Source organism: Rhizobium sp. N122 (genome assembly GCF_002211295.1).
Taxonomy (GTDB): domain Bacteria; phylum Pseudomonadota; class Alphaproteobacteria; order Rhizobiales; family Rhizobiaceae; genus Rhizobium.
In genome coordinates this window covers 55,784-112,194 of sequence record NZ_LOKU01000008.1, presented here as the reverse complement: position 1 = coordinate 112,194, position 56,411 = coordinate 55,784, and the positions used below count along the sequence as shown (strand labels likewise).

Sequence of the window (56,411 nt, the reverse complement as noted above, 5' to 3'; positions counted from 1 at the left end):
GCTCCTTGAAGCCTTCGACTTCCTGATAGAAAGCGCCGCCAATGAAGCGAAGCTGCCCAGGGCCGACATCAAAGCGATAGGAGCAGGTGCCGCCATAGTTGCGGGTCTTGATCTCCGTCTCGATGTTATTGTTAGCGCCAGCCCAGTTCGCACCGGGGTCGGTATGCCCACCGAAGGGCTCGGAATAGTCGACGAGGCAATCGATCGTATCGGCGAAGCCGGCTTTGAAGCCGATATAAGGGATGGTGTAATTCGAGGTATCGTCAGCTGTGTCTGGACGGCTGTTCAGATTGCCGTCCGCTATCGACGTATCTCTAACGTCCTTCAGCTTGCGCTGCGGCGTGACGTAGGTCACGCCCGACTGAAATGAGAAAGGCGACGTATCGAACAGCTGATCGATATTGTAGCCGCCGCGCTCCAGGCCGCCGGCGAAGGACGGCGATGCAAGCGACGAAAGAAGAACGAGCGACGTTACGCCCTTGGAAAACCTACGCGATGCCATTGTGTCTCCCCCACTCCAGCAATTGATGTGACGTCACTCTAGTAAGTGTTCGCTCGACATGGCAACGCGCCCCACGGCGGCACTCCCAGGCATTACACTGACCAACTTACGTAAAGAAATTGACGGACACGTCAAAAAATCTGGTTAATAAAATTTTATTCCAGAGTTATCGATTTTCAGATGGGGTTTTGGGTTTTCATTCCACACATTGCGGAAGCTGTATCAATCCGACAACAGTGACAGTTTTCGCCCGGGGGCCGGCTGAGGAGCCACAATCCACAGGCCGAGCGTCTGCAATCAGCCGCTTTCACGAACGAATCAAGCGCGCCGGAAACGAAGACGCGCCCGTGGGGTGAGCGCGTCTTGAAATAACTTACCAAAACGAGTGATGAAGCTTACCCGGCTTCGCTCACCCTGGAGAGGGCGGTCTTCAAGCTGGCGATCTGCCCCTTCAGTTCCTCGAGGCGCTCGCGCTCGGCCTCGACCACGTCGGGATTGGCATTGGCGACGAACTTCTCGTTGGAGAGCTTGCCGTCGATGCGCGAGATCTCGCCTTCCATCTTGCCGATCGCCTTCTCAAGCCGCGCCTTTTCGGCCGACAGATCGATCAGATTGCCGAGCGGCAGGCAGATCGTGGCCTCGTCGACGACGATCTGAGCCGCCCCCTTCGGCGCATCGTCGGCCAGCGATATCGCCTCGACACGCGCAAGCCGCTTGATGGCGGCGTCATGGCGGAACAGCCTTTCGCGCGTCAGATTGTTGGCCTTGACGACGACGAGCGGGGCCGTCGCCGACGGCGGCACGTTCATTTCGGCGCGCACCGAGCGGATGCCGGAGACGAGGTCGATCAACCAGTTGATCTCGTCGGCAGCCCCGTTATCGGCATAGGAGGGCGACGGCCATTCGGCATGGCAGACCAGCGTGTCGCGCTCCTTGCCCTCGCCCGCCGTATGAGCCCAGAGCTCTTCGGTCATGAACGGCATGAAGGGATGCAGCAGCTTGTAGATCTCTTCGAGGATATAGGCGCTGCAGGCCTGCGCCTCGGCCTTGGCGCCCTCGTCCTCGCCGTTGAAGACCGGCTTCAATAGCTCGAGATACCAGTCACAGACCTCGTTCCAGACGAAGCGGTAGAGCGCACCGGCGGCATCGTTGAAGCGGAAGGCTTCAAGCGCTTCCGTTACGTCACGTTCCGTGCGGGCAAGCTCCGTCAGGATCCAGCGGTTGATGGTGAGCTCGGCCGCCTCGGGCACGAAATGCGGGTCGCTCTTGGCGCCATTCATCTCGGCGAAACGCGTGGCGTTCCAGAGCTTGGTGCCGAAATTGCGGTAACCGGCGATGCGGGCCGGATCGAGCTTCACGTCGCGGCCCTGCGCCGCCATGATCGCCAGGGTGAAGCGCAGCGCATCGGCGCCGTATTCGTCGATCAGCTCCAGGGGATCGATGACGTTGCCCTTCGACTTCGACATCTTCTGCCCATTCTTGTCGCGCACCAGCGCGTGGACATAGACGGTATTGAAGGGCTCGACGGGGTTACCGTCCTCGTCCTTCATGAAGTGCAGGCCCATCATCATCATGCGGGCGACCCAGAAGAAGATGATATCGAAGCCGGTGACGAGAACGTTGGTCGGATAATAGCGTGCAAGCTCCGGCGTCTCGTCCGGCCAGCCGAGTGTCGAGAAGGGCCAGAGCGCGGAGGAGAACCACGTGTCGAGCACGTCCTCGTCCCGCGTCAGGATTTCGCCCGGCTTGAAGTTTTCGAGCAGGTCCTCGACATAAGCCTTCATCGGCCCCTCATGCGAGAGGTAGTGCTGGATCGCCGCCTGCAGCGCCTCTTCCTCGGTCTTTTCGACGAAGACCTGGCCGTCGGGACCATACCAGGCGGGAATCTGGTGACCCCACCAGAGCTGACGGGAGACGCACCAGGGCTGGATATTTTCCATCCATTCGTAATAGGTCTTGTCCCAGCTCTTCGGCACCATCTTGGTGCGGCCTTCGCGGACCGAGGCGATCGCCGGCTCGGCGAGCGTCTTGGCATCGACATACCATTGCTCAGTCAGCCGCGGCTCGATCGGCACGCCGCCGCGGTCGCCATGCGGAACCATGTGCTTGTGCGGCTCGATCTTGTCGACGAGACCGGCCTCTTCGAAAATCTCGACGATGACCTTGCGCGCAAAGAAGCGGTCCTGCCCTTCCAGGCGATCCCAGGCGCCGTGCAGCGCTGCCGGATTATCGAGACCTTCGAGGAAATCCTCATTGTCCTTGATGGCAATCGTGCCATCGATATTCATGATGTTGATCGCGCGCAGGCCAGCCCGCTTGCCGACGTCGAAGTCGTTGAAGTCATGCGCAGGCGTGATCTTGACGGCACCTGTACCGGCCGTCGGGTCGGCATAATCGTCGGCGACGATCGGAATCCGACGGCCAACGATCGGCAGAATGACATGTTTGCCGATAATGCTCTTGTAGCGTTCATCCTTCGCATTGACGGCAACCCCCGTGTCGCCCAGCATCGTTTCCGGACGTGTGGTGGCAACGACCAGGTAGTCGCGCGTTTCCCATTCGGTCGGTTTGCCTTCCTCGTCGAAAGCAATCGGGTACTGGTAGGTGACGCCCCGCTCCAGCGGATAACGAAGATGCCAGAGATTGCCCTTGATCTCATGCTGTTCGACTTCAAGGTCGGAAATGGCCGTCAGGAGCTTCGGGTCCCAATTGACCAGGCGCTTGTCCTTGTAGATCAGGCCTTCCTTGTAGAGTGTGACGAAAACTTCGAGAACCGCCTTCGACAGGCCCTCGTCCATGGTGAAGCGTTCACGCGACCAGTCGCAGGACGCACCCAGGCGCTTTAGCTGGTTGAAGATCAGGCCGCCCGATTCAGCCTTCCATTCCCAGACCTTGTCGATGAAGGCGTCGCGGCCCATGTCTCGGCGGCCGGGCAGCTGCTGTTCCATCAGCTTGCGCTCGACGACCATCTGCGTGGCGATGCCGGCATGGTCCATGCCCGGCTGCCAGAGCACATCCTTGCCGCGCATGCGCTCGAAGCGCACCATGATGTCCTGCAGCGTGTTGTTGAGCGCATGGCCCATGTGCAGCGAACCGGTGACATTCGGCGGCGGAATGACGATGGTGAAGGTCTCGGCCCCGGGCTTGGCGTTCGCGCCGGCGCGGAAAGCATCCTCCTCATCCCATTTCGCGGCGATTTTGGGTTCGACGGCAGCAGAATCATAGGTCTTGTCGAGCATTTTCTGACCAATTTCGAGGTTCGAGGGTGGCGTTTGTAAATAGGATGGGCACGGGCAAGTCAATAAAAAAGCCGCCCCGGAGACCGGAGCGGCTTTTCAGGAAAAAGCAATCCGATCAGCGGCGCGGGCCGCGCGCCACGCGCTCGATCTCCTCGCGCACCAGCCGCTCGACCAGCGTCGGCAGATTATCATCAAGCCATTCACGCAGCATCGGGCGCAGCATATCCTCTGCGATCTCGTCCAGCGAGCGGCGCTCCGCACCGTCGATGGCGGCGGCAAGCTCCTCGAAAGAGCGGCTGATCTGCAGACCGGCGCCCTCCGAAAGCAGCGTCGGCTGAACCTCGTCCATAAGGCTCGGCAGGAAAGCTGCTGCCGGAGGCTGGGCCGGTTCCAAAGCCGGTGGCGCCGTCTCGACGGCCGCCAAGGGCTCAGCGACTGCGGGCGCCGGCTCGGCGACTGCGGCCCGCGGTGCTTCTACAAATACCGGCTTGGCCGGCTGCTCGATCATGGACTGCGGAACGGGTGCTACAGCAGCCGGGGGGAAAACAGGCTGCATCGGCTGCGGCTGCGGTACTGCTGCCCGCGGCGCTTCCGGCATCGGGGCCGGCTGCGGTTCGGGCTGACGGAAGCCGCTCGGAATTTCACGCAGTGCCTGGCCGGCCTGCACAGCGCTGCGCTCGGAGGCGGCGCGCACGCGGGCGGCGACATCGGCAAGCGACAGGGCGCGGGCCGGCACTTCGGCTTCGGGGGCGGTGCCGGCCGAATTGGCGGCAACGAAACGTGGATCGGAGGAGCGCATGGCCGGTTCGGGGAACTCCACGCCGGCATAGGTATCATCAACCGTCAGATGGATCTCGGAGCCGTTCTCATCCTCGTCGGCGCCGTAGACCGGCGGCAGGGATGCGGAAATCGCCTTGCCGGCGCCGGGCTCATTGCTTTCGATGATCTGGCGGATGGAGGCCAGAATTTCTTCCATGGACGGTTCACGCGCTACACTTGGCTGAGCCATTTCAATCCCCGTTATCCAAAAACAACGACCGGACGATGTGGAGCGGTCATCCGAATCACCGCGACCTTAGAATACCTCAGACGTGAAAAAAATCATCGCGAATCAAATGAATGAGGCCATGCACAGTTTTGTTACCCGATGTTTGCGAGGCGGCGGCGGCAGGATAAACGATGTTTGTGAAGGCTTTCCGGCGATGCGTAGAGTTAAACTGCTGCAGCGCCAAAAGGCGCTGCCATGAAAAACGGGCGCCGATGGCGCCCGTTGCTGAATTCATCGATGAAAACGGGATCAGAAAACGAATTCGCGCGCCTTGGCGAAACCCGGCAGCGGCTTCACGGAGGCATTGAAGAAGACGTTTTCCGAAATCGCGCCGCGCTCGGCGACGAATACCTTGGCGCGGGCGGCATTGCCATAGCCTTCGACCGTGATCAGACGGCCGCCATCGCGCAATTGGCCGAGAAGCGCTGCCGGAACCTCCTCGACTGCGCCGTTGACGAAGATCAGATCATAGGGAGCGCCGGCAGCGTAGCCCTTTTCGAGCGGCCCTGTGACCACCTCGATCTTGGCGTAGTCGGCAAGCTTGGCCTTTGCCTCGGCGGCCAGCGCCTCGTCGCATTCGAGCGCGATGACCGAGCCGGCAATGATCGACAGCAGCGCCGATGTGTAACCGGTGCCGCAGCCGACTTCGAGGACGAAATCATCCTTGGTGATCGCGGCCAGCTGCAGCAGCTTGGCGAGCGGCGATGCCTCCATCAGGAAGCGGGCCGGCTTTCCGGGTGCGGCGGCCGATATCTCGACATCGTTGTCGATGTAGGCCAGCAGCTTCGCCCTCTCCGGCACGAATGCCTCGCGCGGCACCGTGAGGAGCGCCGTCAGCACGGAATGCGAGGTAACGTCCGTCGTGCGAACCTGGGTGTCGACCATCTTTGCGCGCGCTGCTTCGAAATCCATCATGTCCTCTCGCTCTTGAAAGCGGTTCCTGTCCCTCGTCTCTTAATCCCCGCCACCGATGCTTTCAAGGCTTGGCAGCGGCCGACGAAAAGAATCCGGCAGGCGCTTCTTCCGCGCCACAGGGGCAACGAGCCTCTTCAACTCAACGTGGAATCCCCTGCCCCTTCATGCTATGATCTCCAACGGAGGAACGTAGGAGGAGCAGGCAATGTCTGCGATTTTCGAATATTTGACGCTGTTCGATTTCTTCATCCTCGCAGCGCTCATCGGCATCTTCTGCTGCGGACTGCTGGATGGCGAAACGACCTTGAAATGATAGGGGCGCCGAAGCACGCTCAAAGATAGTTCCCCGCATGGAGGCAATCTGATGCCGGCGAGCGTCAGGCTACGCGGGGCTACCCCTAAGGGGTCGCCGCTTGGGTGCATTTCAGCCGCGTTATGTCATGTGGGAAATTTTGGAGGCCTCGCCCGGAATTGAACCGGGGTACAAGGATTTGCAGTCCTCTGCGTCACCACTCCGCCACGAGGCCTCACAAGCTCGTTATCTGAGCCGTGGCGAGCGTTTAGAATGATCGTAAGGAAATCGCAAGAGGGCATTTCGGAAAAACGCCAATCCGCCGCTTCCGAAAAGGCCATTTTCTCGTGCCCTGCCGGCATGTGCGGAGGCTTGAATTTCCATCACGTAGCAAGCCCGCTTGCTGCCAATGTTTGCCTTTGAAACAAATCGTCAGCTTGACGATCGTTCTGCGGGCCTCATATTGCCACCGGGAGGGTGATAGGAGCTGCAATGGATTGGGCTGCCCTCAAAGCGAAGCACGTGCATGCGGCATATGATGCCGAGAGCCGTGATCTTCATGTAAAATTTCCGGGTTCTCGACCAGTGAAACATGCGGACATTCCGCCGCACGTCTACCAGAACCTGCTGGAAACGAGCGATCCGCACTTCTACTACAAATATTATGTTGCACCTTCCCGCGTCTCACGAGACAGCCGGCATCAGCTCTCCCTTTCCTACGCGCTGAAGCTCGTCCTCCTCCTTGCCGTCAGCAGCCTGCTGATGGTGACCAGCCTCGATCAAGGCCCCAACGGCGTTTTCGAGGAAAGCGAACTCAGGTCCAACTAGATTCGCCTGAGCGATGCACCCGCCTCAACGGCGACAGGGCTTGCGGCCAAGCGATCGCTCAGGCCGTCGAAATTGTCGCTTCTATTCTGATTACGATAGCGGCGATCGTTTCGGTCGCGGTCGTTATTGCCGTCACGCTCGTTCCGGCCGTTGAAATTGCGATAGTTGCGTGGCCCGTCATAACCACCCCCCTGGCCGTGATCGACCATACAGCCCTCTGGACGGCGGCAGATGCCGCGAGCGTCAAAACCCCGGCTGTCGACGGCCTGGGCCTCGGCGGGAACGCTTGAGAGAATCGTCGCCGCCGAAAGGGCGACAACAAAAAGCGCTTTCATGTCCTCAGCTGACCATTTTGACGCGTTTCGCATCTTACAATCCATAAACCAAGAAGGCGAAAATCCAGTCGCTTTTCCGCGACCTCTCTTCGGATGCTCTCTCAGCCAGCCGGTTTCCCCCGCCTGTGCCACCAGACCGCCAGCCGCCGGCGAAGCCGGCGCGCGACAGGCAGATCGTGCGAGAGCACGAGGAAACCAAGCGGCAGCATCCAAAAGCCCAGGATCGGCAGGAAGCCCAGGAAGCCGCAAAGAATGAGGGCGACACCGATCGCCATCCGCGCGATTCGGGAGCGCGGCATGCCGATGCTGAAGGAACCGAGCATGAGCCTGCCGCTTGCATGATCGATGCCGAAGCGCCTTGCCCGCTTCCCGGGCTTTTCGCCGCCCCTCGTCTCTTCGCGCTCATTCCCGTTCGTCATTCCCCAGAGATGGGCACAGACAACCCAAATACAAGTTCATTTCATTTTTTTGAAAAAACCGCTTGGCAAATCGGGCAAGCATTTGTATTAGCCCACTCACACCGCGCCAAGCAGTGATCCCTGGTAGCTCAGCGGTAGAGCATTCGACTGTTAATCGACAGGTCGCCGGTTCGAATCCGGCCCGGGGAGCCATTTTTTGAAATAAGTGCCTGTTTTTGTTGAGAAATCCGAGAGCAGGCACTTACTTCCCCACTTTCCCTCCCCGCTTTTGAACTCCAGTTTTCAGCATTGCTCCTGTGGATAACTCGCCCAGGATTCAATCGAGTTTGTTATAAGTAGCGGTAATGCTTTAATATTCCTGTCCAATGGACCGCGTAAAGATACTCAATCTGTTGGAAACCATGGAAGCGCGGGTTGACCGCACGGAGCGCGCGTTTGCGCCGATCGCGTCCCCAGAAGTCCATGACATTCTTCAGCTCTTGAGAGTCCTAAAGATCAGAGTGCTGCGCTGCCGCTCTAAGATTGATGCCCTCAAATCTTCTGATATCGGTGATTTGAGCGAAATCATACAAGAGATTCGAGCGTTCACTTCTGTGCCGGATCTAGAATTCAAATTCACACAATCGGAGTACCAGGGCCTTATAGCGCGCGAGGTGCTGGCCGAAGAGGCGGCATACCTGCGCAACCTGTCTCAGGGCATGTTGATAGGTCTCCAGCTCACGGCTGATGGTCTTCATGATTTACTACCCGCTCAGAAGCCGGCTGCATTTCGGTTTGCATTTGATAATGACAACGACCGAGTCGTCGTTGCGAACGAACCGTTTCGGCCAGCGGCCAAGGAAGCTGAAGTGGCTCTCGCTGCTCTTGACGAGATCATTGTCCAGGCCACGGAAGCAGTTGAGGATCTAAACCAGTCCAACGCAGCGCCTCGCCTCAAGGCGGCTTTTTCTCGCCTAAAGGAGCGACTTAGCTCCTATAGAAACATTGTCCAAGTGGGCCAATGTAATCAGGCTGCCAGCCGAATGCTCAAGGCCTACGTTGAAGAGTTGTCGGCACCCCAATTCGAACAAATGCGAGCGCTGGTCGAAGGAGTTTCCGCAGTTTAGCGCAATTCGCGGAATGGAGGCAATTTTGCGAGAGCGCCGCTCAGGTCGCCTTAGATGACGCAGCAATCGCGGAAATCAGAGCGGACACGTTGGTGTTGGCCCAGCAACTAAAAAGAAGCGCGCACGCCTCGGAGGATGTTCCTCGAGCGCTCGAGGAGGTTGCAGAATGGGTCAATGAAGACGCTCAACCAGATAAACGGGATGCTCTGTCACTAGTCCGAACACTCGAGAATTTTTGGTCGCTGCTTACTCGAAATGCACTTGCCAAGGCGGTGAAAGACGAGACGAGCAAAGTTATTGCGCGGGGCATCATTTTTGTCGCGATCACAGCAGTCAGCGCAGGATTTGCGGCCAATATCAGCCGAATACCAGGAGCAGAGTGGATCGAGGCGACGTTCGCATACGTGAAGGCAAACCTTCAAAGCTTTGGCGTGAAGTGAAAAACCGCCGGCTGGTGAGGCCGACGGCTCGCTGTGGTGGCTTTGGTGGTTGATGAGCGGGCAGATGCATCATGCGGCGACTGCAGCTGCCTGCTGGTCGGCCCAGGGCGGGGCCGAAGGGAACCGGGGAGCCCCCGTTATCAAGCGAGGCTACACCCGGCCACGGCGCCGCGTTGAAGCGGCGTCGCTACTCCTGACCACTTGCGCCAGCAACAGCGTAATTGTATGCGCAGGTTGTATATGTCGGGGGACGCAATGATTTTCACCAATTTAGCTCGGATCGTTTCTTGGCTCGCGCTCGTGTTCGGTGCGATTCGGTTTACCACAGGTATTGCAATCGCGACGAAGACGCTGGGAGAATATGACGCAGCACTGGCCCGTTACGCGCCCGGGGCCGCGAACGTCGGCGAAGTTATTGATCGCGGATTTTACGTGATCGTCTTCGCCATCGCGCTCGGCACTCTGGCAGAGATCAGTTTTAGTGCCCGCCGCGGACGGGAATAGGCGGGCCGAGGCGTCTTACGCGGGATCGAACTGAGCGGGAGCCAGGTCACGCGGTGTTATTTTCTTAGCGTTCAATTCCGGCAAGATTTTTGCCCATCGGGAAAGCACAGGCACATGGAACGGTTCCCATCCTAAATCGAAAGCTTTCTGAAAATTGCCTCCACCACCTTTCACGCCGGTAGCCTCCGATATCGCGTTCTCCACGCAAATTGCTGTCCGTGCAGCAACGTCTGTAGCGTTTAGTCCGCCAAAATCCACATGCTTATCCAATTCTATAGTCGAAATCTGCGACATAAGATAATTCATGCGGATACCACCAGGCGGGTGGTCAGATTGGAAAATTCGAGTGGGCTCGAATGGTTCGGCATCGAAGCTTCGGATAATGGCCAAGATTCCAAACACATAGCTTTTTAATCGACCTTCGACAGTGTTTATCGCCTCAAGCTCAAGTGGGCGACCTATTGCCTGTCTGATAGCTACTATGTTTGCGAAGCAGTCAGCATCCAACTCCAGCGCTTGATAAGTGATATTCTCATCGTAATTGGATGATGGATCATCTTCCAAAATGTACGTTAGCCCATTGATGTCTTTGCCCAATGCCAAGTGACCATTGAGGATGTGTGCCATTTCGTGCAGCACCAACCATTGGAATGCGGAATAGTCGATCTGCATTCGCAAATTGTCCAGCTCCCCGCCTAGCCGTACCGGTGGAAGTAGGGAGAGGGCTCGATATGCTGCGAAGGTGTCCGCACCCGCCGAAATACCAGGGGGATCTGATATCTGAAAATCCAAGCTAAAAAGCTCTCGCGCGGCGGGGGTGGCCAGCAATCTGGAGGTAATGGACATGGTGTTTAGTGGCGCGGCTACCCAGATCATTATGCAATATTCGCTCGCATTGAGCTGCATTGCACAAGCCTGAAATTGACGATCTGCGTCCACAACGAGACAGATATAGACCTTTGTGCTCAGATCTCTTGCGGCCAGAACGCCGTCGATGATAGTGCGAGCGTTGCTGAAAAGACTCCGACACAACGTCGTGAAGAAGTCGTCGCGCTCTTCTATCAGCACATGAGCTCGAAAGCTCAACAGTTTCAGAGTCGCATCAATCTCTTTGATCGCCAGATCCGGTAGGTCTGTTAACATGTTTTTCCGCGTGCTTGATTGCTGCCCTGCCTTCCTCAGTGATACGCCATAAAGACGTTCCTCCTGCTGCGCCAGGAGCACTCAGGGTTGTTGTCAACACGTTAGCAAGCGCGCGCTTTTTCGCAAGCCCCCTCACAAGGTCGGACGGTCGCGCCTTGGTGCGGAGAGTGCCATCTGGATCTCGACTGATCTTCTCTAAAAGACTAAGCTCGTCAGCCGAGAAATACATCTGCCTTCCCTCTGTTTCTATAGCTTACGATTTCGGCGCTATATGGCAAGATGTCAGAGCGGCCTAAGCCCGCCCACCATGTCCTACCACTGCTGAGCTTAAACCAACTTGAACTGCGGCGGCCCGTAGGTCGTAGACCTAATTACAATTGGTCCGCCGGCGGTTTGAGTGGCACTCGGGGCTAGGACCGTTCCCGCCGAATGCACCCGCGTATTTTGCTTGCAGCACTTCATTGATCCCCTGCAGTCGGCTGAAGAAACGATTCAAAATGCCGCTTCCATGCGCCGACGCGAACAGCGACAAGGTCTAAGTCGCTGATTGTTCGGCCGCCGCCTTTGCGGAGTGCAGCCTTCTTTGTCATGAAGCCTACCGAGAGACCGGTGACAGATTTCGCGCGGAGAAGAGCGCGAACCTCCTTGGCGCGGGCGACATCTTCGACAAGCAACTTGCCGGAGACTTTGAGGCCATCCGCTTCGACGCTTACCGCGTCCCACGTGCCGACAACCTGCGCATATCGTGCGCAAAGAGTATCGGTAGAGATTTGCCAACGGCGCCGAGGAATGCTGCGGGCTCGATGACATCGCCGGCGCGGTCAGGGCTGGAGAAATCCCACGCCTTGCCGTCTACACGGCCGGTATCGTCAGCTGTGAAGGCTGGCATCCGCGAGCCCGACGGTGTGGAGCGGGCCAAGGCCCATTTCTCGACGAAGTCCAGCAAAAGTGAAACTGAAGATCCAATACCGACCGCCGCCTTTGGTGACGAGCCAGAGCCCGCCGCCGTCGCGGATCTTCCGTGCTTTGCTCGCCGCGATCGACTTAACGGTCAGCACGTTTCTAATATGGATCCCCATATGTCTTCCCCACTTTCCCCCGCTTTCGGGTGATGCGCTATAGATAGGCGCAATGGACAAAAAGGACAAGAAACAACAATGAAAACAATATCTTAAATGATAGCACGGCGCCATCTTGGAGCACTACGGTCACTAAAATTTATCCGGCCCGGGGAGCCATTTTCAAGAAATCGCCTGTTTCGTTGATGAATCCGAAAACAGGCGTTTCCTTCTCACTTTTAGCCCTAAATCAGCATCCGCCTAATCCTTGCGAAATTTCACAAGACGCATAAATTCAATCCATCGGATAGCTTTTGCCGGTGACCACGGATGTACTGGCACTGAGCTGATGCAATCAAAGAAGGTCGGCGCGAGCATTCGCCCCGACCTTTTCCTTGTTCAGACGCCGGAAACAAACGCCCGCCGAGTTGGTTGCTCGACGGGCTGCTGTGGTGGTGTGGTGTGGTGAATCAGGTCGACGGCTTCAATGGGCGGAGCACTGCCGACTAAAAATTGAAATACACGGCCACACCTGATCGTCGACGATAGGGGTAGTCGTCGCGATAGCCGTAATAGTCACGGTAGCCGTAGTGCCGAGACCGGTAGCACGAGCCGTAGTATCGGCAGTCGCGGTAAGCGTACCGGCTTTTCTTCCAGTGGCCATACGCATGTCCGTTACCGTGGCGACGGTGTTTGACCTGTTCGACGTCGGCGGTGTGAATTGCTACCGCTTTCGGCGCGACGATCGGCGTGGCGTTTAGCGGCAGGGCGAAACATGCAGCCAAGACTGTGGCTGCGACTGCGGGAAAAAGCTTTTTCATCGGCGCATCCTTTCAGACTGCGAGTCTGGGTTAATACGCATTAACCTGACATGAACAGCTCTCCTCTGGGAATTCCGGAAAGACAGCAGCCGGCAGGCCTATGTCGGAAGGGGTGGTGATCGCGCCGGCCATCGGTGTTGGAGCAGCGGAGGTCACCTCAATGTGGCGCGGATTGCGCGACTCGAAAACAGCGGCGGCGCCTCATGTGCGGTAGCCAAAGAACCACCAAAGGTGTAGAGCCCATCGCATGGCCCTAGACCCGCTCAAAGCACTCTCCGACTATTGCGAAGCCGATTGCACCGTGCAGTTCTGGATCGCAGGCGCGCCCGCAGTCGAATTCAAATCTCTACAGGCCGCCGTGAGTTACGCTAGAAATAATGGCGGCAGATGGCAGGAAATCGAAATCACGGTGCATTTGCCCCGCGAGGATATCGTCTACGCAACCGATAAGGTGCACCAGTTGATCGATGCCTTGCCCCTTAGCGGCCAGTGACATTGTTGGAATCGGCCCAAAGATCCAGGTCGCAAGAGAACAGCGTCGCCGCGGTCGTGTGCGCTCGCGGGGCGTCACCGTTATCGACGGTGATTACTCCGGGGCTGGGTCGTCCTCGCATTCGCCTTTAACGAAGCAACAAGCGACGAAGCGGCCATCTTTGCGTTGCCGATTTGATGGTATAGAGACTACGGCAGGACGCGACTGCCATTAACTTAAGAATGGGGTCGGGCGGCAGATTGACGTCACGTCGCTGCCACGAGATCACGTGGCCGTTCTCTCTATCTTTGACAACGTCGCGCTCGGTGCTGCCGTCGGGGCGACCATCAAACCGAAATGACGCCTGAAACCGATCGATGCTGCCAGCCAGCCATCACGCGTTCACCAAAAACCGGCCTGATGCCTCCGGCAGGCCGAGCCAACCACCCTAAAGCGCGTCGCGTCAAACTTGATTCATGCGACGCGCTTTAGGTCTTTGTTTTCAAGCATGTCGTTGCCGCAAAACCGCGGCACACTTTTGCGCGACATGCTTTAATAGCTGCACGAACGGCCGTCGCCGGGACGGAAGCCATCGGCGCAGGCCGGGTTCATTGAATCGCCGGGCTGATATCCGGATGCCGTGCCATATGAATTCGGCGGTGTCGAGCACGCCGAGATCATGGCGGCAAGACTGATTGCTCCGGCTGCTACAAATGCCCGAAATCCGTTCATCGATGCTTCTCCCCGTTTACGATGCGATGCAACTGTCAGTCCGTCCTTGGGATTAGCAGGAGAATTCCCCAGAACTTATCCTCAAGTCACCTTGCGCCCAAAGATATAGGCGCGCTCCTCGGCTGGCGTTAGCGCGAGTGCGCAGATTTCGTCGATCTTTTGATCTTCGTCCGAAGATCCTCGATGATCAGGCCGGCCGGGAACAAAGACCGTGGTTAAAAGTTGAGTGGCATCAACCACGTAACGTCAGCTTTGACAGGAGGTCTCTTATGGGTCGCGGTATTCTACTTTGGCTGCTCGGTGTTCCACTGCCTATCATCATTCTTCTGGCTCTGTTTATGCGATAGGAACAGATCATGTCGGTTTCAATGACAGGTTCCGGAGAGGTTGCCACTCCGGTCGAATCCTCCAAATCGGCTATGACCTGGGGGCCTATCTTCGGGGGCGCCGCGGCGGCCATCGGTGTGACCCTCATCCTTCTGCTGCTCGGATCCGGGCTCGGGCTGACGATGGTGTCGCCCTGGTCGGGGCAAAGCAGTTCGCTCGGGACACTCGGTGTGACGGCGGCGATCTGGCTCGTTCTCGTGCAATGGCTCTCTTCAGCGCTCGGCGGCTATATTACCGGCCGGCTGCGGACCAAATGGGCGGCCGTCCACACGGATGAGGTTTTCTTCCGTGACACCGCGCATGGGTTCTTGAGCTGGGCTCTGGCGACCGTCTTCGTTGCCGGGTTTCTAGCCTCGTCGCTGACTTCGCTCGCCGGCGCCGGTGCACAGGCCGTGGGTGCGGCCGCACAGGCCGTGGGATCGACCGCCACCGCCGCCGGTACCGCGGCAGCATCGTCCGCCACCTCGCCGGTGGATCTGTCCACGTCCTATTTTACCGACGCGCTGTTGCGCCCCGATCAGGCTCGAGCCGCAGCGACATCCAATGATACCGCGGCAACATCTGAAGTATCCCGCATCCTGCTCAACGGCGCCGCCGCGGGCCAGGTTCCCGAGGACGACAAGGCCTATCTCGCCACCATCGTCTCTTCGCGAACCGGCCTTTCCGAGGCCGACGCACGCACCCGCGTCGATACGGTGCTGAAGCGGATCGACGATGCCAAGGTCGCCACCCAGAAGGCTGCCGACGAGGCACGAAAGGCGGCCTCGACCACCGCCCTGCTCGGCTCGCTGTCGCTTCTGGTCGGGGCTTTCATTGCCTCCGCCGCCGCAGCGTTCGGCGGATCTCAACGCGACGAAGAGGAAGATCTCCTCGTCAGGCCTCGCATCTAGGATTGATTGAAACGGGGTGCGGGGTCGAAAGGCCCCGCACCCTATTTTTGTGTGCGGGCCGCGGCTTTGGTGTTGTTCGATCATCTGCTGCCGTCAGGCGGCTTCTTTCCACAGTGGCTGTTTATTTCTCATCAAACGGAACATGTGGCCATTTTTGAGCTTCGGATAGGTCACACCCTTTCCGGAGAAAATAGATGGCCAAGAAGACGAAGATCTCGCCCTCGGACAACGCGACGATTCATGATCAGAAACTGCACCGGGGTGCAGGTGGTGAGCTTCATCAGTTTGCCGAAGACGGCATGCCGGTGCTGACCACGGCGCAAGGCGGCCCGGTCTCCGATGATCAGAACACGCTTCGTCTCGGCGCCCGTGGCCCCGCCCTCATCGATGATTTCCATTTCCGCGAAAAGATCTTTCATTTCGATCACGAGCGCATCCCCGAGCGGGTCGTGCATGCGCGCGGCTACGGCGCCCATGGCTACTTCGAAACATATGAATCGCTGGCGGCCTATACCCGGGCCGATCTCTTCCAGCGGCCCGGCGAAAAGACGCCGGCCTTCGTCCGGTTTTCGACAGTCGCCGGCAGCAAGGGTTCCTTCGATCTGGCGCGCGACGTACGGGGCTTCGCGGTGAAGCTCTATACGCAGCAGGGGAATTGGGATCTGGTCGGCAACAATATCCCGGTCTTCTTCATTCAGGACGCGATCAGGTTTCCCGACATCATTCATGCCGTAAAGCCGGAACCCGACAGGCAATTTCCGCAGGCGCAGTCGGCGCATGACAATTTCTGGGACTTCATCTCCCTCACCCCCGAAAGCATGCACATGATCATGTGGGTCATGTCGGATCGCGCCATCCCGCGTTCCTTCCGTTTCATGGAGGGGTTTGGCGTGCACACATTCCGCTTCGTCAACGCCGCCGATGAATCGACCTTCGTCAAATTCCACTGGAAACCGAAACTCGGCCTGCAATCCGTCGCCTGGAACGAAGCGGTCAAGATCAATGGCGCGGATCCGGACTTCCACCGCCGCGACCTCTGGCAGTCGATCCAGTCAGGAAACTTCCCGGAATGGGAACTCTGTGTCCAGCTTTTCGACCAGGACTTCGCCGACACGTTCGACTTCGACATCCTCGATCCGACCAAGATCATTCCGGAGGAGATCCTTCCGGTCAAACCGGTCGGCCGGCTGGTGCTCGACCGAATGCCCGAAAATTTCTTCGCCGAGACCGAGCAGGTTGCCTTCATGACACAGAACGTTCCGCCCGGCATCGACTTCAGCAACGACCCGCTGCTGCAGGGACGAAACTTTTCCTATCTCGATACGCAGCTGAAACGCCTGGGCGGCCCGAATTTCACCCATCTGCCGATCAATGCACCGAAATGTCCCTTCCACAATTTCCAGCAGGATGGCCACATGGCGATGCGCAATCCTGTCGGGCGGGTCAATTACCAGCCGAATTCCTGGAATCAAGGGCCGCGGGAATCGCCGGTTCAGGGCTATCGTCACTTCCCGGCCGAGGAGCAGGGTGCCAAGGTCCGGTTGCGGCCGGAAAGCTTTGCCGATCACTACAGCCAGGCCAGGCAGTTCTTCATCAGCCAGACCCCGCCGGAGCAACGTCATATCGCGGCAGCGCTGATCTTCGAGTTGAGCAAAGTCGAAACGCCGGTCATTCGCGAGCGCATGGTTTCCCATCTCATCAACATCGATGAGACGCTGGCCAGCAAGGTCGGCCACGCACTCGGCTTCAAATCGATGCCGAAGCCCGCCGATGCCGCCATGCCGACACGCCAGGATCTCGAGCCGTCGCCGGCGCTCAGCATTGTCGAGCGCGGCCCCAAGCGGTTCGAAGGACGCAAGCTCGGCATTCTCGTCACCGACGGCGCCGATGCCGCGATCTTCAGGGCGCTGCTTGCCGAAATTACCGAACAGAAGGCCGCATTCGAAGTGATCGCACCAAAGATCGGCGGCGTGACGCTCTCGGACGGCAATTGGATCGAGGCGCACCAGATGATCGACGGCGGACCTTCGGTGCTCTACGACGCCGTCGCGCTGCTCCCCTCGTCGGCAGGAAGCAGCGATCTGCTGAAGGAGGCAACGGCCCGTGATTTCGTCTCGGATGCCTTCGTGCACTGCAAGTTCATCGGCTATGTGGAACCGGCGCTGCCGCTGATGCAAAAGGCAGGCATTGCCGATTCACTGGATGAAGGCGTGATTGCGCTTAAAGCAGCCGGAGATGTCGCGGCCTTTATCAAGGCGCTCGGCAAACTGCGTGTCTGGGGCCGGGAGCCGTCGGTCAAACTGAACTGACTTTGTCGCCGTGGCTCGTCGCCGTCCGGTGACATGCATTAAAACCCGCGGAAACGCGGGTTTTATACTGTTGCAGCGCATATTTTATTGAGCCGGGGTGATGGAAACGGCTTCGATTTGCTCCATCTTCAATGTTGTGCGCTGTGGAGAGACGTATGCGCTGGCGTTTTCGACAGGTCTCCGACTTTGCCGTCATGTGGGCAGGACATCGCGCGGTCCCTGTGACGCTGATCATATTCGCAGTCTTATGGGCGGCAGCCGGCCTGCACTTTTCCTTCCCGCGGCAATGGTTTCTGCTGACCAACATGGTCGGCACGCTCATCATATTTTTCATTTTGCTGCTGGTGCAGAATTCCCAAAATCGGGACATGATGGCGCTGCATGCCAAGCTCGACGAACTGATCCGATCGAGCAAGGCGAGAAATCACTGGATTTCGGCTGAAAAGAAAGATGCCGAGGCCATTGAGGAAATGCGTCGGCAACACCACGACCAGATCTCAGAGACAACGAACTGAAGCACACATCAGGTCGACGCTGCGTCGGCTGCAGATTTTTCATCCGCTTTTTCCTCGACGCATTCGGCCTGCGCGGCAAGCGTCTTGCTCATTTCCCTGAGTTCCCCCTCCTCCAGCTTTTCGATACCGACGAACTTGTTGGCGGCCTGGCTCGTCAGGATAAGCTCGTCGAGCTTGGCCTGCACCGCCTTGCCGTCGCGGTTCTGGCTGTTCTGCAGCACAAACACCATCAGGAAGGTGATGATGGTCGTGGTCGTATTGATCACAAGCTGCCAGGTTTCAGAATAGCCGAAAAAGGGGCCGGATACCGCCCACGCGAGCACGAGCGTCAGCGCCGCGACAAAGGTGAACGGTTTTCCCGATAAGTCGGCGACGACGGTTGCAAAAGAAGAGAAGAAGTTGGGTTTGTTCGACATCTGAAAAGCCTCGCTAGATTGCAGCATCCATGCTGTCAATCGACAATATCAACGCCATTTCCGGGCTGAAGTTCCTCACACTGCCGACTGTCCGCGCCCCCGGAAATCCGGCTACTCGGAAGATATTGTGCAGCGCAGCAACTTTCCGCCGGCTGAGGCGTTTAGTCAGGCATCACCGCCATTTCGGCAGCTGATTGGCGGAGACTTTGATGAGATCCATGTCAGACACCCTCGCACGCCTTACTGCGCTGCGAGGCACGCTTCGCCCCCGCCCCGCGCAGGAAAATCCCAACCTCGTCGCCTTGGGCGCATTCGGTGCGAACCCGGGTGCTTTGGGAGGTTACATCTACCTGCCGTCGAAACGCGCAAAGGACATGGCCCTGGTCGTCGTCCTGCACGGCTGCACCCAGACTGCATCAGGCTATGATATCGGATCGGGGTGGTCTGGGTTGGCAGAGGATTATGGTTTCGCGCTGCTGTTTCCCGAGCAACGAAGGGCAAACAATCCCAACCTTTGCTTCAACTGGTTTAACCCGGAGGACATAAGACGGGATCACGGCGAGGTCTTTTCCATTCGCCAGATGATCGCAAAGGTCATGGCAGAACACGGTATCGACAGCAGGCGCGTGTTCGTCACCGGGCTTTCGGCCGGCGGCGCCATGACCGCTGCCATGCTTGCCACCTATCCGGAGGTTTTTGCCGGCGGCGCGATCATCGCAGGCCTGCCCTACGCCAGTGCCACGACCATTCCCGAGGCGTTCGACCGAATGCGCGGTCATGGCGGGCCGACCGCCAAAGAGTTGGAGCAGCGATTGAGAAACGCTTCAGGCCACAAAGGCCCGTGGCCGACAGTGTCGCTCTGGCAGGGAGGCGCCGACAGAACGGTGGTGCCGTCCAACGCGAATGCGATCGTGGAGCAATGGAGAAATATCCACGGCGTCGACACGTCGCCAGCGCGCGTGGAAAATGTCGGACGACATCAGCGAAGGGTCTGGACCGATGCGCATGGGGTGGAGGTGATCGAGCTCCATACGATTGCCGGCATGGATCACGGCACGCCGCTCGATGTCGGCTCCGGCTACGGGGCAAGCGGCCCGTTCATGCTTGACGTCGGAACTTCCTCGACAATCGAAATTGCCAGGTCCTGGGGTCTGCTTCCCTCGTTTGAGAAGCGGCGCAATGCCGAACCCTCCGCGGCGCAACCGGAAAATACCGCAGATCCATTCGCCGCGGGCAGCAACCGTGGAGGCATTCACAAGGTCATCGAAGACGCCCTGCGGTCCGCCGGGCTGCTGCGGTAAATATCAGATCGGGCTAGCGGTTTTGTGACTTGGGCACTGGCCCGTTTTGATGGCTGAGGACGAGTTCGATCTGGACATCCTGCTGAAACTGCAGCACCCGCTCGCCGACGTCGTTCTCCGACATCCCGGCTGCCAGAAGCTGATCGGCAAGCCTGCGGCATTCGGCCCTCCAGAATGCGATCGCATCCGCGCCATGCCGCCGGCCGAGTTCACGGGCGCAGCGTTCGATATTGGCGGTTCCAGTTCCGGTTCCGGAGGGAAAAGCAATCACCACGCCTTCATTGGGGGCGGCAGGGCGGCAGGTCATTTCAGTAGCCATCGAAAACAGGTTCCTTTGATCCTGTTCGTTGTCTACGGGACTATGGTTAATGCTTTCTATCGTTCCCATGCGTTCATTTCAACGATTCAGAATTTGCAGCCCAAGGGCGTCACATTGCCTCATCTTCGACCTTGACGCCGGCACGCCCATGCGCCGACAGTCCGCATCACGATCGACACTTGAGGCAGCAGAGACCACCGATGACGATAAGCGCTCCCCGCGATTTCCTGAAAAGCCTGTTCGACGCGGCGGTTCGCGCCGCCGATCCGCTGACCGGCATCAAGGCGAACCTGCCCGGCAGGCCGAAGGGAAAGACCGTGGTGATCGGCGCCGGCAAGGGTGCGGCGCAGATGGCGCGGGCGCTCGAAAGCGTCTGGGACGGGCCGCTTACGGGTCTGGTGGTCACACGCTACGGCTATGGCTGCGAGACACGCGACATCGAGATCATCGAGGCTGCCCATCCCGTTCCCGACGCGGCAGGACTTGCCGCGGCAAGACGGCTGATGGGGACGGTGAACGGACTGACCGAAGACGATCTGGTGATCGCGCTGATCTGCGGCGGCGGCTCGGCGCTGCTGCCCGCCCCGCCGGAGGGGCTGACCCTCGAAGACGAGATTGCGCTCAATGAAATGCTGCTTGCCTCGGGCGCGCCAATCTCGGCGATGAACGTCGTGCGCAAGCATCTCTCGACCATCAAGGGCGGGAGACTTGCGGCAGCCACCAGTGCAAGGGTCGTCAGCCTGATCGTCTCCGACATTCCCGGCGACAACCCGGCCCATGTCGCCTCCGGGCCGACGGTGCCTGATGGTTCGACGCGGCACGATGCGCTTGACATCATCAAGCAATATGGATTGCGGCTGCCCCAGGCAGCCCTCGACGATCTCAACTCGCCGAAGGCCGATGCGCCGCGGCCGGACGACCCGGTCTTCCTACGCCACGAGCATCACATCATCGCCTCTGCCGGTGTGTCGCTGGAGGCCGCGGCCGCCCTGGCGAAGTCGCAAGGGATCGAGCCCGCCATCCTATCGGATGCGATCGAGGGAGAATCACGCGACGTGGCGCAGGTGCATGCGGCAATCGCCCGCGAGGTGCTCGGCCGGAACAGGCCGTTTTCGAAGCCCGTCGTCATCCTGTCCGGCGGCGAGACGACGGTGACGCTCCGTGCCAAGGGCGGTAAGGGCGGACGCAACGGCGAATTCGCGCTCGCCATGGCGCTTGCGATCGATGGTGCCGAGGGCATTCATATTCTGGCCGCCGACACGGACGGGATCGACGGCTCCGAAGACAATGCCGGCGCCTTTGCCGATGGCGGCTCGGTCAAGCGCCTGCGCGCCGCCGGGCTCGATCCGCGCCGGCTGCTCGACGGCAATGACAGCTATTCCGGCTTTGCCGCCGTCGGCGATCTCTTCGAAACCGGCCCGACCGGCACCAACGTCAATGATTTCAGGGCTATCCTGATCCGTTAGCGGGTCTAGATTCTCCCCTGCCCGACCAGCCAGACCACAGCCTCCTGCACCGCCTGCAGCGACGTATATCTTGGGGAGTAACCCAGCAGGCGCCGGGCTTTGGCGATCGAGCAATTCGGACTGCGGGCGATATGCTCCCATGTCGCCTCCGCGTCTTCGGCTGTCTGGCTTTCGGCCCAGGCGTCGAATGGGGCGAAGCTGAGTTTCGGCTCCCGCCCGAACCATCGCGACATGGCTTCGGCATAACCGCGAAGCGTCAGCGCCTGCGCCGAAACCGCGTGGAAGCTTTCGCCGGTCGACGCATTCCAGTTGGCGATCGCATCCATGAACATCGCCGCCACGTCATCGGCATGGACGTGATGGACCGTCTCCAGGCCGAAATTCGGCAGCGCCAATGGCTCACCGCGGGCAAGGGTCGAAAAGACCTGCAGATTGAAATTGCCGGCAGGATTGAGCGGCGCCCATCCGCGGCCGACAATGTGGCCGGGATGGATGATGGTCGCCGGAAAGCCGTGAAGCCTTGCCTGCTGCAGCAAATAGGTTTCGATAGCAGCCTTCTGGATGCCATAGTCACCGAATGGCGACTTCGACGCCTCTTCGAGTGTCGGCACGGCCACGGGGAAGCCATGTGTCCAGATCGTGCCGGTATGCAGGAAATGACCGACATGCCCGGACAGCGCCATCACCAATTGCTCGGCACTCTCCAGCGTGAAGCAGATCATGTCGATGACGATATCGGCTTTCAACTCTCGCACGGCCAGGCCGAATTCACCCGTCCGCTCCATCGCTGAGCGATCCATCTGGCGCTGATCGACAGAAGCCCAGGCGCGGTTTTCGGTGTAAGGCTTTGCCGCGCCGCGGCTGATCGTGACGACGTCGTGACCTGCCTCCACCAGGCGAGGGACCAGATAGGTTCCGACATGGCCCGTTGCCCCGATGACCAAAACCCGCATTGTCGTTCCTCCTTCTGGCATAGTCCGCGTCGACTATGCTGCGCCGCGTCGCGATCCTGCAAGCGGACTTTTCACGAAGATGGCGGAAGCGTCTCCGCTATCGATTTTTAAAAACAAGGCAGGTGCCGCCGTGCTTGCGGATCTGGTTGCAGAGGTCGTTGGCTTCCAGGCGCGTCTGCCGACCGATGCGAGCAGCGTAACGCGGACGAAAGCCGAAGCTGCGATCGCGCTGGCGCAGGATCAGCGGCTGTTCCGCATTGAGGGGCGCAGGCAGATCTCCAACGGCATCGAGAAACATGCGCCGGGCGACCGCGACATTCGCGTTCGCGGCAAGCTGGACGCCCCAGGGTGCCCACTCGCCCTCCGGACGCCAGGGCGTCTCCTTCAATATCCGGCGCTCGGCAAGCGCCACGCAGCCATCGACGAAGGGCTTGTCCTTGTCGAGCGGAGCCGCCGCGTCTTCCGGCGGCTTACCTTTCCACTCCTCCACCGTATGGGCGGTGATCGCCATGACGTAGCTGCGCGTCTCGTAAGGCAATCTGCCTGACGTTAGGTAAGAAGCCAGACCGTTTTCCCCGGCATTATAGGCGGCGGCGGCAAGGCCAAGATTGCCGAAACGATTGCGCAATTCATCGAGATATTGCGCCGATTTCCGCAGCGCTTCCAGGACCTGGTAGCTGTCTTCGAGGCCGCGCAGTTTCGCCGTTCCCGGCATGAACTGCGCAATCCCCTGCGCCCCTTTGAAGCTGACGGCATCTGGGCGAAAGGTGCTTTCGCGCCAGATGAGACGGGCGAAATAATCCGGCGGCAATTGATTGGCGTCGGCGAAATGCTCGATCGCGGCGCAGAGGTCGCGATTGAAACTGTCCTTGCGGATGCAGAGCGTCTCACCCGATCCCGACGCCGAAGGCCCGGAATAGAGGCAGGCCGGCTCGGCAGCGCTTACTTCCGGCTGGGCATTTCCGGTGGCTGCAGCGGAAAACACAAAGCCGAGCGAAAGCACCGCCCTCGCCGCTCTCCTCCCCATGTCGGATTGACGCTTTCGCCCTATCATTGGATCTCGGCAGGTTCGACTTCCATCACGACGCTGGATTTCTAGATAACATCAATCGAGGCGCGACGCTTCCCCATTTGGCGTGGCGCAAGGATCCATGTCCGTCGGCGAATCTCGTAACGAGTGTCAGCGTCACGATGAGAGGTGAGTGGCGAGTTTGCCGCGAGCCAATTGTCGCACCTGCTTTAGGTCGGGAACTCCGGCGGGATGCAGCGTGCTAGACTATCACCACACACATGATATCCGCTGATGGGCCACGAAGCAGCCATTCCGTCATGGCCGCGGGCTTGAAACAGCTTAAAGCATGTTAGTCGAATTGCGACCCGACACACCGCCTACCAAACTGATGTCAATCTCGTCGTTCATTTCCAGTTCAGCTTGTGCAGGTACGGCTTCGCTTGTCGCGGCTCGCGCTCTATTAGACGCCCGGACCACCAGAGTGGAGACTAAACATGCGTGTGACTAAGATCGGTATTGGCGTTATCCTGCTGGGCACCATTCACTCCGTTTCAGCTTTTGCAGCAACCGCCGAACACGCCACGGCGACGGGTCCTTTGAAGAATCATGATGATGCGGTCATCAACGCGTTTGAGGTGATGTGCACGCTTGAGCCCGAGAACTTTGAACATATCAGTGCGAGAGCGCAAGCGATGGTCATGCGGAAGTCAGTGGATAAGACGGAAAAGCAGAGCCCAGATATCACGCGCCACCTCGAAGTCTTTGAAGGAAATCTCACCACAGGTCCCTTCAGCTTACTTCTTGAGAAGATCAGCGGGCCCACTATCAACGCCACAAACTGCGGAGTGGCATCCAATACGCCAAACAAACGCGCATATTTTGATGACATCGTCAGAACACTTCACCTGAGCCAGAACACCTCCAAACGAACCAGCTCAAACGGCAATACCGTGACAACGTGGGACAATGTTTACGGCCCTCACACATTTCTCGATTTGACCGATCTCAGGGGGAGCGATGGCGTTTTGATCCAGTTGTTGGATGCGCCAGCGAAATCTGAAAAGCCCTGATCGCGGGTCTACGTGGCCGCAACCGATTTCTCGGCAGGCGCAACTGCGTGAGTATCTTGTTCAATGTGCGACCGGGAGACCGTGTATGTGAAGGCGCGGCAAAGCGGCGGGCTTTTTGGCTGATGACGCAAAAAAGCCGCCGGGCCAATGGCCGCGGCGGCTTCAGGAAAGCTTTGAAAACCGCGATCAGGCGGTCGGCTGCTTGGTCTTCCGGAGATAGGGCAGAACCGTATCGAAGGAGCCGAAACGCGTGATCGCGTCTTCGTTGGAAACCGCGGCGGTGATGATGACGTCCTCGCCCTGGTTCCAGTTCGCCGGTGTTGCCACCTGGTGCTTGGCCGTCAGCTGGATGGAGTCGATGGCGCGCAGGATCTCATTGAAATTGCGGCCTGTCGTCATCGGATAGGTGAGGATCAGCTTGATCTTCTTGTCGGGACCGATGATGAAAACCGAACGCACCGTCGCGTTGTCGGCGGGCGTGCGGCCTTCCGAGCTCTCGCCGGCCCCGGCCGGCAGCATGTCGTAGAGCTTGGCGACCTTGAGGTCCTTGTCGCCGATCAGCGGATATTCGACGTCGAAGCCGGTGGCGGTCTTGATGTCGTTCTTCCATTTGGCATGGCTTTCCACGGGATCGACAGAGATGCCGATGATCTTGGCGCCACGCTTGGAAAACTCTCCCGCCAGGCCGGCCATCGCGCCGAGCTCGGTCGTGCAGACCGGCGTGAAATTCTTCGGATGCGAGAACAGGACGGCCCAGCCATTGCCGATCCACTCATGGAAGCTGATCGGCCCCTGGGTGGTGTCGGCGGTAAAATCGGGGGCAATATCGTTGATGCGTAAGCTCATGGTCGGCCCTCCAAAGCCTTGTGTTCAATGTTGTTTGTTTCAAATCGAGGCCATGGGACCTGTCCGCCGGAAGCGGTCGCGAGATTGCGGTCAACAGGATCGCACCGGCCGAAGGTTAAAAACTTCCCATTCCAGGATTTTAAGTAAGTCATATACCACGATCGCCGAAGGCATGCTCTTTCGATTTCAGGCCTGCGGCGGCATTATTTTTCCGATACACCCGAACGACGACAGGGCCGATTTTTCAGTCGGCCCTGTCGGAACGTCAGCGGTCCGCCCTCCCCCCGCTTCAGGCCGCCTGAACGGTTTTGATCCGGTCGACGCCGCCGACAACCGGCGCGAAATCGGCCCAGACGCCCTGCGCGCCCTCTTGCCATTCCTCGAAGGCTTCCGGCTTCAACAGCTTTCCGCCATGGCCAAGCGCAGTCTCGACGGACTTCGCCTCGTCGTCGACGATCAACTGGTTGAAATAGGCAGCGCCCTCGTTGGAGGCCTGCTGGAAGACGGTCTTCTGATCGTCGTTGAGGCCGGCCCAGAAGGCCGAGGAATAGTAGATGACGCCTGATGCCCAGATGTGGCCGGTCTCGGTCATATCGGGCACGACCTCATAGAGCTTGAAGCCTGAGTAGGCCGATTTGGTCAGGTCCATCGCGTCGGCGACGCCGGTTGCGAGCGCATTGTAGGTCTCGGTGATCGGAATGCCGATCGGCGTGGTGCCGAATGCGCTCCAGAGCTTGGTGTGGAGCGGGCTCTGGATCACACGGATGCGCTTGCCTTTGAGCTGTTCGGGCCGTGTCACCGGTTCCTTGGTCAGGAGATGGCGGGCGCCGTAATTGATGAAATCGCCGACGACGAAATTCTGCGCTTGCAGCTTCTGCTTGAGATCGGCGCCGACATCGCCGCCGACGGTCCTGCGGACATGGTCGGCATCGCGGAAGAGGAAGGGCAGATCGAGGATCTGCAGCTCCGGCGCCCAGCCGGAAAGCGACGAGACTGTGGAGAGGCTCGCCTGGATCGAACCGAGGCGCACGCCCTCGGCCACTTCCTTCTCGCCGCCGAGCGCACCGTTCCTGACGATGTTGAACTTGAACTGGCCGGGAAGCCTGGCTTCGACCAGTTCGCCGATCTTCACCCAGATCTTGGTTTCCGGCTTGTCGTCGCCGAGCAGCGAGGCGATCGTGATCATCGTCGTGCGAGCGTCGGCGGTACTGACGAAGGCGGGCGCTGCGAGAGCCGTTCCGGCGAGCGCTGCGGTTTTCAGGAAATTGCGGCGGTCAAGATTGTTCATAGGGTTGTCCTGTTGATTAGAAAATGATGGCCCAGGCGCAGAGGATTGCGAGGGAGACCAGGAGAGCGAGCAGATAGGGAACCACCGCCCGGAAGAGTTCTGAGGCGGGAATGCGCGTGACGCCGCTGACGACGAAGATCAGCATGCCGAGCGGCGGCGTCAGCCCATGGATCATCAGGTTGACGACGATGATGACGCCGAACTGGATCGGATCGATGCCGGCCGCGATCGCTGCCGGCAGCAGGATCGGGCCGAAGAGCAGGATCGCGGCACCGATGTCGAGAACGAGACCGACGGCCAGCAGAATGACGTTCGATAAAAGGATGACGGCCAGCGCGCTGCCGCCGAGCGCCGTCGTCAGATGGGCGATCAGCGAAGACACGTCGTCGACCGCCAGCAGGAAGGCGAAAGGGCCGGCCGTGCCGATCAGCAGACCGATCGCCGCCGCCTCGACCGCCGCCTGGCGGAAGGCGGCATAGAGCGAGAGGATGCCGAGCCGCGCGCCGATGCCGAGCAGCAGCGTATAGAAAGCGGCGAGCGCTGCCGCTTCCGTCGTCGTGACGATGCCGATGCGGATTCCGACGACGACGATGACACCCAGCCCGAAGGCCGGGATCGCCTGGACCGCCGATTGCCAGCGCTGTCTCGCGCTGGTCCGCGGCAAGGGCGCCTGCTCACGCACGGTCAGATAGATGGCGACCGCCAGGCATATGGCCATCAGCCCGCCGGCGAAGAAGCCGCCGACCAGCAGCGCGCCGACGGAAAGATTGGTCGCCGAGGCAAGGATGAGAAAGGCGATCGAGGGTGGGATGATGTTGTCGAGAACCGATGTCGAGGCGATGATCGCCGCCGCCTGCGCCGGGCGATAACCGTGTTTGACCAGCTCGGGCTGGAAGGTCGATGCGCCGAAAGCGGCATTTGCGACCGAGGAGCCGGAAGCGCCGGAAAACAGAACGCTGGTCAGAAGCGTCGTCTGCGCCAGTCCGGCTCGGCGATGACCGACCATGGCGGCGGCAAAGCGCACGAGCTGATTGGCGACGCCCGACGCCGTCAGCAGGCCGCCGGCGAGCAGGAAGAAGGGAATGGCGAGCAGCAGGAATTTCGATATGCCGGTGACGGTCGCAGAAACGATCGCCGGCTCCGGCAGGCTGCTACCGAAGGCGATGGCGGCATAGGCTGCGGCGAGAAAGGCATGCGGCAGCGGCGCGGCAAGCACCAGCCCGACCGCCGCGATCAGCCCGAGGAAGATGCTCGGCGGCCAGTCGAGATCAACCGAGATATGCGGAATGCCGGCATAAAGCGCGATGCCGAGGGCCAGCGAAAGAGCAACCGGGAGGACCTTGCCTTCGGCCACGCGCTGCAGAAGCAGCACGATGAGGATCAGCGCGCCGCCAGCGCCGAGAAAGCCGAAGCGGATCCATTCCGGCAGGCCGAGCGTCGGCGAGACGCCGCCGAGCATCGTCATGATCTCGCGGCCGCCGAAGGCGAGGATCAGCGCCGAAAGCACCGTGAAGACATCGGCGCCGACGCGCGTCACCTTCTGCAGGCCTTCCGGCAGCATCCCGACGAAAACATCGAGGCGCATGGCAAGCGCACTGTTGAGGCTGAGCGGCGCGCCGAGCGCGACCAGGGCCACGTTCAGCCAGATGCCGAAATCCTCGGCGCCGATGAAGCCGGTGCCGAAGAAATAGCGCAGGCAGACGGTGACGAGCACCATGACGAGCAACACGGCGAGAACCAACGCCGCCGCGATGCCGAGAACCGCCTCGATCGCCCGCAGCAGGCGGGCTGCCGCCCCATTGTCCGGAGCGGTCCGGTCGATCGGATGAAATTCGCTGGTGGCCAATCTGCTTGCCTTCCGCCCGAGGATTACGCGCTGCTGGCCCCTCACAAGATGGAGGTCAAAGAGCGTCAGGCCTTTTCGCCGAAACGGATCGCTTCCTCAAGCGGTGATGGGCCGGAAACTGACCTGCGGGCATCAGCCTACTGACCAGCGGCGCAGCCCGAAACAACGGCAATGTGGTCATTTTTTAGGCATCTGTTCTCATGCACATTTTTGAGGCTTGCACCTTGCCAGAATTGCTGCAGCGCGTCATAAATAGAGTCATGACGCATCTCGATCTGACAATTCTGGTGATCGACGAAAATGCCATACGCGCCTCCATCATCGAAGAAGGACTGCGCGAGGCAGGGCATGCGCGCGTCACCGTGGTGCATGAGGTCAACGGCATCGCGCGCACCATCGAAACGCTGATGCCCGACGTCATCATCATCGATATCGAAAACCCCAATCGCGACATGATGGAGCATCTGTTCCAGCTGACGCGCACGGTCTCTCGCCCGATCGCCATGTTCGTCGATCGCTCCGACACAGCCTCGATCGAAGCGGCTGTCGATGCCGGCGTCTCGGCCTATATCGTCGACGGACTGAAGAAGGAACGGGTCAAACCGATCCTCGACATGGCCGTCAGCCGTTTCAATGCCTTCAGCCGGCTGCGGCGGGAGCTTGCGGACGCCCGTTCTGCCCTGGAGGAACGCAAGCTCATCGAGCGCGCCAAAGGCATCTTGATGAAAATGCGCGGACTATCGGAGGAAGAGGCCTTCGCGCTGCTGCGCCAGACGGCGATGAACGAAAAGAAGAAGATGTCGGAAATCGCCCAGAGCGTCGTCACCGCCGCGGGACTGTTGATGTGACGGCAGGCTTCTTAGATTTCCGGAGGAAACCGGAGTGGATATGATGACGACGACCGCCAAATCCGGCGGCGAGCTGCCCTCGCCCGCACGCATCAACGCCGAAGGACCGAAAGTGCTGCGCGCCGGTTTCATTCCGCTCGTCGACGCATCGGTTTTGATTGCGGCGGCGGAATTCGGCTTCGCGCAGAAAGAAGGCCTGACGCTCGATCTCGTCAAGGACGTCTCCTGGGCGAATGTGCGCGACCGCCTGGCGTTCCGCCAGTTCGACATCGCCCATATGCTGTCGCCGATGCCGGTCGCCTCCATGCTCGGCCTCGGCTCCAATCCCTCGCCGACGATCACACCGTTTTCGCTGGGGCGGGGCGGCAATGCGATCACGCTGTCGACGCGGCTTTTCGACAGGATGCGGGATGATGCGGGATTGCCGGAAACGGCAAATGCGCTCGACAATGCCCAGGCTTTGGCGAAGACGCTGGCGGCGATCAAAGCGCGCGGCGAGCCACTGCCGACCTTCGGGGTCACCTATCCCTTCTCCTCGCACAATTACGAATTCCGCTACTGGCTGGCGGCCGGCGGCATCGATCCCGACAGGGACGTCAAGCTCGTCGTCGTGCCGCCGCCGCTGACCTCGGATGCCCTGGCAGCCGGGGCGATCGACGGTTTCTGCGTCGGCGCGCCGTGGAATATGGTCGCCTCGGAGCGCGGTCTCGGGCGCATCGTCGCCGCCAAACAGGACATCTGGCCGTCGGCCCCGGAAAAGGTAATCGGCATGCGGCCGGATTGGGCCGAAAGCCATCCGGAGACCGTTTCCCGGCTGATCGTGGCGCTCGACGCGGCCGCCCGCTGGTGTGACCGGGCGGATAATCACGACGCGCTGGCAGGAATTCTTGCCGATCCCCGCTATATCGCCGCGCCCGTCGAGATTATTCGCCGTGTTCTCGCCGGCGAATTCAGCCTGGACGCCAGGGGCAATCGCCGCGTCATTGCCGATTACTTCCAGTTCCATTCCGGCTTCGCCAATTATCCCCGGCCAAGCCATGCGCTGTGGATCTACAGCCAGATGATCCGCTGGGGACAGGCCGAGACCAGCCTTAACAAGGCGCGCGCCGCCGCATCCGCCTACCGTTCGGATCTCTATCGCACGGCGCTCGGCGACGCCAACGCGCCCGATGACGCCGATATCCGCATCGAAGGCAATGACGAGGGCGACCGCTTCATGGACGGCCATGTCTTCGATCCGGGGCAGTTGCCGGACTATGTGGCCCGCTTTGCCGTCAAGAGCGCCCTGCCCTTCGCTTCCCACGGCGATGAGACCTGATTCAGGCCGGCCTGCACAAAACGCCAGCAAAATTCGCCGCCTGCCTTCACTGCAACGCACAAAATACTTGCACGATTTTTGGCCGCCGCAAAAACGAGCAGATGGCCGGATGTTAGAAATATCATTTCTATTCAATATCTTAAATAAAAGACGCCAAACTGGCACGCAGCTTGCAGGGCTGTTACCGCACAGATCAATGGCGATCAGCGCAGTATGAGGGCCCAGTAGGCGCTCGCATCAGACCATGAATTCGGCGTCCAACGGCGGGCGCCACCAGCAAAGCCGCTGATCAGGATATTTCGCGCGCCTCGTGCCTGCGCAGCCTGACCAGCGGCTTTTTGTTTTTAACCCCCAGCGATGGATCGGCCCGACCTTTGTCGGGTCACGGAGAAGCCATGTCTGTCATCGAGAAAGTGCAGCCTATGTCCGACGGCGAACCAGCCAAAGCATTGTGGATCTCCACAGTCGCTTTCACCCTCTGTTTCGCGGTCTGGACGATCTTTGCGATCATCGGCATCCGCATCAAGCAGGACCTCGGCTTGAACGAGGCCGAGTTCGGATTGCTGGTCGGCACCCCGGTTCTCACCGGCTCGCTCGTGCGCATCGTCCTCGGCATCTGGACGGGACGTTACGGCGGCCGTCTGGTCTACACGCTCACCATGCTTGCCGCCGCATTGGCGACCTTTCTGCTTTCCTACGCCGAGACTTATACGCAGATGCTGATCGCCGGCCTCGGCGTTGGGCTTGCCGGCGGCTCCTTCGCCGTCGGTGTCGCCTACGTCTCGCCCTTCTTCCCGGCGGAAAAGCAGGGGACGGCGCTCGGCATCTTCGGCGCGGGCAATGTCGGCGCGGCCGTGACCAAATTCGCCGCTCCCTTCGTTCTGCTTGCGTGGGGCTGGCAGGCGGTTGCGGAAATCTGGGCCGTCTGTCTGGCGCTGATGGCAATCGTCTTCTGGTTCACCACGTCGGACGATCCGGCCTTCCGTCTTCGCCGCGAGCGCAGCGTCGCCTCCAAAAGTTTCGCCGAGGAATTCGCGCCGCTGCAGAATGTTCAGGTCTGGCGTTTCTCCCTCTACTATTTCTTCGCCTTTGGCGGCTTCGTCGCCCTGTCCCTGTGGCTGCCGCGCTACCTGGTCGGCGTCTACGGCTTCAACCTCGAAACTGCCGGCATGATCGCGGCTGCCTACTCCATCCCGGGCAGCATCTTCCGCGCTTTCGGTGGCGTGCTGTCGGACAAGAAGGGTGCGCGCAGCGTGATGTATGCGATGCTGGCCGTGTCGGCCGTGGCCACGCTCATTCTGTCCCTGCCGGCGACGACCATCACCCCTGTGATCTTCATCGTCGTCATCTTCGTGCTCGGCTTCTTCATGAGCCTCGGCAAGGCCGCCGTCTTCAAGCACATCCCGGCCTACTACCCCGAAAGCGTCGGCGCTGTCGGCGGCATCGTCGGGATGATGGGTGGTCTCGGCGGCTTTATCCTGCCGATCGCCTTCGGTTTCCTCAAGGACATGACCGGCCTTTGGTCCAGCTGCTTCCTGCTGCTCTTCGCAATCGTCGCGATCTCGCTCGTCTGGATGCACCTGTCCGTGAAGCAATTGTCGCGCCAAGGGCACTCGGCGCCCGTGGCTGCAACCTGATCTAAGGATTTGGAAATATGACAGAAAAACTCGTCATCATCGGCAATGGCATGGCGCCCGGGCGCATGCTGGAGCACCTCCTCGAACGGGCGCCCGGACGCTATGAAGTCACGATCTTCAATGCCGAGCCGCGCGTCAATTACGACCGTATCATGCTGTCGCCGGTTCTCTCCGGCGAAAAGGACTACGAGCAGATCATCATTCACGGTGACGGCTGGTACATCAAACACGGCATCATGCTCTACAAGGGCCACAAGATCGTCAACATCGATCGCGTCGCCAAGACCGTCACCTCCGATCACGGCGTCACCGAAAGCTACGACAAGCTGGTGATCGCCACCGGTTCGGTGCCCTTCATTATCCCGGTTCCCGGCAAGGATCTGCCCGGCGTCATCACCTATCGCGATCTCGACGACGTGCAGGCGATGCTGCTTGCCGCCCAGTCGCGCGAAAAGGCCGTGGTCATCGGCGGCGGCCTGCTTGGCCTCGAAGCGGCGGCCGGCCTTGCCCAGCGCGGCATGGACGTCACCGTGCTGCACGTCATGCCGACGCTGATGGAGCGCCAGCTCGATCCCGCGGCCGGCTATCTCCTGCAGAAGGCGGTCGAGGAACGCGGCATCAAGGTCATCTGCAAGGCCAATACCAAGGCGATCATCGGCAATGGCAAGGTCGAAGGCATCGAACTCGACGACGGCCGCATCATCCCGGCAACCCTCGTCGTCATGGCCGTCGGCATTCGTCCGAGCGTCGGCCTGGCGAAGGACGCCGGCCTTGCGGTCAATCGCGGCATCGTCGTCGATGCCGGCATGCAGACCTCGGACGGCGATATCTTTGCGCTCGGCGAATGCGCCGAGGTGGGCGGCATGGTCTACGGCCTCGTCGCGCCGCTCTACGAAATGGCCCGCATTGCCGCGGCACATCTCTCGGACGACCGTTCGCCGGCTTTCGTGCATGCGGACACGCCGACCAAGCTGAAGGTCACCGGTATCGAGCTTTATTCGCTCGGTGATTTCGCCGATGGCGACGACCGCGAGGAGATCGTGCTGCGCGATGCTTCAGCCGGCGTCTACAAGCGCCTGGTGTTGAAAGACAACAAGATCATCGGAACCGTGCTGTACGGCGAGACCGCCGACGGCGCCTGGTTCAACGATCTGAAGAAGAAGGCCACCGATATTTCGGAGATGCGCGAGACGCTGATCTTCGGTCAGGCCTACCAGGGAGGGTCGCCGCTGGACCCTATGGCGGCCGTTGCAGCCTTGCCGGATGACGCGGAGATTTGTGGCTGCAACGGCGTATGCAAGGGCAAGATTACCTCGACGATCACGAGCAAAGGACTGACATCGCTCGACGACGTGCGCGCCCACACCAAGGCATCCGCCTCGTGCGGCTCCTGCACCGGCCTCGTCGAACAGCTGATGGCGCTGACGCTCGGCGACGGCTACAATCCGGCCGCCGTGCAACCGATGTGCACCTGCACCGAACTTGGTCATGACGATGTTCGCCGCCTGATCAAGGCCAAGGGCCTGAAGAGCATCCCTGCCGTCATGCAGGAATTGGAATGGAAGACCTCCTGCGGCTGCGCCAAGTGTCGGCCGGCGCTTAACTACTACCTGGTCAGCGACTGGCCGGACGAATATGCCGACGACTACCAGTCGCGTTTCATCAATGAGCGCGTCCACGCCAACATCCAGAAGGACGGCACCTACTCCGTCGTTCCGCGCATGTGGGGCGGCGTCACCAATTCGAACGAGCTGCGCGCCATCGCCGATGTCGTCGACAAATTCGAAATCCCGATGGTGAAGGTGACGGGCGGTCAGCGTATCGACCTTCTCGGCATCGAGAAGGAAGATCTGCCCGCCGTCTGGGCCGATCTCGGCAAGGCCGGCTTCGTGTCCGGTCAGGCCTATGCCAAAGGCCTGCGCACCGTGAAGACCTGCGTCGGTTCGGACTGGTGCCGCTTCGGCACCCAGGATTCCACCGGTCTCGGCATCCGCATCGAGAAATTCATGTGGGGCTCATGGACCCCGGCCAAGCTGAAACTGGCCGTGTCCGGCTGCCCGCGTAACTGCGCCGAAGCAACCTGCAAGGATATCGGCGTGATCTGCGTGGATTCCGGTTTCGAGATCCATTTCGCCGGTGCGGCCGGTCTCGACATCAAGGGCACCGAGGTGCTCGGCCTCGTGAAGACCGAGGACGAAGCGCTGGAGCATATCGTGGCGCTGACGCAGATGTACCGCGAGCAGGCCCGCTATCTCGAGCGCATCTACAAATGGGCCAAGCGCGTCGGCCTGGAGGAAATCCGCCGCCAGATCATGGGCGATGCCGAAAAGCGCAAAGCCTACTACGAGCGCTTCGTCTTCAGCCAGAAATTCGCCCAGGTCGACCCTTGGTCGGAGCGCGTTTCCGGCAAGGACAAGCACGAGTTCAAGCCGATGGCGACGATCGGCTATCCGCAGGCTGCCGAATAAGGAGATGGACATGAACTGGCCCAATGAAAACTGGCATCCAATCGGCGACATCTCCGACATCCCCTTGCGCGGTGCACGCTGCGTGAAGACGCCGCAGGGCAAGATCGCCGTCTTCCGCACGGCTGAAAACGAGGTCTTCGCCATCGAGGACCACTGCCCGCACAAGGGCGGCCCGCTCTCTCAAGGTATCGTGCATGCCAAGGCGGTGACCTGCCCGCTGCACAACTGGGTGATCTCTCTCGAAACCGGCAAGGCGCTCGGCGCCGACCAGGGCGAGGTACGGACCATACCGGTCCGCAATGAGGACGGCGCCCTGTTCATCGCGCTCGAAAGCCTGTTGATGGCGGCTGAATAATGGCGGCTGAGGTCAAGACCACCTGCCCCTATTGCGGCGTCGGCTGCGGCGTTATCGCCACGGTCGACGAAGCCGGCGCCGTCAGCGTCAAGGGCGATCGCGAGCATCCGTCGAATTTCGGCCGGCTCTGCTCGAAAGGTTCGGCGCTTGCCGAAACCATCGATCTCGACGGCCGGCTTCTTTATCCCGAAATCGCAGGCGCACGCAGCGGCTGGGACGAGGCGCTCGATCTGGTCGCCCGGCGTTTTTCCGAAACCATCGCCGAACACGGGCCTGATTCCGTCGCCTTCTACGTCTCCGGCCAGCTGCTGACCGAAGATTATTACCTCGCCAACAAGCTGATGAAGGGCTTCATCGGCTCGGCCAATATCGACACCAATTCCAGGCTCTGCATGTCCTCGTCCGTGGCCGGGCATCGCCGCGCCTTCGGCGCCGATACGGTGCCGGGGACCTACGAGGATATCGAACTCGCAGATCTGGTGGTGCTCACCGGCTCCAACCTCGCCTGGTGTCATCCCGTCATCTACCAGCGGTTGGCCGCCGCAAAGGCAGCGCGGCCGAACATGCGCATCGTCGTCATCGATCCGCGCCGGACGATGACATGCGATATCGCCGATCTGCATCTGGCCATCCGCCCGGATGGCGATGTCGCGCTGTTCATGGGGCTGCTTGCCCATCTCGCGACAAGCCCTGCGATCGACCAGAATTATATCGCCTCGCATACGGAAGGTTTTGCCGGCGCCTTTGCTTCAGCCTCAGCACTCGATATCAACGATCTGCTGGAAATGACCGGCCTGCCGGCCATGCAGATCCGGGAATTCTTCCGTCTGTTCGAGACGACGCAAAAAGTCGTCACCTGCTACAGCCAGGGCGTCAACCAGTCCTCCTCCGGCACCGACAAGGTCAACGCTATCCTCAATTGCCATCTGGCGACCGGCCGCATCGGCCGCCCCGGCATGGGCCCCTTCTCGCTGACCGGCCAGCCGAACGCCATGGGCGGGCGCGAGGTCGGCGGTCTCGCCAACATGCTCGCCGCCCATATGGCGATCGAAAATCCTGAAGACCGCGACCGCGTGCAGCGCTTTTGGCAATCGCCGGTCATCGCCGCAAAACCCGGTTTGAAAGCGGTCGACATGTTCCGCGCCGTGGCCGATGGGCGCATCAAGGCGCTCTGGATCGTGGCCACCAATCCCGTCGTCTCGATGCCGGATGCGAACAGCGTCGAAAGCGCCATCGCCGCCTGTCCCTTCGTCGTCGTCTCCGACATCCTGAAAGAGACGGATACGGCCCGGCATGCAGATGTGCTTCTGCCCTCGCTCGGCTGGGGCGAGAAGGACGGCACCGTCACCAACTCCGAGCGGCGCATTTCCAGGCAGCGGCCATTTCTCGGCGCTCCCGGCGATGCGAAAGCCGACTGGTGGCAGCTTGCGGAAGTCGGACGCCGTATGGGATTTGCTGCCGCCTTCGATTTCGACGCGCCGACCGAAATCTTCGCCGAACACGCCGGCCTTTCCGCCTTCGAAAACAACGGCAGCCGCGACTTCGACATCGGCGCCCGCGCCGGTATCTCAGGTGCCGCCTATGACGAACTGTCGCCCTTCCAGTGGCCGCAGGCGGCAGGCACAGAACCCGGCGTCAGCCGCTTCTTCGCCGATGGCGGTTTCTACCACGCCGACGGGAAGGCGCGCTTCGTCGCGGTGGAACCACCGGCAACGGATCGCACCAATGCCGACTTCCCCTTCACGCTGAATACCGGGCGCATCCGCGACCAGTGGCACACGATGACGCGGACCGGAAAGAGCGCCCGGCTGTCCGCCCATATCGCCGAACCCTTTGCCGAGATCCATCCGCGCGACGCGATCGAGACCGGTATAACAAGCGCCGGCCTCGTCGAGATCGACAGCCCGCACGGCAAGGCGATCGTCCGGGCGCTGGTGACCGATCGCCAGGCGCGCGGCGGCATCTTTGCGCCGATGCACTGGAACGACCAGTTCGCGGCAAAGGCGCGGATCGACGCCGTGGTCGCGCCGATCACCGATCCCGTTTCCGGTCAGCCGGCGTCGAAGAACGTCGCCGTCGCCGTCCGGCCCTTCCCCGCTACCCGTTACGGTTTCGCCGTCTCGGCGACAAAACCCGTAACGCCCGACGCCGCCTATTGGGCGCTGGCGAAAGCCGAAGGCGGCTGGCGGCTGGAGCTTGCGTTCGACCAGGCCGTCGACGACTGGACGGGCTGGTGCCGGTCGGTTTTCGCCATTCCCGATGAGATCGAACCGCTGGGTTACGCCGACCGGCAATCCAGCGACCTCAGGCTTGCCTTCTTCGACGGCGAGACCCTGCTTGCCGCGCTGTTCCTCGCCCGCGAGCCGGTTGCGGTCGCGCGCAACTGGGCGATCTCGCAGCTCTCCATCGCACACGGCGATTTGAGGAAACGCTTTGCGCTCGTCGCGGGCCGTCCCGGCGCCGGAAGGCCGGATCCAGGCGCCACCGTCTGTTCCTGCTTCAGCGTCGGGGTCAACCAGATCGCGGCCGCCGTGCGCGGCGGATGCCACAGCGTCGAGGCGGTCGGCAAGGAAACCAGCGCCGGGACCAATTGCGGCTCCTGCCGCGGCGAAATCGGCAGGATCATCGATCGCTGTCTTGCCGCGGCCGCGGAGTGAGAGGCCGGAAACCGTAACGCGGCTGCTATCAGGCCGCGTTCGGCACGATCAACATCTTATGGTCGGCTGAGATGCGCATCGAGATCTCGTCATAGGATGCGAGGGTCGGGTGGGCTGTTTCCAGCTTGTCATGATGGGTCGCCGTCACCACCATGACGTCGGCGCCGGCCGCCTCGCCGGCAGTAATGCCGGCGGCGACATCTTCGAACACCAGGCAGTCCCGCGTGCTGACGCCAAGGCGTTCGGCGCCCAGAATATAACATTGCGGGTCGGGTTTTCCGACCTTGACGTCCTCCGCCGTCACCATGAATTTCGGCAGCGACAGGCCTGCCGCCTCAAGCCGCCGGCGGGCAAGACGCAAGGGTGAGGAGGTGACGATCGCCCAGCGATCCGGCGGCAGCGAACTCAGGAAGGCCGCGGCACCCGAGATGGCAACGACATCGCTGACGTCGGCGATCTCCGCCTCGGTCACCAGTCTTGCCTCATGTTCTGGATCGACGCCTGGCAGGTTCAGCCGGGTGATGGTGTCGATGCCGCGCGATCCATGCATCTTCGGCAAAAAGTCGGCGACATCGAGCCCGTGCCGCCTTGCCCAGTCGCTCCAGACACGCTCGGCCGCTTTGATCGAATTGAGGATGGTGCCGTCCATATCGAACAGGAAGGCGGCATAAGGCTTCTCGAAGCCGCGGGGCATCGGCAGGGACAAAAGGCTGAATCCTTCAGGAAAAGAGTCGGACGGATGTGGTCGCTATTGCGCAATGAAACGGCAAATCACCCCTTTTGCAAGCTTCGGCAGGAAGAGGCGACGCCCCAAAACTGCCGCCGCTAAAAAGCCGCTATGCCGGAGGTGGCAATCAGATCACAGGAAAGGCGAAGGCCGATCGGATCGTGGCAGAGGTCGTCGGTGCCGCCGGCGAGTTCCGGTCCGGCCGGAGCGTCGGCGCGCAGATAGGCCTGTGTCGTCGGATCGATGCGCTTGGGAATGGCGGTCCATAGCGAGGGGCGGCTGATGTCGATCGCCGAGATACCGGGCTTCTGGCCGCCCATGGCAGAGGACGCGATTGCCATGCCGCTTGCCGTCAGGGCGAGTGCAAGGGCGATCTGGAGACCGAGATCTGCGGCCTCGCGAGGGGAAACGAACATAGCGGCCTCATGCTGCTGATTTCTAGCGTTTCACCACGTCCCTAAGGCAGGCGGCAGCGACGATCCAGCGGCTTCGGCGGTTAAGGTTTATGCGTAACCATGCAAGGCGTGCGTGCAGGTTTTTCGCAAAACTTTGGAACAATGATTCCGACAGGCAGTTAGCCGAGGGCCACCCAAGATGAAAATCAAAGGAGGATATCCTCATGACCAAGTCCCTTATTGCCGCGTCGCTGCTCGCGATCGGCATGGCATCGTCGGCCTTTGCCCAGTCGAACCCCGACCCGATCGGGCCGACGAACGGCGGCTCGACCGATCCGAGTTCGGGTAACTATTCGTCGGATTACACCAACAGTGACAACGGCATGTATCCGGTGCAGGTCGCGCCGGTCGATCCGACGACGACACAGAGCATCGGCCGGCCGCAAACGATGGAATGCGCCGGCATGCCGCAACAGATGTCCGGTGTCGACACACGCGGCGGTCAGAGCGGCGCATCGATCAGCGAAGCCTGCCGCGAATACGACAACTAAAGCGCGGCTCTCCACTGGCAGAAAAGGCCGGTTCACGCCGGCCTTTTCATATGGCGACAGCGATGAAAGCATTCTTCCGGATGAAACTTTTGATCCGGCCGTTCCGTAGAGCCGTAGCAGGGAAGACATGCAGGGAATGGTTTCATTGACAAAGGACGCGGCACAACCTGTCATTCTGTGGTTTCGCAAGGATTTGCGCCTCGACGATAACCAGGCTCTGAACGCTGCCCATCTCTCCGGGCGGCCGATCATCCCCGTCTATATCAGCGAGCCCGCGCCGGGCGCCGGCCCATTGGGCGCTGCGCAGGCCTGGTGGCTTCACCATTCGCTTGAGGCGCTGGATAAGTCGCTGCGCCAGCGGCAGGGACGGCTGGTGCTTGCCAGCGGCGAGGCGCTTCAGGTGCTCTGCGCTTTGATCCGGGAGAGCGGTGCCGAAGCCGTCTTCTGGAACCGCCGCTACGATCCGTCAGGAATATCCATCGACATCCGCATCAAGCTGGAATTGGAAAAGCAGGCGATCGAGACAAAAAGCTTCGGCGGCCAGCTGCTGCACGAACCCTCCCGGCTGATGACCGGCAATGGCGCGTCTTATCGCGTCTATACGCCATTCTGGCGGGCGCTGGAGGGCGCCGGCGAACCGGAGCCGCCGCTGGACCCGCCGGCGAAATTGCGGCTGGCATCGGAGCTTGCGACGTCGGAACCGCTGGAGAGCTGGAAGCTGCTGCCTATGAAGCCCGACTGGGCGAAGAGTTTTAGCGATCTCTGGACGCCGGGCGAGCACGGCGCAAAGGAGAGGCTCCGCGCCTTCGTCGAGGACACGCTCGACGGCTACAAGGAAAACCGCGACTTTCCGGCGAAGCAGGCGACGTCGATGCTGTCGCCGCATCTGGCGCTGGGCGAGATCTCCCCTGCCCGCATCTGGGATGCGACACGCGGTCTGTCAAAACGCGTATCGGCGGCCGATACCGTCCATTTCCGCAAGGAGATCGCCTGGCGCGAATTCTCCTATCACCTGTTGTTCCATTTCCCGAAGCTTGCCTCCGAGAACTGGAACAATCGTTTCGACGGCTTCGAATGGCGCAACGACGATAGTGATTTCAACGCGTGGCGCCGGGGACTGACGGGCTACCCGATCGTCGATGCCGGCATGCGCCAGCTCTGGCGCCATGGCTGGATGCACAATCGCGTGCGCATGATCGTCGCCTCCTTCCTCATCAAGGACCTGATGGTCGACTGGCGTCGGGGCGAAGCCTGGTTTCGCGACACGCTGGTCGATGCCGATCCCGCCAACAATGCGGCAAGCTGGCAGTGGGTGGCGGGCTCGGGAGCCGATGCCTCCCCCTTCTTCCGCATCTTCAATCCGGTGCTGCAGGGCCAGACCTTCGATCCGGACGGCGATTATATCCGGGCTTACGTGCCGGAGCTTCGGGAACTCGGAGCAAAATATATCCACCGGCCGTTCGAAGCCCCGAGAAGCAGGCTCGCCGAGGCGGGCATCACCCTTGGCCAAACCTATCCGAAACCGATCGTCGACCACGCGAGCGCGCGCAGCCGGGCACTCGCAGCTTATAACGCCACCAAAGATAGCGCATCGACGCGCAGCTCCCCGCGCCGGGCCGGTTAAATCTGTTCCGATTTCGGGAATTATGCGGTAGCCTTCGATGCAATGGCCGGGGGGCGGCCGCGCGAATAAGAAAGGGTGCTTCGTCGTCCCTAACCGGCAAGAAAATGCTGGAGGAGGAGAGATGAGCAAGGCGCAGGACTGGAATCTGCTGGCTCGCGATGCGGTGACGCTGACGGCCGAAAACATGTCCCGCATGGTGAAGGGTCTGCCCTTCAAGGCAAAGCTGGCGCTGCGCGGACTTCTGCACATGCAGCACGGTTCGCTCGCCGTCACGCTCCCCGACGGCCGCAGGCTGCTGGTCGAGGGCAAGAAGGCCGGGCCGAAAGCGGCCCTGAGCCTTCACAACTGGAACCTCGCCTATCGTGCGCTTGCCAGCGGCACGATCGGGGTTGCCGAAACCTATATGGACGGCGACTGGGACAGCCCTGATATCACCGCCTTTCTCGAACTCTTTCTTGTCAACGGCGAGGCCGCCTTCAGCTATGCGCATGGCAAGGGCGGCCTTGGCCGCCTGCTCGAGCGCGTCCGCCATTGGATGAATACCAACACCAGGACGGGCTCGAAGCGCAACATCTCAGCCCATTACGATCTCGGCAACGATTTCTACAGGCAATGGCTCGATCCGAGCATGACCTATTCCTCGGCACTCTATTCCACCGGGGCCAACGATCTGCAATCGGCACAGAATGCCAAATACCGCGCGCTCGCCGAGGCGACCGGCATCGGGCCTGGGGATCACGTGCTGGAGATCGGCTGCGGCTGGGGCGGTTTTGCCGAATTCGCGGCAGGCGAGCTGAATTGCAAGGTGACCGGGCTGACGATCAGCCGCGAGCAGCTCGCCTTCGCCGAAGAGCGCATCCGCAAGGCCGGCCTTGGCGACCGCGTCGAATTCCGCTTCCAGGATTACCGCGACGAGGTCGGGCTCTATGATCGGATCGTCTCGATCGAAATGTTCGAAGCGGTCGGCGAGAAATACTGGCCGTCTTATTTTTCCAAACTCAGGCAATGTCTGAAGCCGGGCGGCAAGGCCGGCCTGCAGATCATCACCATCCAGCCGGAATCCTTCGACCAGTACCGCAGCAATCCCGACTTCATCCAGAAATATGTCTTTCCCGGCGGCATGTTGCCGACGCGCAATCACCTGGCGGAACTTGCCGGCAAGGTCGATCTGTCGCTGGACAAGGATTTCGGTTTCGGACTCGACTATGCCCGCACGCTGGCCGAATGGCGCGAGCGCTTCTGGTCGGTGTGGGAACGTATCCGCCCGATGGGTTTCGACGAGCGTTTCAAGCGGCTCTGGGAATTCTATCTGTTCTATTGCGAGGCCGGTTTCCGCGCCCGCAATATCGATGTGCGTCAGGTGGTGTTTTCGCGCCGGTGATCATTCCGCCAGATGCGGCGTCACCGGATGGTGACCGGCCGATGGCGGCCGCTCCCGCCAGCCGGTTACGCGGTTCACCAGCGGGAAATAAGCCCCATAGGGCAGCAAGCGCGCCAGCTTCACCATGGTGGCGAAGCGCTTCGGGAAGGTGATCTCGAAAGCCTGTGTTTTCAGACCGGCGGCAATCTCCCGGGCGGCCTCCTCCACCGGTATCAGCGCCGGCGTGGGAAAGGCGCTCTTCCGCGTTGCCGGCGTGTCGACGAAACCGGGGCTGACGAGCTGGATGCGGATGCCGATCTTGTCGAGATCGAATTTCAGGCTTTCGGCCATATTGATCAGAGCCGCCTTGGTGGCGCCATAGGCCGCCCCTGTCGGCAGGCCGCCATAGCCGTTGACGGCGGAGACGATGGCGATCTGCCCCTGCCCCTTCGTCTTCATATGGCCGATCGCCGGCAACAGACAGTTGACGACGCCGGAAAGATTGACGGCAAAGCTTTTCTCGAAATCGGCGCGGTTCATATCCTCGGCGTGAACCGGCAGATAGACGCCGGCATTGAGGATCGCCATGGCGAGCGTGCCGTGCTGATATTCGATGGAGGCCATGATATGTTCCATGTCCTCGGCATCGGTCACGTCGCCGTCGAGAACGACGATGCTGCCGGAAAGGCCGCGGGCCTCGGCCTGCAGCTCGACCAGCTTTTCGTGACGTCTTGCGGTAACGGCAACCTTGTATCCCTCGGCCGCGAGCTTCAGCGCAAGCGCCCGGCCGATACCGGAGCTCGCCCCGGTGATCCAGACGATTCCATGTTCGGGACGGGCGATGAAATCACGCATGACATCTTCCTCCGGCTCTGCCTGACCAACACGAAAACAGCTCCGGAAGTTTCTGTTGCTCCCGGATTTATGGCTCTATCACACCATTGTGGCTGCTTTCAGCCGATCAGGTCGCCGATCATCTGACGAAAGGATCCCGTCAGCCTGACCGGGCCGTCCGAAACGGCAAAGGCGATGCAGGGCCTGTCCTTTTCGGCGACCGGCCGGTGGTCGACCGTCTCGTCGGCAATGGAGATGTCGCCGGGGCCGAAACGGCCGCGTTCATCGTTGAAGGCGCCGTCGAGGATGAGGATCAGTTCCATGCCCTTGTGGGTGTGGGCCGGCAGGGCGCGGCCTGGACGGATCCACATCAGGCTGACCTCACAGCCATCCATCTCAAGGCAATAGTCCTTGAAGCCCGGCAACCGCCGGCGCCAGGGCACATTCTCGGCTTCGAAGCCGACGAGATCACGCAATGCCTGAGGAAACAGCGCATTCTCCGGCCGTGCGGCCGCCCGTGGCGCCGCGACCGGAGCGGCAGAGGAAAAGATCGCCTGAAGCCGCCGGTCGCGGTCGGCAATGGCGGTGCCGGACGCACTTTCGAGCGCCTCCCCCGCCAGCAGCTCGAGGCTGTCCACCAGGCTGCGATTGTCCGGCTTCATTTCGAGATGGGACCGCACCAGTACACGCGCCGGCTCGGGCAAGGAGCCGGCGACATAATGCGCCATCAATGCATCGATCGTGTCGATCTGCTCGTCAATCATGCCGGTTTCGGTCACGCCCCGTTGCCGCGCTCCGTTTCGCTTTGTCGTCATCCGTACGGGGAAAGTCAATCTTCGGATCACCCTGCGCGTGGCGGGATTGCGGGCCATGCGTCATTTCGGGGGACGAAGGCCAAATTTTATCGTGCCCGACAGAGGCGTGGAATAGCATTTCTTGCCAACTCAGCCTTGTGAAGGGAAAAGACCGTTCCTAAAGTAAGAGTTCGAATAGAGGCAGATTCCATGACCTTCCACCCTTCCGTCCTCGAAGCCATCGGCAATACGCCCCTGATCAAACTCAAGGGCGCGTCGGCGGCGACCGGCTGCACCATCCTCGGCAAGGCGGAGTTCCTGAACCCCGGCCAGTCGGTAAAGGATCGCGCCGCGCTCTACATCATCCGCGACGCAGAGCGGAAGGGCCTGCTTCGGCCCGGCGGCGTCATCGTCGAAGGCACGGCCGGCAACACGGGCATCGGGCTGACGCTGGTCGCCAAGGCGCTTGGCTACCGCACCGTCATCGTCATCCCGGAAACGCAGAGCCAGGAAAAGAAGGACGCGCTGAAACTGCTTGGCGCCGAACTCGTCGAGGTGCCCGCCGTTCCCTACAAGAACCCGAACAATTATGTGAAGGTTTCCGGCCGGCTCGCCGGGCAGCTGGCGAAGACCGAGCCGAACGGGGCGATCTGGGCAAACCAGTTCGACAATGTCGCCAACCGCCAGGCGCATGTCGAAACGACCGCTCGAGAAATCTGGAACGATACCGACGGCAAGGTCGACGGCTTCATCTGCTCGGTCGGCTCCGGCGGCACGCTGGCCGGTGTGGCTGCCGGCCTCAAGGCTTTCAAGGCGGATATCAAGATCGGCATCGCCGATCCCGACGGTGCTGCTCTTTATGAGTTCTATCAGAACGGCACACTGAAATCCGAGGGCTCCTCGATCACCGAGGGCATCGGCCAGGGCCGCATCACCGCCAATCTCGAAGGCTTCACCCCCGATTTTTCCTATCGGGTCTCCGATGCCGAAGCGCTTCCCTATCTTTTCGATCTCGTCGAAAACGAGGGCCTGTGCCTTGGCGGCTCGACGGCGATCAACATTGCCGGCGCGGTCAAACTCGCCCGGGATCTCGGCCCCGGCCACACGGTGGTGACGATCCTCTGCGACTACGGCAACCGCTATCAGTCGAAGCTCTTCAATCCCGATTTCCTGACCTCGAAGGGGCTGCCGGTTCCGGGCTGGATGGCCAACTCGCCCGATATAGACGTGCCCTACGAACCCGCGTGAGACCCATGCCCGTCAATGCCCTCTATCGTGACGACTTCTATCTCTCGACATGCGAGGCGGTCGTCACCGCCGTGCACGAGGACGGAGGCATTGAACTCGACCAGACCTGCTTCTATGCAACGTCGGGCGGCCAGCCGGGTGATACCGGAGAACTGGAACGCGCCGACGGCAGCAAGATTGCGCTTGGCCAGACGAAACATGGTCCGAGCAAGGATATTGTTATCCACGTGCCGCTTGAAAACGAGCCGCGGCCTGTGGTCGGCGAGACGCTGGTGCTGCATGTCGACTGGCTGCGCCGCTACAGGCTGATGCGCATGCACACGGCCTGCCATCTGCTGTCGGTCGTCTGCTCCTATCCGATCACCGGGGCTGCCGTCGGCGAGGAGGAAAGCCGCGTCGATTTCGACATGAGCGAGACGATCGACAAGGACGAGGTTACGGCAAAGCTGATGGAACTGGTCGGTCAGAACCATCCGGTCTACCTGCAATGGATCACCGACCAGGAACTTGCCGCCAATCCCGATATCGTCAAATCGAAGAACGTGCGCCCACCAATCGGGCTCGGACGCGTCAGCCTCGTCTGCATCGGCGAAAACTCCTCGATTGACAGCCAGCCCTGCGGCGGCACACATGTCTCCGAGACACAGGAAGTCGGCCAGATTCACATCGCCAAGATCGAGAAGAAGGGCAAGGAGAACCGGCGCTTCCGCATCCGTTTCGGCATGCCCGGCGACGAAGCCTGAGCATCAAGGGAGAGCATCATGAGTGAGACCAAGAGCCGTTTCGTCGTGTCGGCCGATTGGCTGCAGGCCGAGCTCGGCAAACCGGATCTGCGCGTGCTGGACGCCTCCTTCTACCTGCCCGCGCAGAAACGCGATGCCGACGCCGAATATGCGGCCGGCCATATTCCCGGCGCCATCCGTTTCGATCAGGACAAGATCGCCGACCATTCGACGTCGTTGCCGCACACGATCCCCTCGCCCGATTATTTCGCTGCCGAAGTCGGCCGGCTCGGCATCAGCGAGAACGATCGCATCGTCGTCTATGACGGCATCGGCCTGTTCGCCTCGCCGCGGGTCTGGTGGCTATTCCGGGTGATGGGCGCCAGGAACGTCTTCGTGCTCGACGGCGGCCTCGACGGCTGGAAGGCCGAGGGTCGTGCGCTCGAAACCGTCGTGCCCAGCCCTGCGGCGGCGGTCTTCACGCCCGATTTCGACGCGAGCCGCGTGGTGACGCTCGATACGATGCGCGACATCGTCGCAAGCGGCGCGATGCAGATCGCCGACGCCCGCAGCGCCGGCCGCTTTGCCGCCGCCGAGCCCGAGCCGCGCGCCGGCATGCGCTCCGGCCATATGCCCGGCGCCCGCAGCCTGCCCTCCGGTGTCTTCGCCAACCAGGGCCGGTTCAAATCGCTGCCCGAACTGCGCCAGACCATCGAGGATGCCGGCATCGATCTTTCCAAGCCGGTCGTCACCTCCTGCGGCTCGGGCATCACCGCCGCCATCATCACGCTGGCGCTGGAATCGCTCGACCATCACGACAACAAGCTTTACGACGGCTCGTGGAGCGAATGGGGCAGCCGTGACGACACGCCCATCGTCACCGGCCCGCCGACACCAGTCAAAGCCTGATCGCCATGGGGAAGACACCTGCTTCTTTGAAAGCTCACATCACGCGGCTCGAAATGACGGCGGCGCCGAAGGCAAGCATGCCGGTGCCCGTCAATATCCAGACGGCAATCATGCGCGCGCCGGCGATCCCGCTGCCGTTCTATCGCTATCTCTACCGGCAGGTCGGCGCGCGCTGGCAATGGGTGGACCGGCTGCGCATGAGCGACGAGCAACTTGCCCAGACGCTGAACGACAAGCGCAACAATATCAGCGTTCTCTATGTGAATGGCGCGCCCGCCGGTTTCTACGAATATTTCTGCGAGGACGAGGATACGATCGAACTCAGCCATTTCGGCCTGATCGAACATGCGCTCGGCCTCGGCATCGGCAAATGGTTCCTGCTGCAGGCGCTCTACGCCATCTGGTCGCTCAATCCAAAGCGGGTCACCACCACCACCAACAATCTCGACCACCCGCGCGCGCTGCAGCTCTATCAGATGTACGGCTTCTCCCCGGTCTCCACAGGCACCGGCATTGTCCGGCCGCTCAGCGACAAGGAGTTGCTGGAGATGGCCCGGAAAGGCTGAGGGCTGGTTCCTAGTGCACGTTTCTGACTGCTAACCATATCAGGTAGCAGGCTATGCGGGGAAAGCGCCCACCCCACCGCCCCTCATTCCTGTGCTTGTCAAAGGAATCCAGCCACGGCGCGTCTGCGCCCTGAATGAAGGTATACCATGACGGAAAAAGTCTATCGCACCCAAGGACTTGGACGCACTGGATTCCTGTGACGAGCACAGGAATTAGGAAGGAGAGGTGGAAATTCTCCACCAATCGTTGATGAGCCGGCGACAATTGGCAACGCGCAAGAAACGGGTGGCTTGGGCAGCCGCCAGGGCGCAATTTCATGGCGATCACAAGGAGATTTGCCATGACCGCCATTCGTTTTTCCGCCATGCCGACTGCCGATGCCGAGGCCCTCTGGAACGGCGGCCGCGACGCCTATGATAATCTTCCCGAGACGATGATATCAGATGGTGACGGCAACCCTTGCCGCCATTGCCTGCAGGATATCGAAGAGGGTGATGAGTTGCTGGTTTTCGCCTACCGGCCCTTCCCGGAGCTGCAGCCCTATGCCGAGACCGGGCCGATTTTCCTGCACAAGAACCCTTGCAAGCGCTACGCCGCCGAAGAGATACTGCCGCCGGTGCTGACCACCAGCCCGACTTCATCGTCCGCGGCTATGGCGAGAACGACCGTATCGTCTACGGCACCGGGGCGGTGATCGAGATCGCCGCTATTCCGGCCTATGCCGAGACATTGCTGGCGCGGCCTGGTATCGCTTACGTGCATGTGCGCTCGGCGCGCAACAACTGCTTCCAGTGCCGGATCGACAAGGTAAAGACGCCGGCCTTTGCGGAGACCGGCGACTTAACCTTACCTTGAGCCAAGCAGCTTACGCTACGTTAAGCACACTCTCCGGCGCGAAGGCCTCGTAGCCAAGCGCCTCGGCAACCGGCTTGTTGGTAATGCGGCCCTTATGCACATTGAGGCCGTTCCTCAGGTGCTTGTCTTCGGCGATGGCGCGCAGGCCGCGATCGGCAAGCGCCAGGCCGTGAACCAGCGTCGCGTTGTTCAGCGCATGCGCCGAAGTGACGGGGACAGCGCCCGGCATGTTGGCGACGCAATAATGCACCACGCCCTCGACCTCGTAGGTCGGGTCGGAATGGGTCGTCGCATGCGAAGTCTCGAAGCAGCCGCCCTGGTCGATGGCGACGTCGACGATGACGGCGCCCTTTTTCATGCCGGACAGCATTTCGCGGGTGACGAGTTTCGGCGCGGCGGCACCGGGGATCAGCACGGCGCCGATGATGAGATCGGCCGAGAAGACCTCCTCTTCCAGCGCCTGGATGCTGGAATAACGCGTGTGGATGCGGCCGGCAAAGATATCGTCGAGTTGGCGCAGGCGCGGCAGCGACCGGTCGAGAATGCTGACATCGGCGCCAAGGCCGGCGGCCATCCGCGCGGCATGCAGGCCGACGACGCCGCCACCGATGACTGCGACCTTGGCCGGCAGCACGCCGGGCACGCCACCGAGCAGGACGCCGAGGCCGCCATTGGCCTTCTGCAGCGCGGTCGCGCCCGCCTGGATCGACAGGCGGCCGGCAACTTCCGACATCGGCGCCAGCAGCGGCAGGCCGCCGCGCTCGTCGGTTACCGTCTCATAGGCGATCGCGGTGACGCCGGAGGCAATCAGACCCTTGGTCTGTTCCGGATCGGGCGCCAGATGCAGATAGGTATAGAGAAGCTGACCGTCGCGCAGCTGCGCCCATTCGGAGGGCTGCGGCTCCTTTACCTTGACGATCATGTCGCATTTTTCAAAGATATCCTTGGCGGAGGCGGCGATCTTCGCGCCGGCCGCGGCATAAGCGGCGTCATCGGCGCCGATGCCGGTACCCGCCTTCGTCTCCACCCAGACTTCATGGCCATGGGCGACGTATTCGCGCACCGAAGCCGGCGTCAGGCCGACGCGATATTCATGATTCTTGATTTCCTTCGGGCAACCGACACGCATTGGCGTTCCTCTCATTTTATCTCCGCGGCCGCGGATTTTTCGGATGAGGAATCCAACCATCAAGACAGCGAAATGTCCTTGCAAAGACGATTTGCCAATAGGTGATTTTTCGGTGATTATTGCGCTCAATGCCTCTTGATTCGAAGGTTATTCGAATGGCCGATCTCGATACCATCGATCTTGCGATTCTCCGGACTTTGCAGGCCAATGCCCGCATCACCAATGCCGAGCTTGCCGAACGGATCGGCCTGTCGCCTTCGGCCTGTTCGCGCCGGCTCGACATTCTGGAGAGAAGCGGCGTCATCGGCGGCTATCACGCGCGGCTTTCGCACAAGGCGCTCGACTACAAGATGATCGCCATCGTGCATATTTCGCTCTCCGGCCAGTTCGCCAAGACGCTGGCGGAATTCGAGGCGGCGGTGAAGCTCTGCCCGAACGTGCTCGTCTGTTACCTGATGTCGGGCGAATACGACTATATTCTCAGGGTCGCTGCCCGCGACCTTGAGGATTACGAGCGCATCCATCGTGACTGGCTCTCGGCCCTGCCCCACGTCGTCAAGATCAATTCCAGTTTCGCGCTCAGAGAAATCATCGACAAGCCGAATGTCGGGCTTTGAGGCCTTGCATATTGGCGGAAAGCCTGCCCAGACTTTCGGTGTTTCCCGCTCAACGGCATATCATGACATCGAAGACCCACGGTTATATTTTCGCTCTGCTGGCGATCACCATCTTCTCTCTGCAGGACGCCATCTCAAAACATCTGGCGTCCACCTACCCGCCGATCTTCGTGACGATGATCCGCTACTGGGCCTTCGCGCTGTTCACCATCATCCTCGCCTCGAAGATGCGCGGCGGCATCAAGGCGACCGCCCGCACCAGGCGCCCCTACCTGCAGGTGATACGCGGCATTCTGCTTGCGGTTCAGGTGGTTCTGGCCATCACCTGTTTTGCCGTGATCGGCCTTGCCCGTTCACAGGCGATCTTTTCCGCGACGCCGATTCTGATCGCACTGCTGGCGATGCCGATCCTCGGCGAGCGGGTCGGGTGGCGGCGGTGGGCAGCGATCGGCACCGGACTATTCGGGGTGCTGCTGATCCTGAAGCCGGAAGGCGAGTTTTTCGATGTGAAATTGCTTCTGGCCATTATTTCCTGTTTCAACTTCGCCTTCTATGTCATCGCCACCCGTCTCGTCAGCCGCGATGATTCATCGATGACCAGCTTCTTCTATACCGGCGTCATCGGCGGCATCACGATGACCCTCATCGGCCCGTTCTACTGGAGCTCTATGTCTGCGGGAGACTGGGGCTGGATGGCGCTCGTCTGCATGACCAGCATTTCCAGCCATTATTTCCTGATCCGCGCCTATGATCTTCTCGATGCCGCCGCGGTTCAGCCGCTCACCTATCTGTCACTGGTCTACGCCTCGATCATCGGTGTGACGATCTATGACGAAACGCTCAGTATCAACACGATCATCGGCTCGATCATCGTCGTCTGCGCCGGCATCTTCACCATTTGGCGCGAACATGTGGTGGGCCGCAGGACGGCCGCGAGTAGGCGATGATTTGACTGCAATTTTAGCCAAGCCCCTAAAACCATTTCAATTTTCGTGCGCTATGCTCCCCATCATATTCAAGGGAGAACATATGAGCCAGAATTTGAAAATTACAGCCCGCAAGGCCGACCGGAAAAACTGTCGCGTCTTCGGCAGCGTCAAATATCTGAATAGCGAGGTGGATGTCCGCATTCTTAACCTGTCGGCAACCGGCGCGGCGCTGGAGACGAAGACGCCGCTCCATGCCGCTTCCGGCAGCAAGGTGCGCATCGAGGCTGAAAATATCGGGCTGCTGGAAGGCATCATCCGCTGGAAGCACAACGGCCGCATCGGCATCCAGTTCGATGTGAATTCGAATGCGCGGGCACAGGTCTCCTCCTATTTTCGCTTTTTCCATAAAGAGATACGGCCGGTGCTGGCGGTGCGTCAGCTTAGGGCCGCGACCAGCGGCGATCGCCCACCTCATTTGGCAACGTCGACGCCGAAACCGTCACGCTGACCGCCTTCGCGCCGAAGATGCGGCTGAGATCGTTCCAGCCGCAGCGGCCGACGTTGACGTCCAGATCGACCGCGCCCCGGCTGCGGCAGGTGGCTGCGGCAGTCTGGTGCTGAGCCTATAATTGATCCTGTCCCCGGCAGCCCGACTGCAGCATGAATTGCATTTCGCAGCCATGCCGCGTCCACGGCGGATTGTTTTGCCGTCCTGTCATTTTTGATGTGTACTCCTCGCCAAATCGTCCTAATTCTGACGGGCCGGACGATGCATGATCCCTATAGGAGAGTTTCGATGTCTTCCATTTTCGACGTTGGCGTCATGAGCCGCCGTTCCCTGCTCGGCGGCCTTGCCGCCACCTCCGCCCTGGTGCTGCTGCATCCCTTCAGCGCCCGTGCCAGCGCCAACCAGGCCCATCTCCGTCTGATGGAAACGACGGATATTCACGTCAACGTCTTCCCCTATGACTATTACGCCGACAAGCCGAACGACACGATGGGACTGTCGCGCACCGGAACGATCATCGACAATATCCGCGCAGAGGCCGTCAACTCGCTGCTGATCGACAATGGCGACGTGCTGCAGGGCAATCCGATGGGCGACTACATGGCCTATCAGCACGGCATGAAGGACGGCGACGTCCATCCGGTGATCAAGGCGATGAACACTCTCGGCTACACTGTCGGGACGCTCGGCAATCACGAGTTCAATTATGGCCTTGACTTCATGTTCAAGGTCCTCTCCGGCGCAAACTTTCCCTTCGTCTGCGCCAACCTGACCAAGGGCCAACTCGCCTCGGATCCGAAGCAGGACGATCTCTTCTTCAAGCCCTACATCATCGTGGAAAAGCAGATCAAAGACGGCGCCGGCAAGGAGAGCCTGGTGAAGATCGGCTTCATCGGCTTCGTGCCGCCGCAGATCATGCTCTGGGATATCAAGAACCTCGAAGGCAAGGCGCAGACGCGAGATATCGTCGAGGCCGCCAAGGCCTGGGTTCCGGCGATGAAGGAAGCCGGCGCCGATATTGTCATCGCGCTCTCCCATTCCGGCATCGATGGCGCCGCGCCATCCGAAAAGATGGAAAACGCCTCGCTGCATCTTGCCGCCGTCGACGGCATCGACGCGATCTTCACCGGCCACCAGCATCTCGTCTTCCCCGGCCCGAAGAGCTGGGACGGTATCGCCAATGCCGATCCCGTCAAGGGCACGCTGCATGGCAAGCCCGCCGTGATGGCCGGCTTCTGGGGCTCGCATCTCGGCCTCATCGACCTGCTGCTCGAAAAGGACGGCAACGGCTGGAAGATCGTCGACTTCACCTCGGAAGCGCGGCCGATCTACCATCGCGACGACAAGAAGAAGGTGGTTGCCGATTACGCCGACAAGAAGGACGTGGTCGAGGCCGCCAAGGCCGAGCACGAGGCGACGCTTGCCTATGTCCGCACCCCGGTCGGCAAGACGTCGGCACCGCTCTATTCCTACTTCGCGCTCGTCGCCGACGATCCTTCCGTGCAGGTCGTCAGCCAGGCCCAGACCTGGTACATCAAGCAGATGCTGGCCGACACCAAGTACAAGGATCTGCCGGTGCTTTCGGCGGCGGCCCCCTTCAAGGCCGGCGGCCGCGGCGGCGCCGACTATTATACCGACGTCCCGGCCGGCGATATCGCCATCAAGAACGTCGCCGACCTCTATCTCTACCCGAACACGGTGCAGGCCGTCGCCATCACCGGCGCCCAGGTGAAGAACTGGCTGGAAATGTCGGCCGGCATGTTCAATCACATCGAGGCCGGCGCGAAGGATGCGCCGCTGCTCAACAACGACTTCCCGTCCTATAATTTCGACGTCATCGACGGCGTGACCTACCAGATCGACCTGTCGCAGCCGCCGAAATATGATTCCGCCGGCAAGGCGATCAATCCGGATGCCAACCGCATCCAGAACCTTGCCTTCGACGGCAAGCCGATCGATCCGGCCCAGAAGTTCGTCGTCGTCACCAACAATTACCGCGCCGGCGGCGGCGGCAATTTCCCGGAGATCGCAGCCGACAAGGTGATTTTCCAGGCGCCGGATACCAACCGTGACGTCATCGTCCGCTATGTCCACGACCAGGGCACGATCAATCCGTCGGCCGATGCGAACTGGACCTTCAAGCCGCTGCCGGGCACGACGGCGACCTTCGAAAGCGGCCCGAAGGCGAAGCAATTCCTCGCTGCGCTCAAGAGCGTCAAGATCGAGGAGGCCGGCGACGGCGCCGACGGCTTCTCGAAGTTCAGGCTGGTTCTCTAAAGCGTGTCGCGATCCTTCAGATTCGCTTGTCTCGCTTTAGGTCTCTGTTTTACGCATGTCTTTATCGTAAAACCGCGCACGCTTTTGCGAGACATGCTCTAAGCGAAAGCATATCAGCGAAGGCGCGGCTCCGCGCCTTCGTCATTCGGCCGCGAGCGGCGGTGCGGTGTCACGCAGTTCCGCCATCTCGGCATGGAAATCGGCCTGGTTCGGGCAATGGGAAAGCCGTGTGCGGAAGGCGTCGATCATCCAGCTGGCGGCCGGTCCGGGCGGGTTGGCGAGCTGGCGCATCGAATAGATGGCATACTCGCCCTGCTCATAGGCATCCAGATCGAGATGGATGAGCGCGCCGCTGCGCAGATCGTCATGGATGACGGAAGCAGGAAGGCCGCCCCAGCCGAGTCCGGCCTTGATGAGCTGGTGCTTCACGGCAATATCGCTGACGCGCCACGTCTTGTAGGACAGGACATTGAAATCCCGCCCCTTCGTCCGGCCCGAAGCGTCGGTGACGACGAGCTGCACTTCCTCGCGCACGTCGCCAAGCGTGAGCGGCCTGTCTATTTGGGCAAGCGGATGGTTGGGCGCGGCAACGGGCAACATGAAGGAATGCCCGATCCGCTCGGTGACGACGGAATCGTCCTGCTTGAGGACTGCGCCTCCAATCCCGATCGTCGCCTTACCGCTGAGGACGAGGTCCATCACCACGCCGAGCTCGCCGACATTGAGGTTCAACGCAACGGACGGAAACCTTTCGCGGAATTCGTGCAGCACATCCACGACGGCCCGCGATGGCACCATGACGCTTATGGCGACGGAAACCTCGGCTTCGAGGCCCTCCCTAAGGCTCTTGACGCGCGCCCGCATGACCTGCAGGTCGCCGAGGATACGGCGCGCATCCTCGAGCATCGCCTTGCCCGCCTCCGTCAGCTTCGGCTGGCGCGCGCCGGACCGCTCGAAAAGCGGCATTTCAAGCTGCGCTTCCAGATTGGCGATCGTATAGCTGACGACCGACTGCGCGCGGTTCAGCGCCCGCGACGCGGCCGAAAAGCTGCCGGTCTCGGCGACGGTCAAAAATACCTGCAATTGGTCCAAAGTCGGGTTCGGAAGCATACCATCCATTCCATCGATAATTTCGATCGACATTATCACCGTTTTTTCGATAGCGGGCCAGACCTATTTTCCGCTTCGAGACTGCGGCTCACCTCCCAGCAACGGGCCGTCAAATCCAATTCGAAAGGAAATGCACCATGTCGTCCATCCTTCTTCTGACGTCCAGCCCGCGCGCCGAATCGCTCTCGACGCCGATCGCCGTCGAACTTGCCGAAAAGCTGCAGAACCAGAATCCGGGCAGCGTCCTCGTTCGCCGCGACCTCGCCGCCAGCCCGCTGCCGCATATCGACGACCTCTTCACCGGCGCCATCCGCAAGCCGGCCGAGGCCCGCACCGCCGAGGAAGTCGCCGCCGTCAAGACCTCCGACGAACTGGTCAACGAACTCTTTGCCGCCGATACGATCGTCATCAGCACCGGCCTCATCAATTTCAATATCTATTCGTCGCTGAAGACCTGGATCGACAACATCGCCCGCGCCGGCGTGACGTTCAAGTACACCGAAAGCGGCCCGGTCGGCCTGCTCACCGGTAAGAAGGTTTACGTGGTGCTCACCTCGGGCGGCGTCTACTCGCAGGGACCGGCTGCCCCCTTGAACCATGCCGTGCCGTATCTGAAGTCGGTTCTCGGCTTCCTCGGCATCAGCGATGTCGAGACCATCTATGTCGAAGGTCTGGCTTTCGGTCCGGAAGCTGCCGAAAAGGCCATCGACGCCGCCAAGTCGCGCGTCCAGGAAATCGCGCTGGCCGCCTGATCGGCTCGCGGATATTTCACGAAACGGCCGGCCTTCGCCGGCCGTTTCTCATTTGTCGATACCGGCAACGAAATCCCGGACCGTCTCCAGGATTTCGGCAGACAGAGCCTCGTCGGAGGATAGTCTGGCAAGGCCGACGCCGCCGGCCATCATCGCGAAGGCCGTGATCGCCTTACGCCGTCTCTCCGCTTCGTCCGCTCCCGCGGCCTTACTCGCCAAGCCCTCGAAATTACGCCTGAGCCCGTCTGTCGCGATCGCCCGCGCCTTCGCGCCGCTGCGGGAGATATCGGAGGTCAGCGCCGCAAAGGGGCAGCCTTCGCCGGGGTTGTCGCGGTGATAGGTGCTGACATAACGATCGGCGATATCGGCAGCCGTCATCTTTGCCGGGTCCACGCCCTCGGCCTGCAGTTTGCGTCCCCATGAATCGAAGGCGGACTGGATCGCCTCGGCGACCAGATCGTCGCGGGAGGCGAAGTGCTTATAGAAGCCACCGACCGTCAGTCCGGCCTCCTTCATCAGATCGGCGACGCCGACACCTTCCAGCCCCGCCTCGCGCAGCCGCCTCGAGGCAGTCTCGACGATCTTTTCGTGCGTCTTCTGTTTTTCCAGCTGCGAACGACCCATCCGAATCTCCCCGTAATAAATTCGAATGAGCATGATGTCGGCCGAAAACCGCTTACACTTTTCGGCATCATGCTCCTTGACTCACGTAGATTACAATCATAATCCTTATAGATAACGATCATAA

General features: G+C 60.8%; 55 protein-coding genes, 2 tRNA genes and 1 pseudogene (1 of these 58 cut by a window edge). 31 read left to right on the top strand and 27 right to left on the bottom strand.

The window, feature by feature from the left end; all coding sequences use genetic code 11:
• The 6 genes from ATY75_RS07895 to ATY75_RS07875 all read right to left on the bottom strand — a co-directional run.
• On the bottom strand, nt 1-502 hold the 5' end (the start) of the coding sequence (locus tag ATY75_RS07895; RefSeq protein ID WP_088937095.1) for an OmpP1/FadL family transporter. 746 nt of this gene lie to the left of the window's left edge; 502 of the gene's 1,248 nt are visible here — the first part of the coding sequence; it begins with the start codon at nt 500-502; its stop codon lies off the left edge, out of view.
• Between the two features lie 395 nt (nt 503-897).
• On the bottom strand, nt 898-3,741 hold the full coding sequence (locus ATY75_RS07890; RefSeq protein ID WP_064838219.1) for a valine--tRNA ligase: 2,844 nt from the start codon (nt 3,739-3,741) through the stop codon (nt 898-900).
• A gap of 115 nt (nt 3,742-3,856) precedes the next feature.
• On the bottom strand, nt 3,857-4,750 hold the full coding sequence (locus ATY75_RS07885) for a DUF2497 domain-containing protein (protein WP_088937094.1): 894 nt from the start codon (nt 4,748-4,750) through the stop codon (nt 3,857-3,859).
• A gap of 76 nt (nt 4,751-4,826) precedes the next feature.
• Complete coding sequence (locus ATY75_RS34540; RefSeq protein ID WP_190241328.1) at nt 4,827-5,024, bottom strand: hypothetical protein; 198 nt, start codon at nt 5,022-5,024, stop codon at nt 4,827-4,829.
• A gap of 14 nt (nt 5,025-5,038) precedes the next feature.
• Entirely contained in the window at nt 5,039-5,704 is a 666-nt protein-coding gene (locus ATY75_RS07880; RefSeq protein WP_171899766.1) for a protein-L-isoaspartate O-methyltransferase, read from the bottom strand.
• Nucleotides 5,705-6,157: 453 nt separating this feature from the next.
• Nucleotides 6,158-6,231 (bottom strand) — tRNA-Cys (locus ATY75_RS07875).
• Between the two features lie 257 nt (nt 6,232-6,488).
• Between ATY75_RS07875 and ATY75_RS07870 the strand changes: the two genes are divergently transcribed.
• Complete coding sequence (locus tag ATY75_RS07870; protein ID WP_088937093.1) at nt 6,489-6,824, top strand: KTSC domain-containing protein; 336 nt, start codon at nt 6,489-6,491, stop codon at nt 6,822-6,824.
• On the opposite strand, the gene ATY75_RS07865 is transcribed toward ATY75_RS07870, so the two are convergent.
• The gene (locus tag ATY75_RS07865) at nt 6,821-7,159 is read right to left on the bottom strand and encodes a hypothetical protein (protein WP_088937092.1); all 339 of its coding nucleotides are present in this window, start codon (nt 7,157-7,159) and stop codon (nt 6,821-6,823) included. The two genes, ATY75_RS07870 and ATY75_RS07865, sit on opposite strands and share 4 nt — an antisense overlap.
• Before the next feature lie 101 nt (nt 7,160-7,260).
• Nucleotides 7,261-7,578, bottom strand: coding sequence for a hypothetical protein (locus ATY75_RS07860; RefSeq protein WP_064838214.1), 318 nt, complete (start codon nt 7,576-7,578; stop codon nt 7,261-7,263).
• A gap of 117 nt (nt 7,579-7,695) precedes the next feature.
• Between ATY75_RS07860 and ATY75_RS07855 the strand changes: the two genes are divergently transcribed.
• From ATY75_RS07855 to ATY75_RS07840, 4 genes are all read left to right on the top strand, one after another.
• Nucleotides 7,696-7,770, top strand: a tRNA-Asn gene (locus ATY75_RS07855).
• 173 nt (nt 7,771-7,943) lie between these two features.
• The gene (locus tag ATY75_RS07850) at nt 7,944-8,684 is read left to right on the top strand and encodes a hypothetical protein (RefSeq protein WP_143535275.1); all 741 of its coding nucleotides are present in this window, start codon (nt 7,944-7,946) and stop codon (nt 8,682-8,684) included.
• A 95-nt stretch (nt 8,685-8,779) separates the two neighbouring features.
• The gene (locus tag ATY75_RS07845) at nt 8,780-9,124 is read left to right on the top strand and encodes a hypothetical protein (protein WP_143535274.1); all 345 of its coding nucleotides are present in this window, start codon (nt 8,780-8,782) and stop codon (nt 9,122-9,124) included.
• Between the two features lie 255 nt (nt 9,125-9,379).
• Nucleotides 9,380-9,628, top strand: coding sequence for a hypothetical protein (locus ATY75_RS07840; RefSeq protein WP_088937149.1), 249 nt, complete (start codon nt 9,380-9,382; stop codon nt 9,626-9,628).
• Between the two features lie 15 nt (nt 9,629-9,643).
• Here the strand turns inward: ATY75_RS07840 and ATY75_RS07835 are convergent, their stop codons facing one another.
• The 4 genes from ATY75_RS07835 to ATY75_RS07820 form a co-directional block, all read right to left on the bottom strand.
• The gene (locus ATY75_RS07835; protein WP_088937089.1) at nt 9,644-10,771 is read right to left on the bottom strand and encodes a hypothetical protein; all 1,128 of its coding nucleotides are present in this window, start codon (nt 10,769-10,771) and stop codon (nt 9,644-9,646) included.
• A gap of 458 nt (nt 10,772-11,229) precedes the next feature.
• The gene (locus tag ATY75_RS07830; RefSeq protein ID WP_245317547.1) at nt 11,230-11,541 is read right to left on the bottom strand and encodes an HK97 family phage prohead protease; all 312 of its coding nucleotides are present in this window, start codon (nt 11,539-11,541) and stop codon (nt 11,230-11,232) included.
• Nucleotides 11,542-11,640: 99 nt separating this feature from the next.
• Nucleotides 11,641-11,850, bottom strand: a complete 210-nt coding sequence (locus ATY75_RS07825) for an Arm DNA-binding domain-containing protein (RefSeq protein ID WP_245317544.1) — start codon at nt 11,848-11,850, stop codon at nt 11,641-11,643.
• A gap of 485 nt (nt 11,851-12,335) precedes the next feature.
• Nucleotides 12,336-12,650 (bottom strand): hypothetical protein, encoded by a 315-nt coding sequence (locus tag ATY75_RS07820; protein WP_088937088.1) that lies wholly within the window; start codon nt 12,648-12,650, stop codon nt 12,336-12,338.
• Between the two features lie 247 nt (nt 12,651-12,897).
• Here ATY75_RS07820 and ATY75_RS07815 point away from each other — a divergent pair, with 247 nt between their 5' ends.
• Nucleotides 12,898-13,143, top strand: coding sequence for a hypothetical protein (locus ATY75_RS07815; protein ID WP_065092256.1), 246 nt, complete (start codon nt 12,898-12,900; stop codon nt 13,141-13,143).
• 531 nt (nt 13,144-13,674) lie between these two features.
• On the opposite strand, the gene ATY75_RS35015 is transcribed toward ATY75_RS07815, so the two are convergent.
• Nucleotides 13,675-13,854 (bottom strand): hypothetical protein, encoded by a 180-nt coding sequence (locus tag ATY75_RS35015; RefSeq protein ID WP_088937087.1) that lies wholly within the window; start codon nt 13,852-13,854, stop codon nt 13,675-13,677.
• A 356-nt stretch (nt 13,855-14,210) separates the two neighbouring features.
• Between ATY75_RS35015 and ATY75_RS07805 the strand changes: the two genes are divergently transcribed.
• From ATY75_RS07805 to ATY75_RS07795, 3 genes are all read left to right on the top strand, one after another.
• Entirely contained in the window at nt 14,211-15,131 is a 921-nt protein-coding gene (locus ATY75_RS07805) for a hypothetical protein (protein WP_088937086.1), read from the top strand.
• A 194-nt stretch (nt 15,132-15,325) separates the two neighbouring features.
• Complete coding sequence (locus ATY75_RS07800; protein ID WP_088937085.1) at nt 15,326-17,440, top strand: catalase; 2,115 nt, start codon at nt 15,326-15,328, stop codon at nt 17,438-17,440.
• A gap of 155 nt (nt 17,441-17,595) precedes the next feature.
• Nucleotides 17,596-17,955, top strand: a complete 360-nt coding sequence (locus ATY75_RS07795) for a low affinity iron permease family protein (protein ID WP_088937084.1) — start codon at nt 17,596-17,598, stop codon at nt 17,953-17,955.
• Between the two features lie 8 nt (nt 17,956-17,963).
• Here ATY75_RS07795 and ATY75_RS07790 read toward each other — a convergent pair whose 3' ends face one another.
• On the bottom strand, nt 17,964-18,371 hold the full coding sequence (locus ATY75_RS07790; RefSeq protein WP_088937148.1) for a low affinity iron permease family protein: 408 nt from the start codon (nt 18,369-18,371) through the stop codon (nt 17,964-17,966).
• A gap of 209 nt (nt 18,372-18,580) precedes the next feature.
• Here ATY75_RS07790 and ATY75_RS07785 point away from each other — a divergent pair, with 209 nt between their 5' ends.
• Nucleotides 18,581-19,672 (top strand): PHB depolymerase family esterase, encoded by a 1,092-nt coding sequence (locus tag ATY75_RS07785; RefSeq protein ID WP_088937083.1) that lies wholly within the window; start codon nt 18,581-18,583, stop codon nt 19,670-19,672.
• 13 nt (nt 19,673-19,685) lie between these two features.
• Here ATY75_RS07785 and ATY75_RS07780 read toward each other — a convergent pair whose 3' ends face one another.
• The gene (locus ATY75_RS07780) at nt 19,686-19,991 is read right to left on the bottom strand and encodes a DUF6074 family protein (RefSeq protein ID WP_088937082.1); all 306 of its coding nucleotides are present in this window, start codon (nt 19,989-19,991) and stop codon (nt 19,686-19,688) included.
• A 200-nt stretch (nt 19,992-20,191) separates the two neighbouring features.
• On the opposite strand from ATY75_RS07780, the gene ATY75_RS07775 reads away from it, so the two are divergent.
• Entirely contained in the window at nt 20,192-21,457 is a 1,266-nt protein-coding gene (locus ATY75_RS07775; protein WP_088937081.1) for a glycerate kinase, read from the top strand.
• Between the two features lie 5 nt (nt 21,458-21,462).
• Here the strand turns inward: ATY75_RS07775 and ATY75_RS07770 are convergent, their stop codons facing one another.
• Complete coding sequence (locus ATY75_RS07770; RefSeq protein ID WP_088937080.1) at nt 21,463-22,410, bottom strand: NAD(P)-dependent oxidoreductase; 948 nt, start codon at nt 22,408-22,410, stop codon at nt 21,463-21,465.
• A 97-nt stretch (nt 22,411-22,507) separates the two neighbouring features.
• Complete coding sequence (locus tag ATY75_RS07765; protein WP_088937079.1) at nt 22,508-23,464, bottom strand: lytic transglycosylase domain-containing protein; 957 nt, start codon at nt 23,462-23,464, stop codon at nt 22,508-22,510.
• A 452-nt stretch (nt 23,465-23,916) separates the two neighbouring features.
• Here ATY75_RS07765 and ATY75_RS07760 point away from each other — a divergent pair, with 452 nt between their 5' ends.
• Entirely contained in the window at nt 23,917-24,492 is a 576-nt protein-coding gene (locus ATY75_RS07760; RefSeq protein WP_088937078.1) for a hypothetical protein, read from the top strand.
• A 186-nt stretch (nt 24,493-24,678) separates the two neighbouring features.
• Here the strand turns inward: ATY75_RS07760 and ATY75_RS07755 are convergent, their stop codons facing one another.
• The 3 genes from ATY75_RS07755 to ATY75_RS07740 form a co-directional block, all read right to left on the bottom strand.
• Nucleotides 24,679-25,338: a peroxiredoxin gene (locus ATY75_RS07755; RefSeq protein ID WP_017960145.1), complete on the bottom strand. Its 660-nt coding sequence runs from the start codon at nt 25,336-25,338 to the stop codon at nt 24,679-24,681.
• Nucleotides 25,339-25,627: 289 nt separating this feature from the next.
• Nucleotides 25,628-26,626 carry a TRAP transporter substrate-binding protein gene (locus ATY75_RS07745; RefSeq protein WP_088937077.1) on the bottom strand — a complete coding sequence of 333 codons (999 nt, stop codon included), beginning with the start codon at nt 26,624-26,626 and terminating at the stop codon, nt 25,628-25,630.
• 16 nt (nt 26,627-26,642) lie between these two features.
• Complete coding sequence (locus ATY75_RS07740) at nt 26,643-28,472, bottom strand: TRAP transporter large permease subunit (protein WP_088937076.1); 1,830 nt, start codon at nt 28,470-28,472, stop codon at nt 26,643-26,645.
• Nucleotides 28,473-28,732: 260 nt separating this feature from the next.
• On the opposite strand from ATY75_RS07740, the gene ATY75_RS07735 reads away from it, so the two are divergent.
• The 6 genes from ATY75_RS07735 to ATY75_RS07710 all read left to right on the top strand — a co-directional run bounded on the left by ATY75_RS07735 (nt 28,733) and on the right by ATY75_RS07710 (nt 37,755).
• Nucleotides 28,733-29,320: an ANTAR domain-containing response regulator gene (locus ATY75_RS07735; RefSeq protein WP_064838202.1), complete on the top strand. Its 588-nt coding sequence runs from the start codon at nt 28,733-28,735 to the stop codon at nt 29,318-29,320.
• A gap of 34 nt (nt 29,321-29,354) precedes the next feature.
• Nucleotides 29,355-30,638, top strand: a complete 1,284-nt coding sequence (locus ATY75_RS07730; protein ID WP_088937075.1) for a CmpA/NrtA family ABC transporter substrate-binding protein — start codon at nt 29,355-29,357, stop codon at nt 30,636-30,638.
• 395 nt (nt 30,639-31,033) lie between these two features.
• Entirely contained in the window at nt 31,034-32,275 is a 1,242-nt protein-coding gene (locus ATY75_RS07725; protein WP_088937074.1) for a nitrate/nitrite transporter, read from the top strand.
• Nucleotides 32,276-32,292: 17 nt separating this feature from the next.
• A complete protein-coding gene (gene nirB, locus ATY75_RS07720; protein ID WP_065092254.1) occupies nt 32,293-34,743 on the top strand; it encodes a nitrite reductase large subunit NirB in 2,451 nt (816 codons plus the stop codon).
• Between the two features lie 4 nt (nt 34,744-34,747).
• The gene (gene nirD / locus ATY75_RS07715) at nt 34,748-35,098 is read left to right on the top strand and encodes a nitrite reductase small subunit NirD (RefSeq protein ID WP_037073151.1); all 351 of its coding nucleotides are present in this window, start codon (nt 34,748-34,750) and stop codon (nt 35,096-35,098) included.
• The gene (locus ATY75_RS07710) at nt 35,098-37,755 is read left to right on the top strand and encodes a nitrate reductase (RefSeq protein WP_088937073.1); all 2,658 of its coding nucleotides are present in this window, start codon (nt 35,098-35,100) and stop codon (nt 37,753-37,755) included. The genes nirD and ATY75_RS07710 overlap by 1 nt, the downstream gene beginning before the upstream one ends.
• Nucleotides 37,756-37,783: 28 nt before the next feature.
• Here ATY75_RS07710 and ATY75_RS07705 read toward each other — a convergent pair whose 3' ends face one another.
• Together ATY75_RS07705 and ATY75_RS07700 are read right to left on the bottom strand one after the other, a co-directional pair.
• A complete protein-coding gene (locus ATY75_RS07705) occupies nt 37,784-38,461 on the bottom strand; it encodes an HAD family hydrolase (protein ID WP_088937072.1) in 678 nt (225 codons plus the stop codon).
• Between the two features lie 119 nt (nt 38,462-38,580).
• Complete coding sequence (locus ATY75_RS07700; RefSeq protein ID WP_064838195.1) at nt 38,581-38,898, bottom strand: hypothetical protein; 318 nt, start codon at nt 38,896-38,898, stop codon at nt 38,581-38,583.
• Nucleotides 38,899-39,101: 203 nt separating this feature from the next.
• Here ATY75_RS07700 and ATY75_RS07695 point away from each other — a divergent pair, with 203 nt between their 5' ends.
• The 3 genes from ATY75_RS07695 (at nt 39,102) to ATY75_RS07685 (ending at nt 42,433) form a co-directional block, all read left to right on the top strand.
• Complete coding sequence (locus tag ATY75_RS07695) at nt 39,102-39,428, top strand: hypothetical protein (protein WP_088937071.1); 327 nt, start codon at nt 39,102-39,104, stop codon at nt 39,426-39,428.
• Nucleotides 39,429-39,573: 145 nt separating this feature from the next.
• A complete protein-coding gene (locus tag ATY75_RS07690; protein WP_088937147.1) occupies nt 39,574-41,052 on the top strand; it encodes a deoxyribodipyrimidine photo-lyase in 1,479 nt (492 codons plus the stop codon).
• 121 nt (nt 41,053-41,173) lie between these two features.
• Nucleotides 41,174-42,433: a cyclopropane-fatty-acyl-phospholipid synthase family protein gene (locus ATY75_RS07685; protein ID WP_088937070.1), complete on the top strand. Its 1,260-nt coding sequence runs from the start codon at nt 41,174-41,176 to the stop codon at nt 42,431-42,433.
• Here ATY75_RS07685 and ATY75_RS07680 read toward each other — a convergent pair whose 3' ends face one another.
• A complete protein-coding gene (locus ATY75_RS07680) occupies nt 42,434-43,267 on the bottom strand; it encodes an SDR family NAD(P)-dependent oxidoreductase (protein WP_088937069.1) in 834 nt (277 codons plus the stop codon).
• Between the two features lie 98 nt (nt 43,268-43,365).
• Complete coding sequence (locus tag ATY75_RS07675; RefSeq protein WP_190241327.1) at nt 43,366-44,025, bottom strand: ChrR family anti-sigma-E factor; 660 nt, start codon at nt 44,023-44,025, stop codon at nt 43,366-43,368.
• 225 nt (nt 44,026-44,250) lie between these two features.
• Here ATY75_RS07675 and ATY75_RS07670 point away from each other — a divergent pair, with 225 nt between their 5' ends.
• From ATY75_RS07670 to ATY75_RS07650, 5 genes and pseudogenes are all read left to right on the top strand, one after another.
• On the top strand, nt 44,251-45,288 hold the full coding sequence (locus ATY75_RS07670) for a cysteine synthase A (RefSeq protein WP_088937068.1): 1,038 nt from the start codon (nt 44,251-44,253) through the stop codon (nt 45,286-45,288).
• Between the two features lie 5 nt (nt 45,289-45,293).
• Nucleotides 45,294-46,031: an alanyl-tRNA editing protein gene (locus ATY75_RS07665; RefSeq protein ID WP_088937067.1), complete on the top strand. Its 738-nt coding sequence runs from the start codon at nt 45,294-45,296 to the stop codon at nt 46,029-46,031.
• Between the two features lie 18 nt (nt 46,032-46,049).
• Complete coding sequence (sseA, locus tag ATY75_RS07660) at nt 46,050-46,919, top strand: 3-mercaptopyruvate sulfurtransferase (protein ID WP_088937066.1); 870 nt, start codon at nt 46,050-46,052, stop codon at nt 46,917-46,919.
• A gap of 5 nt (nt 46,920-46,924) precedes the next feature.
• A complete protein-coding gene (locus ATY75_RS07655) occupies nt 46,925-47,485 on the top strand; it encodes a GNAT family N-acetyltransferase (RefSeq protein WP_049734224.1) in 561 nt (186 codons plus the stop codon).
• A gap of 341 nt (nt 47,486-47,826) precedes the next feature.
• Nucleotides 47,827-48,341: pseudogene (locus tag ATY75_RS07650) on the top strand (DUF1203 domain-containing protein).
• Between the two features lie 10 nt (nt 48,342-48,351).
• On the opposite strand, the gene ald reads toward ATY75_RS07650, so the two are convergent.
• Nucleotides 48,352-49,470, bottom strand: a complete 1,119-nt coding sequence (gene ald / locus ATY75_RS07645; protein WP_064838187.1) for an alanine dehydrogenase — start codon at nt 49,468-49,470, stop codon at nt 48,352-48,354.
• Between the two features lie 155 nt (nt 49,471-49,625).
• On the opposite strand from ald, the gene ATY75_RS07640 reads away from it, so the two are divergent.
• The 4 genes from ATY75_RS07640 (at nt 49,626) to ATY75_RS07620 (ending at nt 53,801) form a co-directional block, all read left to right on the top strand.
• Nucleotides 49,626-50,087, top strand: a complete 462-nt coding sequence (locus tag ATY75_RS07640; RefSeq protein ID WP_049734221.1) for an Lrp/AsnC family transcriptional regulator — start codon at nt 49,626-49,628, stop codon at nt 50,085-50,087.
• Nucleotides 50,088-50,149: 62 nt separating this feature from the next.
• A complete protein-coding gene (locus ATY75_RS07635) occupies nt 50,150-51,034 on the top strand; it encodes a DMT family transporter (RefSeq protein WP_088937065.1) in 885 nt (294 codons plus the stop codon).
• Between the two features lie 82 nt (nt 51,035-51,116).
• Nucleotides 51,117-51,524 carry a PilZ domain-containing protein gene (locus ATY75_RS07630; RefSeq protein ID WP_088937064.1) on the top strand — a complete coding sequence of 136 codons (408 nt, stop codon included), beginning with the start codon at nt 51,117-51,119 and terminating at the stop codon, nt 51,522-51,524.
• 288 nt (nt 51,525-51,812) lie between these two features.
• Nucleotides 51,813-53,801 (top strand): bifunctional 2',3'-cyclic-nucleotide 2'-phosphodiesterase/3'-nucleotidase, encoded by a 1,989-nt coding sequence (locus ATY75_RS07620; RefSeq protein WP_088937063.1) that lies wholly within the window; start codon nt 51,813-51,815, stop codon nt 53,799-53,801.
• A 141-nt stretch (nt 53,802-53,942) separates the two neighbouring features.
• Here the strand turns inward: ATY75_RS07620 and ATY75_RS07615 are convergent, their stop codons facing one another.
• Nucleotides 53,943-54,911, bottom strand: coding sequence for a LysR family transcriptional regulator (locus ATY75_RS07615; RefSeq protein WP_088937145.1), 969 nt, complete (start codon nt 54,909-54,911; stop codon nt 53,943-53,945).
• 137 nt (nt 54,912-55,048) lie between these two features.
• Between ATY75_RS07615 and ATY75_RS07610 the strand changes: the two genes are divergently transcribed.
• Nucleotides 55,049-55,663: an FMN-dependent NADH-azoreductase gene (locus tag ATY75_RS07610; RefSeq protein WP_064838185.1), complete on the top strand. Its 615-nt coding sequence runs from the start codon at nt 55,049-55,051 to the stop codon at nt 55,661-55,663.
• A gap of 48 nt (nt 55,664-55,711) precedes the next feature.
• Here the strand turns inward: ATY75_RS07610 and ATY75_RS07605 are convergent, their stop codons facing one another.
• Complete coding sequence (locus ATY75_RS07605) at nt 55,712-56,287, bottom strand: TetR/AcrR family transcriptional regulator (protein WP_088937062.1); 576 nt, start codon at nt 56,285-56,287, stop codon at nt 55,712-55,714.
• Nucleotides 56,288-56,411: the final 124 nt, after the last annotated feature.

Coding starts and splice junctions, on each gene's coding strand:
- ATY75_RS07890 (WP_064838219.1), bottom strand. CDS start 3,741: ATGCTCGACAAGACCTATGATTCTGCTGCCGTCGAACCCAAAATCGCC.
- ATY75_RS07885 (WP_088937094.1), bottom strand. CDS start 4,750: ATGGCTCAGCCAAGTGTAGCGCGTGAACCGTCCATGGAAGAAATTCTG.
- ATY75_RS34540 (WP_190241328.1), bottom strand. CDS start 5,024: ATGAATTCAGCAACGGGCGCCATCGGCGCCCGTTTTTCATGGCAGCGC.
- ATY75_RS07880 (WP_171899766.1), bottom strand. CDS start 5,704: ATGATGGATTTCGAAGCAGCGCGCGCAAAGATGGTCGACACCCAGGTT.
- ATY75_RS07870 (WP_088937093.1), top strand. CDS start 6,489: ATGGATTGGGCTGCCCTCAAAGCGAAGCACGTGCATGCGGCATATGAT.
- ATY75_RS07865 (WP_088937092.1), bottom strand. CDS start 7,159: ATGAAAGCGCTTTTTGTTGTCGCCCTTTCGGCGGCGACGATTCTCTCA.
- ATY75_RS07860 (WP_064838214.1), bottom strand. CDS start 7,578: ATGACGAACGGGAATGAGCGCGAAGAGACGAGGGGCGGCGAAAAGCCC.
- ATY75_RS07850 (WP_143535275.1), top strand. CDS start 7,944: ATGGACCGCGTAAAGATACTCAATCTGTTGGAAACCATGGAAGCGCGG.
- ATY75_RS07840 (WP_088937149.1), top strand. CDS start 9,380: ATGATTTTCACCAATTTAGCTCGGATCGTTTCTTGGCTCGCGCTCGTG.
- ATY75_RS07835 (WP_088937089.1), bottom strand. CDS start 10,771: ATGTTAACAGACCTACCGGATCTGGCGATCAAAGAGATTGATGCGACT.
- ATY75_RS07825 (WP_245317544.1), bottom strand. CDS start 11,850: ATGGGGATCCATATTAGAAACGTGCTGACCGTTAAGTCGATCGCGGCG.
- ATY75_RS07820 (WP_088937088.1), bottom strand. CDS start 12,650: ATGAAAAAGCTTTTTCCCGCAGTCGCAGCCACAGTCTTGGCTGCATGT.
- ATY75_RS07815 (WP_065092256.1), top strand. CDS start 12,898: ATGGCCCTAGACCCGCTCAAAGCACTCTCCGACTATTGCGAAGCCGAT.
- ATY75_RS35015 (WP_088937087.1), bottom strand. CDS start 13,854: ATGAACGGATTTCGGGCATTTGTAGCAGCCGGAGCAATCAGTCTTGCC.
- ATY75_RS07805 (WP_088937086.1), top strand. CDS start 14,211: ATGTCGGTTTCAATGACAGGTTCCGGAGAGGTTGCCACTCCGGTCGAA.
- ATY75_RS07800 (WP_088937085.1), top strand. CDS start 15,326: ATGGCCAAGAAGACGAAGATCTCGCCCTCGGACAACGCGACGATTCAT.
- ATY75_RS07795 (WP_088937084.1), top strand. CDS start 17,596: ATGCGCTGGCGTTTTCGACAGGTCTCCGACTTTGCCGTCATGTGGGCA.
- ATY75_RS07790 (WP_088937148.1), bottom strand. CDS start 18,371: ATGTCGAACAAACCCAACTTCTTCTCTTCTTTTGCAACCGTCGTCGCC.
- ATY75_RS07785 (WP_088937083.1), top strand. CDS start 18,581: ATGAGATCCATGTCAGACACCCTCGCACGCCTTACTGCGCTGCGAGGC.
- ATY75_RS07780 (WP_088937082.1), bottom strand. CDS start 19,991: ATGGCTACTGAAATGACCTGCCGCCCTGCCGCCCCCAATGAAGGCGTG.
- ATY75_RS07775 (WP_088937081.1), top strand. CDS start 20,192: ATGACGATAAGCGCTCCCCGCGATTTCCTGAAAAGCCTGTTCGACGCG.
- ATY75_RS07770 (WP_088937080.1), bottom strand. CDS start 22,410: ATGCGGGTTTTGGTCATCGGGGCAACGGGCCATGTCGGAACCTATCTG.
- ATY75_RS07765 (WP_088937079.1), bottom strand. CDS start 23,464: ATGATAGGGCGAAAGCGTCAATCCGACATGGGGAGGAGAGCGGCGAGG.
- ATY75_RS07760 (WP_088937078.1), top strand. CDS start 23,917: ATGCGTGTGACTAAGATCGGTATTGGCGTTATCCTGCTGGGCACCATT.
- ATY75_RS07755 (WP_017960145.1), bottom strand. CDS start 25,338: ATGAGCTTACGCATCAACGATATTGCCCCCGATTTTACCGCCGACACC.
- ATY75_RS07745 (WP_088937077.1), bottom strand. CDS start 26,626: ATGAACAATCTTGACCGCCGCAATTTCCTGAAAACCGCAGCGCTCGCC.
- ATY75_RS07735 (WP_064838202.1), top strand. CDS start 28,733: ATGACGCATCTCGATCTGACAATTCTGGTGATCGACGAAAATGCCATA.
- ATY75_RS07725 (WP_088937074.1), top strand. CDS start 31,034: ATGTCTGTCATCGAGAAAGTGCAGCCTATGTCCGACGGCGAACCAGCC.
- nirB (WP_065092254.1), top strand. CDS start 32,293: ATGACAGAAAAACTCGTCATCATCGGCAATGGCATGGCGCCCGGGCGC.
- nirD (WP_037073151.1), top strand. CDS start 34,748: ATGGACATGAACTGGCCCAATGAAAACTGGCATCCAATCGGCGACATC.
- ATY75_RS07710 (WP_088937073.1), top strand. CDS start 35,098: ATGGCGGCTGAGGTCAAGACCACCTGCCCCTATTGCGGCGTCGGCTGC.
- ATY75_RS07700 (WP_064838195.1), bottom strand. CDS start 38,898: ATGTTCGTTTCCCCTCGCGAGGCCGCAGATCTCGGTCTCCAGATCGCC.
- ATY75_RS07695 (WP_088937071.1), top strand. CDS start 39,102: ATGACCAAGTCCCTTATTGCCGCGTCGCTGCTCGCGATCGGCATGGCA.
- ATY75_RS07685 (WP_088937070.1), top strand. CDS start 41,174: ATGAGCAAGGCGCAGGACTGGAATCTGCTGGCTCGCGATGCGGTGACG.
- ATY75_RS07680 (WP_088937069.1), bottom strand. CDS start 43,267: ATGCGTGATTTCATCGCCCGTCCCGAACATGGAATCGTCTGGATCACC.
- ATY75_RS07670 (WP_088937068.1), top strand. CDS start 44,251: ATGACCTTCCACCCTTCCGTCCTCGAAGCCATCGGCAATACGCCCCTG.
- ATY75_RS07665 (WP_088937067.1), top strand. CDS start 45,294: ATGCCCGTCAATGCCCTCTATCGTGACGACTTCTATCTCTCGACATGC.
- sseA (WP_088937066.1), top strand. CDS start 46,050: ATGAGTGAGACCAAGAGCCGTTTCGTCGTGTCGGCCGATTGGCTGCAG.
- ATY75_RS07655 (WP_049734224.1), top strand. CDS start 46,925: ATGGGGAAGACACCTGCTTCTTTGAAAGCTCACATCACGCGGCTCGAA.
- ald (WP_064838187.1), bottom strand. CDS start 49,470: ATGCGTGTCGGTTGCCCGAAGGAAATCAAGAATCATGAATATCGCGTC.
- ATY75_RS07640 (WP_049734221.1), top strand. CDS start 49,626: ATGGCCGATCTCGATACCATCGATCTTGCGATTCTCCGGACTTTGCAG.
- ATY75_RS07635 (WP_088937065.1), top strand. CDS start 50,150: ATGACATCGAAGACCCACGGTTATATTTTCGCTCTGCTGGCGATCACC.
- ATY75_RS07630 (WP_088937064.1), top strand. CDS start 51,117: ATGAGCCAGAATTTGAAAATTACAGCCCGCAAGGCCGACCGGAAAAAC.
- ATY75_RS07620 (WP_088937063.1), top strand. CDS start 51,813: ATGTCTTCCATTTTCGACGTTGGCGTCATGAGCCGCCGTTCCCTGCTC.
- ATY75_RS07615 (WP_088937145.1), bottom strand. CDS start 54,911: ATGCTTCCGAACCCGACTTTGGACCAATTGCAGGTATTTTTGACCGTC.
- ATY75_RS07610 (WP_064838185.1), top strand. CDS start 55,049: ATGTCGTCCATCCTTCTTCTGACGTCCAGCCCGCGCGCCGAATCGCTC.
- ATY75_RS07605 (WP_088937062.1), bottom strand. CDS start 56,287: ATGGGTCGTTCGCAGCTGGAAAAACAGAAGACGCACGAAAAGATCGTC.